The 57,671-nt window shown below is 60.7% G+C and carries 49 protein-coding genes and 1 pseudogene (2 of these 50 only partly in view); 14 read left to right on the top strand and 36 right to left on the bottom strand.

Annotated elements, in window-relative coordinates; all coding sequences use genetic code 11:
• From fabI to AB1E33_RS04705, 9 genes are all read right to left on the bottom strand, one after another.
• Nucleotides 1-573: the 5' portion of an enoyl-ACP reductase FabI gene (gene fabI, locus AB1E33_RS04745; RefSeq protein ID WP_372576114.1), read on the bottom strand. It extends 192 nt beyond the left edge of the window; 573 of the gene's 765 nt are visible here — the first part of the coding sequence; the start codon lies at nucleotides 571-573; its stop codon lies beyond the left edge, outside the window.
• A gap of 65 nt (nucleotides 574-638) precedes the next feature.
• On the bottom strand, nucleotides 639-2,492 hold the full coding sequence (locus AB1E33_RS04740; RefSeq protein ID WP_372576113.1) for a V-type ATP synthase subunit A: 1,854 nt from the start codon (nucleotides 2,490-2,492) through the stop codon (nucleotides 639-641).
• Nucleotides 2,489-3,181, bottom strand: a complete 693-nt coding sequence (locus AB1E33_RS04735) for a hypothetical protein (RefSeq protein ID WP_372576112.1) — start codon at nucleotides 3,179-3,181, stop codon at nucleotides 2,489-2,491. The genes AB1E33_RS04740 and AB1E33_RS04735 overlap by 4 nt, the downstream gene beginning before the upstream one ends.
• A gap of 2 nt (nucleotides 3,182-3,183) precedes the next feature.
• A complete protein-coding gene (locus tag AB1E33_RS04730; RefSeq protein ID WP_372576111.1) occupies nucleotides 3,184-3,861 on the bottom strand; it encodes a hypothetical protein in 678 nt (225 codons plus the stop codon).
• Nucleotides 3,861-4,304, bottom strand: a complete 444-nt coding sequence (locus AB1E33_RS04725) for an ATP synthase subunit C (protein WP_249712905.1) — start codon at nucleotides 4,302-4,304, stop codon at nucleotides 3,861-3,863. The genes AB1E33_RS04730 and AB1E33_RS04725 overlap by 1 nt, the downstream gene beginning before the upstream one ends.
• Complete coding sequence (locus tag AB1E33_RS04720; RefSeq protein WP_372576110.1) at nucleotides 4,301-6,094, bottom strand: V-type ATP synthase subunit I; 1,794 nt, start codon at nucleotides 6,092-6,094, stop codon at nucleotides 4,301-4,303. The genes AB1E33_RS04725 and AB1E33_RS04720 overlap by 4 nt, the downstream gene beginning before the upstream one ends.
• Nucleotides 6,091-6,678 carry a V-type ATP synthase subunit D gene (locus AB1E33_RS04715; RefSeq protein WP_372576109.1) on the bottom strand — a complete coding sequence of 196 codons (588 nt, stop codon included), beginning with the start codon at nucleotides 6,676-6,678 and terminating at the stop codon, nucleotides 6,091-6,093. Before AB1E33_RS04715 ends, AB1E33_RS04720 begins: the two co-directional genes overlap by 4 nt.
• Nucleotides 6,665-8,026 (bottom strand): V-type ATP synthase subunit B, encoded by a 1,362-nt coding sequence (locus tag AB1E33_RS04710; protein WP_372576108.1) that lies wholly within the window; start codon nucleotides 8,024-8,026, stop codon nucleotides 6,665-6,667. The genes AB1E33_RS04715 and AB1E33_RS04710 overlap by 14 nt, the downstream gene beginning before the upstream one ends.
• Nucleotides 8,027-8,925: 899 nt before the next feature.
• Entirely contained in the window at nucleotides 8,926-9,429 is a 504-nt protein-coding gene (locus AB1E33_RS04705) for a hypothetical protein (RefSeq protein ID WP_372576107.1), read from the bottom strand.
• A 197-nt stretch (nucleotides 9,430-9,626) separates the two neighbouring features.
• Here AB1E33_RS04705 and AB1E33_RS04700 point away from each other — a divergent pair, with 197 nt between their 5' ends.
• The 3 genes from AB1E33_RS04700 (at nucleotide 9,627) to AB1E33_RS04690 (ending at nucleotide 11,637) form a co-directional block, all read left to right on the top strand.
• On the top strand, nucleotides 9,627-10,247 hold the full coding sequence (locus AB1E33_RS04700) for a glutathione S-transferase (RefSeq protein ID WP_372576106.1): 621 nt from the start codon (nucleotides 9,627-9,629) through the stop codon (nucleotides 10,245-10,247).
• 28 nt (nucleotides 10,248-10,275) lie between these two features.
• Nucleotides 10,276-10,944 carry a cupin domain-containing protein gene (locus tag AB1E33_RS04695; protein ID WP_372576105.1) on the top strand — a complete coding sequence of 223 codons (669 nt, stop codon included), beginning with the start codon at nucleotides 10,276-10,278 and terminating at the stop codon, nucleotides 10,942-10,944.
• Nucleotides 10,945-11,055: 111 nt separating this feature from the next.
• The gene (locus AB1E33_RS04690; protein WP_372576104.1) at nucleotides 11,056-11,637 is read left to right on the top strand and encodes a TetR/AcrR family transcriptional regulator; all 582 of its coding nucleotides are present in this window, start codon (nucleotides 11,056-11,058) and stop codon (nucleotides 11,635-11,637) included.
• Nucleotides 11,638-11,707: 70 nt separating this feature from the next.
• Here AB1E33_RS04690 and AB1E33_RS04685 read toward each other — a convergent pair whose 3' ends face one another.
• From AB1E33_RS04685 to AB1E33_RS04670, 4 genes are all read right to left on the bottom strand, one after another.
• Nucleotides 11,708-13,930, bottom strand: a complete 2,223-nt coding sequence (locus AB1E33_RS04685) for an NADP-dependent isocitrate dehydrogenase (protein WP_372576103.1) — start codon at nucleotides 13,928-13,930, stop codon at nucleotides 11,708-11,710.
• A 207-nt stretch (nucleotides 13,931-14,137) separates the two neighbouring features.
• The gene (locus tag AB1E33_RS04680) at nucleotides 14,138-15,103 is read right to left on the bottom strand and encodes a sensor histidine kinase (RefSeq protein WP_372576102.1); all 966 of its coding nucleotides are present in this window, start codon (nucleotides 15,101-15,103) and stop codon (nucleotides 14,138-14,140) included.
• Nucleotides 15,091-15,768 (bottom strand): response regulator transcription factor, encoded by a 678-nt coding sequence (locus AB1E33_RS04675; protein WP_372576101.1) that lies wholly within the window; start codon nucleotides 15,766-15,768, stop codon nucleotides 15,091-15,093. Before AB1E33_RS04675 ends, AB1E33_RS04680 begins: the two co-directional genes overlap by 13 nt.
• Nucleotides 15,746-17,221, bottom strand: a complete 1,476-nt coding sequence (locus tag AB1E33_RS04670) for a DUF4153 domain-containing protein (protein ID WP_372576100.1) — start codon at nucleotides 17,219-17,221, stop codon at nucleotides 15,746-15,748. The genes AB1E33_RS04675 and AB1E33_RS04670 overlap by 23 nt, the downstream gene beginning before the upstream one ends.
• Before the next feature lie 169 nt (nucleotides 17,222-17,390).
• On the opposite strand from AB1E33_RS04670, the gene AB1E33_RS04665 reads away from it, so the two are divergent.
• Both AB1E33_RS04665 and glpK read left to right on the top strand, forming a co-directional pair.
• Nucleotides 17,391-19,685: a Tex family protein gene (locus AB1E33_RS04665; RefSeq protein ID WP_372576099.1), complete on the top strand. Its 2,295-nt coding sequence runs from the start codon at nucleotides 17,391-17,393 to the stop codon at nucleotides 19,683-19,685.
• A 954-nt stretch (nucleotides 19,686-20,639) separates the two neighbouring features.
• A complete protein-coding gene (glpK, locus tag AB1E33_RS04660; RefSeq protein WP_372576098.1) occupies nucleotides 20,640-22,139 on the top strand; it encodes a glycerol kinase GlpK in 1,500 nt (499 codons plus the stop codon).
• Here the strand turns inward: glpK and AB1E33_RS04655 are convergent.
• Nucleotides 22,136-22,951, bottom strand: coding sequence for a glycoside hydrolase family 25 protein (locus AB1E33_RS04655; RefSeq protein WP_372576615.1), 816 nt, complete (start codon nucleotides 22,949-22,951; stop codon nucleotides 22,136-22,138). The two genes, glpK and AB1E33_RS04655, sit on opposite strands and share 4 nt — an antisense overlap.
• A gap of 167 nt (nucleotides 22,952-23,118) precedes the next feature.
• On the opposite strand from AB1E33_RS04655, the gene AB1E33_RS04650 reads away from it, so the two are divergent.
• Entirely contained in the window at nucleotides 23,119-23,901 is a 783-nt protein-coding gene (locus AB1E33_RS04650) for a DeoR/GlpR family DNA-binding transcription regulator (protein WP_372576097.1), read from the top strand.
• A 33-nt stretch (nucleotides 23,902-23,934) separates the two neighbouring features.
• Here AB1E33_RS04650 and AB1E33_RS04645 read toward each other — a convergent pair whose 3' ends face one another.
• Complete coding sequence (locus tag AB1E33_RS04645; protein ID WP_372576096.1) at nucleotides 23,935-25,464, bottom strand: alkaline phosphatase family protein; 1,530 nt, start codon at nucleotides 25,462-25,464, stop codon at nucleotides 23,935-23,937.
• A 199-nt stretch (nucleotides 25,465-25,663) separates the two neighbouring features.
• Between AB1E33_RS04645 and AB1E33_RS04640 the strand changes: the two genes are divergently transcribed.
• Nucleotides 25,664-26,308, top strand: coding sequence for a GNAT family N-acetyltransferase (locus tag AB1E33_RS04640; RefSeq protein WP_372576095.1), 645 nt, complete (start codon nucleotides 25,664-25,666; stop codon nucleotides 26,306-26,308).
• Nucleotides 26,309-26,397: 89 nt separating this feature from the next.
• The gene (locus tag AB1E33_RS04635) at nucleotides 26,398-28,167 is read left to right on the top strand and encodes an adenylate/guanylate cyclase domain-containing protein (RefSeq protein WP_372576094.1); all 1,770 of its coding nucleotides are present in this window, start codon (nucleotides 26,398-26,400) and stop codon (nucleotides 28,165-28,167) included.
• Between the two features lie 64 nt (nucleotides 28,168-28,231).
• Here AB1E33_RS04635 and AB1E33_RS04630 read toward each other — a convergent pair whose 3' ends face one another.
• The 14 genes from AB1E33_RS04630 to AB1E33_RS04565 form a co-directional block, all read right to left on the bottom strand.
• Nucleotides 28,232-28,939, bottom strand: coding sequence for a pentapeptide repeat-containing protein (locus AB1E33_RS04630; protein WP_372576093.1), 708 nt, complete (start codon nucleotides 28,937-28,939; stop codon nucleotides 28,232-28,234).
• A 35-nt stretch (nucleotides 28,940-28,974) separates the two neighbouring features.
• Nucleotides 28,975-30,270, bottom strand: coding sequence for a gluzincin family metallopeptidase (locus AB1E33_RS04625; RefSeq protein WP_372576092.1), 1,296 nt, complete (start codon nucleotides 30,268-30,270; stop codon nucleotides 28,975-28,977).
• A gap of 20 nt (nucleotides 30,271-30,290) precedes the next feature.
• Complete coding sequence (locus AB1E33_RS04620) at nucleotides 30,291-31,625, bottom strand: TfuA-like protein (protein ID WP_372576091.1); 1,335 nt, start codon at nucleotides 31,623-31,625, stop codon at nucleotides 30,291-30,293.
• The gene (locus AB1E33_RS04615; protein WP_372576090.1) at nucleotides 31,622-32,818 is read right to left on the bottom strand and encodes a YcaO-like family protein; all 1,197 of its coding nucleotides are present in this window, start codon (nucleotides 32,816-32,818) and stop codon (nucleotides 31,622-31,624) included. Before AB1E33_RS04615 ends, AB1E33_RS04620 begins: the two co-directional genes overlap by 4 nt.
• A 109-nt stretch (nucleotides 32,819-32,927) precedes the next feature.
• Entirely contained in the window at nucleotides 32,928-34,844 is a 1,917-nt protein-coding gene (locus AB1E33_RS04610; RefSeq protein WP_372576089.1) for a beta-galactosidase, read from the bottom strand.
• Complete coding sequence (locus AB1E33_RS04605; RefSeq protein WP_372576088.1) at nucleotides 34,841-35,701, bottom strand: SMP-30/gluconolactonase/LRE family protein; 861 nt, start codon at nucleotides 35,699-35,701, stop codon at nucleotides 34,841-34,843. The genes AB1E33_RS04610 and AB1E33_RS04605 overlap by 4 nt, the downstream gene beginning before the upstream one ends.
• Nucleotides 35,701-36,303, bottom strand: coding sequence for a 2-dehydro-3-deoxy-6-phosphogalactonate aldolase (locus AB1E33_RS04600; RefSeq protein ID WP_372576087.1), 603 nt, complete (start codon nucleotides 36,301-36,303; stop codon nucleotides 35,701-35,703). The genes AB1E33_RS04605 and AB1E33_RS04600 overlap by 1 nt, the downstream gene beginning before the upstream one ends.
• Before the next feature lies 1 nt (nucleotide 36,304).
• A complete protein-coding gene (locus AB1E33_RS04595) occupies nucleotides 36,305-37,198 on the bottom strand; it encodes a 2-dehydro-3-deoxygalactonokinase (protein ID WP_372576086.1) in 894 nt (297 codons plus the stop codon).
• Between the two features lie 3 nt (nucleotides 37,199-37,201).
• A complete protein-coding gene (locus AB1E33_RS04590) occupies nucleotides 37,202-37,966 on the bottom strand; it encodes an SDR family NAD(P)-dependent oxidoreductase (protein WP_372576085.1) in 765 nt (254 codons plus the stop codon).
• An 81-nt stretch (nucleotides 37,967-38,047) separates the two neighbouring features.
• Complete coding sequence (locus AB1E33_RS04585; protein WP_372576084.1) at nucleotides 38,048-39,754, bottom strand: IlvD/Edd family dehydratase; 1,707 nt, start codon at nucleotides 39,752-39,754, stop codon at nucleotides 38,048-38,050.
• Nucleotides 39,751-41,838, bottom strand: coding sequence for an alpha-galactosidase (locus tag AB1E33_RS04580; protein ID WP_372576083.1), 2,088 nt, complete (start codon nucleotides 41,836-41,838; stop codon nucleotides 39,751-39,753). Before AB1E33_RS04580 ends, AB1E33_RS04585 begins: the two co-directional genes overlap by 4 nt.
• Nucleotides 41,838-42,686, bottom strand: coding sequence for a carbohydrate ABC transporter permease (locus AB1E33_RS04575; RefSeq protein ID WP_372576082.1), 849 nt, complete (start codon nucleotides 42,684-42,686; stop codon nucleotides 41,838-41,840). The genes AB1E33_RS04580 and AB1E33_RS04575 overlap by 1 nt, the downstream gene beginning before the upstream one ends.
• Nucleotides 42,687-42,689: 3 nt before the next feature.
• Nucleotides 42,690-43,622 (bottom strand): carbohydrate ABC transporter permease, encoded by a 933-nt coding sequence (locus AB1E33_RS04570; protein WP_372576081.1) that lies wholly within the window; start codon nucleotides 43,620-43,622, stop codon nucleotides 42,690-42,692.
• 103 nt (nucleotides 43,623-43,725) lie between these two features.
• Nucleotides 43,726-44,982 carry an ABC transporter substrate-binding protein gene (locus AB1E33_RS04565; protein ID WP_372576080.1) on the bottom strand — a complete coding sequence of 419 codons (1,257 nt, stop codon included), beginning with the start codon at nucleotides 44,980-44,982 and terminating at the stop codon, nucleotides 43,726-43,728.
• Nucleotides 44,983-45,120: 138 nt separating this feature from the next.
• On the opposite strand from AB1E33_RS04565, the gene AB1E33_RS04560 reads away from it, so the two are divergent.
• Nucleotides 45,121-45,915, top strand: a complete 795-nt coding sequence (locus AB1E33_RS04560; protein WP_372576079.1) for an IclR family transcriptional regulator — start codon at nucleotides 45,121-45,123, stop codon at nucleotides 45,913-45,915.
• Complete coding sequence (locus AB1E33_RS04555; protein ID WP_372576078.1) at nucleotides 45,912-46,970, top strand: ABC transporter ATP-binding protein; 1,059 nt, start codon at nucleotides 45,912-45,914, stop codon at nucleotides 46,968-46,970. Before AB1E33_RS04560 ends, AB1E33_RS04555 begins: the two co-directional genes overlap by 4 nt.
• 98 nt (nucleotides 46,971-47,068) lie before the next feature.
• Here the strand turns inward: AB1E33_RS04555 and AB1E33_RS04550 are convergent, their stop codons facing one another.
• Complete coding sequence (locus tag AB1E33_RS04550) at nucleotides 47,069-47,287, bottom strand: GDCCVxC domain-containing (seleno)protein (RefSeq protein ID WP_372576077.1); 219 nt, start codon at nucleotides 47,285-47,287, stop codon at nucleotides 47,069-47,071.
• A 369-nt stretch (nucleotides 47,288-47,656) separates the two neighbouring features.
• Here AB1E33_RS04550 and AB1E33_RS04545 point away from each other — a divergent pair, with 369 nt between their 5' ends.
• The gene (locus AB1E33_RS04545; protein WP_372576076.1) at nucleotides 47,657-48,055 is read left to right on the top strand and encodes a MerR family transcriptional regulator; all 399 of its coding nucleotides are present in this window, start codon (nucleotides 47,657-47,659) and stop codon (nucleotides 48,053-48,055) included.
• A 96-nt stretch (nucleotides 48,056-48,151) separates the two neighbouring features.
• Here AB1E33_RS04545 and AB1E33_RS04540 read toward each other — a convergent pair whose 3' ends face one another.
• The 4 genes and pseudogenes from AB1E33_RS04540 to AB1E33_RS04525 form a co-directional block, all read right to left on the bottom strand.
• Entirely contained in the window at nucleotides 48,152-49,258 is a 1,107-nt protein-coding gene (locus AB1E33_RS04540) for a saccharopine dehydrogenase family protein (protein ID WP_372576075.1), read from the bottom strand.
• A 116-nt stretch (nucleotides 49,259-49,374) separates the two neighbouring features.
• Nucleotides 49,375-49,803, bottom strand: coding sequence for an Lrp/AsnC family transcriptional regulator (locus AB1E33_RS04535; protein ID WP_372576074.1), 429 nt, complete (start codon nucleotides 49,801-49,803; stop codon nucleotides 49,375-49,377).
• Between the two features lie 275 nt (nucleotides 49,804-50,078).
• A pseudogene (locus AB1E33_RS04530) lies at nucleotides 50,079-50,429 on the bottom strand (DDE-type integrase/transposase/recombinase); the annotation flags it as partial.
• A gap of 126 nt (nucleotides 50,430-50,555) precedes the next feature.
• A complete protein-coding gene (locus AB1E33_RS04525; RefSeq protein WP_372576073.1) occupies nucleotides 50,556-51,200 on the bottom strand; it encodes a hypothetical protein in 645 nt (214 codons plus the stop codon).
• Nucleotides 51,201-51,495: 295 nt separating this feature from the next.
• On the opposite strand from AB1E33_RS04525, the gene AB1E33_RS04520 reads away from it, so the two are divergent.
• Together AB1E33_RS04520 and AB1E33_RS04515 are read left to right on the top strand one after the other, a co-directional pair.
• Nucleotides 51,496-53,679, top strand: a complete 2,184-nt coding sequence (locus AB1E33_RS04520; RefSeq protein WP_372576072.1) for a dehydrogenase E1 component subunit alpha/beta — start codon at nucleotides 51,496-51,498, stop codon at nucleotides 53,677-53,679.
• Entirely contained in the window at nucleotides 53,676-54,707 is a 1,032-nt protein-coding gene (locus AB1E33_RS04515) for an ACP S-malonyltransferase (RefSeq protein WP_372576071.1), read from the top strand. The genes AB1E33_RS04520 and AB1E33_RS04515 overlap by 4 nt, the downstream gene beginning before the upstream one ends.
• 26 nt (nucleotides 54,708-54,733) lie before the next feature.
• Here the strand turns inward: AB1E33_RS04515 and AB1E33_RS04510 are convergent, their stop codons facing one another.
• Entirely contained in the window at nucleotides 54,734-55,768 is a 1,035-nt protein-coding gene (locus tag AB1E33_RS04510; protein WP_372576070.1) for a LacI family DNA-binding transcriptional regulator, read from the bottom strand.
• An 80-nt stretch (nucleotides 55,769-55,848) separates the two neighbouring features.
• On the opposite strand from AB1E33_RS04510, the gene AB1E33_RS04505 reads away from it, so the two are divergent.
• A complete protein-coding gene (locus AB1E33_RS04505) occupies nucleotides 55,849-57,030 on the top strand; it encodes a phytanoyl-CoA dioxygenase family protein (RefSeq protein WP_372576069.1) in 1,182 nt (393 codons plus the stop codon).
• A 26-nt stretch (nucleotides 57,031-57,056) separates the two neighbouring features.
• Here the strand turns inward: AB1E33_RS04505 and AB1E33_RS04500 are convergent, their stop codons facing one another.
• Nucleotides 57,057-57,671, bottom strand: the end of a protein-coding gene (locus AB1E33_RS04500; protein ID WP_372576068.1) for a heparinase II/III domain-containing protein. The gene runs 1,545 nt beyond the window's last position; the window shows 615 of its 2,160 coding nt (coding positions 1,546-2,160); its start codon lies off the right edge, out of view; it ends in the stop codon at nucleotides 57,057-57,059.

Below are 57,671 nucleotides of genomic sequence, written 5' to 3'. Positions count from 1 at the left end.
CATCGGACCGGGCGACAGCGCATGGACGGAAATGCCCTTGCCGCCCAGCTCTGCGGCGGCATATCGGGTCACCGATTCCAGCGCCGCCTTGACCGGTCCCATGACGTTGTAGTGATCGACCACCTTCTCCGAGCCATAGAAGCTGACCGTCATGCAGGTACCGCGCTGGCCCATCAGCGGCTCGGCCCGGCGGATCATGCGCAGGAAGGAATGCACCGACAGGTCCATCGCCAGCCCGAACCCATCACGCGAACAGTCGATGACGCGACCATGCAGGTCGTCCTTTGGGCAGAAAGCCACTGCGTGCAGCAGGATATCCAGCCCACCCCACTGGTCCGCTATCCGGTCAAACACCGCGTCCAGCTGCGCGTCCGAGCGTGCATCCAGCGGCATCACCATCGCGGCCTCCAGCCCCTCGGCCAGCGGGCGCACATGTGGTTCGGCCTTGCCGTTGAGATAGGTGACGGCCAACTCCGCCCCCTGCGCGCGAAATGCGCTGGCGCAGCCATAGGCGATCGATTTCTCGTTGGCGATGCCCACGACAAGGGCGCGTTTGCCGTTCAACGAAAACATGGCCGATTTCTCCGGATCAGTGCCAGCGCGGACCCCGACCGCGCCACGTATCAATATGCGGTCGCTCAGGCAGGCGCGGGGGCGCCTTCGGACTGGGTAGCGATCTTGGCCCGGATCTTCTCCAACAGGCCGTCATAGTCGGGCGTACCTTCGGCGGCATAGTGGAAGTTTTTAAACAGGCCGGTCAGTTCGGTGAACCAGGCCCTAATCTCCGATTTGCTGTGCAGCGCCAAGCCGTCCTGAACCACGCCATACATCAGCTTGAACACAAGCTGCTGACGATCCAGTGTGACCGAGCAATCCACCGCGTCGAACGCGTCCTGCTGCAGGTAGATCATGTCGACAAACAGCGCCTTCTGGTAGATCACGTAATCCTCGATGGTGATGCCTTCCTCACCAGTGACCTGCATCATCTGACCGATTTGCTCGCCGCGTTCCAGCAGCGCCTGCATCTCTTTGACCCTCGCAATCCAGTTCGGTTCGATATTGCGGCTATACCAGTCAGTCATCTGATCCAGATAGCGCGACCAGGACAAGAGTGGGTCCACAGCCGGGTAGAAGCGCTTGTAGGCCCGTTCCGAGGACAGCCCGAGGAAACACTTCACCGTCGACAGCGTCGATTGCGTGACAGGCTCGTCGAAATTGCCGCCCGCGGGAGAGACGGTTCCGATCATGGTCAGGCTACCACTGGTACCGTCATTGGTCTTGATCACGCCCGCGCGCTCGTAGAGCCCTTTGATCGAGCTTTCCAGATAGGCGGGAAAGCCCTCTTCGCCGGGGATTTCCTCCAGCCGCCCGCTGGTCTCGCGCATGGCCTGCGCCCAGCGGGAGGTGCTGTCGGCGATCAGCAGCACATCCAGCCCCATCTGCCGGTAATACTCGCCCAGCGTGATACCGGTAAAGATCGACGCCTCGCGCGCTGCAACCGGCATGGACGAGGTGTTGCAGATGATGATGGTGCGGTCCATCAGGCTGCCACCCGATTTGGGGTCGGTCATTTCAGGGTATTCGGTAATGGTCTCGACCACCTCGCCCGCGCGTTCGCCACAAGCCACAACGATCACGATATCGACCTGCGCGTTGCGCGCAATCAGGTTCTGCAGCACCGTCTTGCCCGCCCCGAACGGCCCCGGAATGCAGGCGGTGCCGCCGCGTGCGATGGGAAAGAACGTGTCGATCAACCGCTGTGAGGTAAGGATCGGCGCATCGGGAAAAGTGCGCCGCGAGGCGGCGGATTTCAGCAGCTGCGCGGGAACCGGGCGGCGCACCGGCCAGCGTTGTGCGAGCGTCAGAACATACTCGGACCCGTCCTCGCCGGTTAGACGGGCAACCGGGTCTTGCACCGTGGCCGCACCCTTTTGCACCCAATTGATCGTATAACGGCCGGTCCAGTTGAACGGCACCATGATCTTATGGGTGAACCGCCCCTCGGGCACCGTGCCCACCACATCCCCGGCAGAGACAGCGTCGCCCAGCTTGACCTGCGGCGTGAAGGACCATTTCGCGCCCTCATCCAGCGGCGCCACATCCGCCCCGCGTGGCAGAAAGATGCCGTATTCGGCGGCCACCTTGGCCAACGGCGATTGCAGCCCGTCATAGACCTGTCCCAGCAGGCCCGGCCCCAGTTCCACCGACAGCAATTGCCCGCTTTGCTCGACCGGGTCACCGACGGCAACGCCGCTGGTGCTTTCATAGACCTGCGCATCGGCGGTCTTGCCGCGCACTCGCAGGATCTCGGCCTTGAGCCGCTCTTGCCGGCCGCCGCCGGCGGGTTTGCTGGGCAGGACATAAACCACCTCGTTCTTGACCAGCCGCCCTGGCGTTCCATCGGCCTGATCCAGCGCTTCGATCTCGACCAAGCCCTCCTGCACCGCCGCAATGCGCGCGGTGGGTGGCATTGTTTTGGACTCGGCACTCATCCGGTCCCTCCTTCCAGCATCAAATCGGGGAAATCCTGCAGCGCGTCATCGGAAAGCTGCGCAAAGCGCCGGGCGGCGGCCTGCGCATCCGAAGCGGCCCAGCGGTCGAAGAGGTTCCATTTCAGCACATAGATCACGACCGCCTCGAAATCGAAATGGTGCATGCCGCCATTGCGCTGCAACTGGCGGAACGCGACCTCAAGCAGATGCCGTTCCAGACCCAGCGCATCATCCGCCTCAAGCAGCTTAACCGCTTCCCGTAGCCAGGGCATCGGCGCGTCCAACCGAAATGTGGGATCGGACCAGTTCGACACAATATGCCCGGTCCACTTGCCAAAGCCCCATGGGCCGGCGGGCGGTGAGATCCCGTCGCGCCGCATCCGCAGGGCGGCGATGGCGGTACGCAACTCCATCCGGTCGGCGACAATGGCGCGCAGGCTGGGCTGCGGCAGATCGCGCAGCAGGGAGCGCGCCCGTTTCACCACGTCCGAGATATCTGCCCGCGCATCATAACTTGCCCAGTCCAGAACGTTTTCGATCCGCTGCAGCGTATTGGCATCGTCTTCGTCCAACGCCGTCAATCGCTTGCGCAGCCGCAGTTCCGAGAGCGGCGGCTGCTTGGCCACAAAAAGCCGCTCGGAACTGGGCAGGCTGGAGACCAGCGCGATATAGGCGTCGGGACCGGGCATGGTTAGCGGATCACACCTTCCAGAACGGCGCGGAATCGCGGCTGCAGATGCTGCATCAGAACATCGGCAATTGCCTCGTCCGACAAATCAAGCTTGATGCCGTCCTCGCCCGCCTGCGCCCAAATCCCCGCATGCAGATCGCTGGACGCAAACAGCTTCACGCCGTCTTTCAGCATTTCCTGCGTCAGGCCAAGGACGAATTTGGTGAGCTGACCTGACTGGATGTCATCGGCATTGGCGCGGATCGCGTCGGGACCGACCACCTCGGCGGGCAGGATCACCTGCGCATCCGCGCCGATGCCGGTCTCAGTTCGGGCGCGCGCCACCAGTTCCAGCACCATCTGTTTCAGCATTTCGGGGTCGGTCATGGTTTCCGACACCATCCGCTGCACATCCTGCTGGAACTGTGCCATCAGCGTGGATTTCATCGTCAGCACCGCATCGCGCATGGCGGTATTCAGCGCCTCTTCGCCAGCCTTGGTATAGCGGTCGGAGGCATCGCGGGCGTCGCTCAGCAGCTTGGCGGCGTCGGCCTGTGCCGTCTCAACAATCTGCGCGGCCTTGGCCTGCGCCTCCTGCGTCAGGCGCGCGCCCTCGTCGGATCCGGCCTGCACGCCCTCGCTACGAAGCCGGTCAATCAGCGCGTCGATGCCCTGCGCGGTGTCCTGTTCCGCAGCCATCACGCGATCCCCGCACTGATCACCAGAGCAAAGACAAAGGCGAAGACGCCGAAGCCCTCGATGATCGCCGCAGGCGCCAGCGACAGGCCGAAGATCTCGGGCTTTTCTTTCGAGGCATTGATCGCCGCCGCACAGGCACGGCCCTGCCACATGCCGCAATACATCAGCGCCAGCCCCGACAGCACACCGACCCCAAACAGACCCCCGGCGTTTTCGGCAGTGACGGCGCGGTTCAGGGTGAACATGATCACAATCCCGTAGATCGCAAATGTCGACGGAAAGGCCGAGATTCCCACGAACCTTCCATAGCCGCTTTCGGTTTCCAGCATCGCGCCAATGCTGGCCTGGCCTGCGATCGAACAGCCGATCGCGCTGGCGATTGTCCCAAGCGCCATCGGGGCAAAGATGCCCACCCAGCCCATTGCGATGACAAAATCGGTCATTCCTGTACCTCCTTGCGGGAAAACGCGCGGAAGACTGTGCCTTCCTCGGGCAGACCCCATTTGTAAAACTCGATGAAGTTGAGCCGCAGCCCGTGGACCACGCCGCTCATGATCGCGAGAGTGAAATTCAGACCATGCCCGATGAGCAGGATCAGCAATCCACCCAGCAGGCCCAGACCCGAGGCGGACTCGAACCCTTTGGCCGCCAGCCCGTTGAAGGTGACCGCCAGCGAGGCCGAGGCAAGCCCCAGAGCAAAGAGCCGCATGTATGACAGCACATCCCCAAACAGACCCATAAGCCCCGCAAGACTCTGCACCCCGCCAATCAGCCGCCAGAGCCAGTCGATGCCGGATTTCACCGGGCGGTCGCTCGAGAAGAGCAGAATGACGAACAGCCCAAGCGTCATTGACCCCAGACCGCCCTGATAGACCGGCCCGGTTTGACCGCTGAGCCAAACGGCAAGCCCACCCAGCACAACGCAGATCCAACCCAGATTGGCATAGCGGCTGCGGTTGGATTTATGCAGGAAGGCCATCAGATTGGCGAAACCCACATGGGCTACGCCGACGATGATCGACAGCCGCATCATCGTGGTGAAATCGTTGATATCCATCAGCTTGAGCCGGGCGAGGATCCCGCCCTCGGGCGGACCGACCCCGAAATAGCTGCCGACGATCACGCCGTAGGCAACGGTGGCGCCTGCAAGGATCAGCAGCATAGTGCGCCAGGCGCGGGTGTGTGCCGTAGCACCCAAACGGCGCCAGAAAGCCAATACGCCCAGCAGGATCAGGAACCCGTACCCAGCATCCGCAATGATCATCGCAAAGAAGACCGAAAAGGAGGCGATCAGCACGCGACTGGGGTCCCAAGCGTAATAATTCGGCACCTGATAGAACAGCGCCAGATCGACACCTGCCGCCTCGGCATCGGGTTGCTCGATCAGGGTCGGTGGCACCTCGCCCGGTTGCGGCGCGCTGATCAACACCGCTAACCCCTCGTCGGCGCAGATTTCCTGCAGCGCGGCGATCCGGTCTTCTGGCACCCAGCCTTGAATGGCAAAGAGATCCGGATCGTCAAAGGTCTGGGTCTCAGCGAAAGCAAGCTCGGCGGCGGTTTCGGCTTTGGACAGACTCGACCGCAGCAGGGTCAGGAAGCGGGTCAGCGCCATGCGCTCGCCCAGCAGGGTTTCGATCTCAATCTCCGCATCTTCCAACTCGTCCTGCAAAACCGTGATGGGCTTAGCCCCCAGATGGGTGCGCGGCACCGGTAGCAGGTCCGAACGCGGCTCATCCGCGCTGACCACAGCCACATAGAGCACCCGATGATCGCGGCCTACAATCTGCCAGGGCAGATCAACCGCTTGCAGGCTGTCGCGGTTTTTCAGCGGCAGTTCGTAGAACCACAGACGCAGCTCGGCCAGTGCCTCGGTCGGAGGGAAGGTGAAATCGCCCCAGGGCTGTATTGTGGCGATCCGGTCGACCAGAAAATCACGCCGGTCCTGCGCTGTACGCAGCTTGTCCTTGAGGATCAGCGCCTCCGCCACGAAGTATTCAACATCGAAATCGGGGGCAATACGCACCTGCCGCCGCTGGCCCGGCACGACCGCCAGGAAACGTAACGCCTTATAGGCATCCTCGGCCTCGCGGCTGACCTTCTTCTCGACATGCGTTTCGGGCGGCGAGAGCGCCAGGATATGCATCGCGCCCAACTCTTGCAGCCGTGCCAGGGTCGCGTCCTTATCCGCCGCACACCCGATGACCGAGAGCTTTTTGAGCCGCGCGATACTCATGCTTTGGCTCTCTTGCGCTTGGCGATCTTGGAACGCACGACCGAGGCCATTTCCTCGTCATTCAGATAGATGCGAATCTTCTTGATATTGGCGCGGGCATTGGGAATCAGCACCTTGTCAAAAAGGTTCACGCGCTGAGTGATGACATCAACCGCACGCGACAGCACCTCAACCCGCTGACGGGCGACTTGCACCCGCAACCGCGCCACAAGCATGTCATGCAGCAGCGTAGTCACGTTATCGACCCAATGCGGCAGCACCATCGGCGAATAGGGACGGATCTCGACCTCGATCCGGTCAAGAACCGGCAGTTTGGTTCCCACCACGTTTTCTTCGCCCAGCTCATATTGCGTCAGCCGAACAAGACCTTTCAGGTCGATATCGCTGTTGCCCAGCATCGGCACATCGCGGCCCACCTGCTGGACCAGTTCCTCGACCCTGCGCGCCATCTCGGCTACCTGCGCCACCGCCTTTGCACGTTCACCCATCAATTGCTGCCGCTTCAGGTCCAGCGAGGGCAGGAACTTTTCGTAGGTTTTCAGCTGCGCATTCTGATGCGCGAGCGAAGATTTATTCAGCTGCAACCGCGCCATCTGCATCCTTGGGGAAATAGGTGTCGATCAGGTTCTGCTTCATCAAAAGCTGCCCGGGGCGAAAACACTCTGCCAGTGTCTGCCAGCAGAGGTCCAGCGCTTCTTCCAGCGGGATCGAGACATTGATGTCCATGAAACGGGTGCGGAAGAGATCGCCGAATTTCAGCACCTGCTGGTCATAGTCGGACAGTTCAAACGCCATGGCCTGCTTCTGCGCCGCATCGCGCGCCTCGGAATAGAAGCGGATCATGGTGTTCATGATCTGGCTGTGATCCTCGCGGGTGACCTTTCCGATCACGTTCTGTTTGAGCCGCGAGAGGCTGCCAAACGGGTCGATCACGCCGGAATGCAGATAGAACTGCCCTTCGGTTATGTAGCCGGTATTGTCCGGCACCGGGTGGGTCACGTCATTGCCAGGCATCGTCGTGACCGCCAGAATGGTGACCGAGCCACCCTTGGCGTAGTCGCAAGCTTTCTCGTATCGTCGCGCCAGCTCGCTATAGAGGTCACCCATATAGCCGCGGTTCGAAGGCACACGCTCCTGGCTGATGCCAACCTCTTTCATCGCGTCTGCATAGGCCGTCATGTCGGTCAGCAGAACCAACACACGCTTGCCTTCCTCGACCGCAAATTTCTCGGCCACCGCCAGTGCCATGTCGGGCACCAGCAGGCGTTCGACCAGCGGGTCCGAGGCCTGATTGACGAACATTACCGTGCGCGAGAACACGCCAGCATCCTCGAAGCTTTGCCTGAAAGTATAGTAGTCGTCAAAGATCAGCCCCATACCGCCGAACACCACGATATCGGCATCGGCCTGAATGCCGATCCGGGCCAGAAACGGATTATAGGGCTCGCCCGAGACCGAGAAGATCGGGATTTTCTGGCTTTCCACCAGGCAGTTGAACACGTCGATCATCGGCACATCGGTGCGGATCATGTGTTTCGGCACGATCCGTTCGGCCGGGTTCACCGACGGGCCACCGATATTGTAGCGCGGCTCGCTCGACAGATCCGGGCCGCCATCGATCGGGTCCCCTGCCCCGTCAAAGACGCGGCCCAGGATGTTGGCCGAATAAGGCGTCTGCATCGGGTGGCCCAGAAAGGTCGCGCTGGCCCCGGTCGAGATGCCCTTGGTGCCGGAAAACACCTGCAGCGTCACTTCTTCGCGGTCGATATTGATCACCTGCGCCAGGGATCGCACACCATCGACTCCCTCAACCACGGCTAGATCGTTGAATCGCACGACCGCGCCTGCTGCAGTGTTTTCAGGCACATGCACCTTGAGCGTATCGCCAACGATCTCCAGAACACGGGAATATTTGATCAGATCGCGAACCACTTGCGGCCTCCTGAGCTAGATCAGTCGGTGCTACCGTGACACGAATCGCGGAAGCCCGTTTCGCCTGAATTTAGGCTCATAATGAAAGCTTTGCGGCGCAGCGCAAGCCACTCGACGGGTTGAAAGTGTCGCGGTTGCCGCAATGCGCATTATTCAGGCGGTGAAACCAGCGGCGCGGAGGAATTGTCTGTTTAAACCCGATACCGTCGATCCAGACCCAGCGGTCGGTTCTATTGGGTCAGGTCTAACAGATCATGTTTCCGGGTTTCTAACTGCTGATGACGGTATGTTCTTCCTCCAGCATGTCAAATTGCCTGTGCAGGGCACCCACATGCCGGTGGTTGTTTTGCCCGCAGTCTACGAGGTCTTTCACGCTGAGAGACAGCCAGCCAACGGGGTCCGATATACGCTCATACAGAAGCGCAAGAACTGTATCCGCCTGCACGACCCCGCGCATTTTGCAAACGGATAGAACGACATCGTCGTTTTGGTGGCGGGCCATCAATTCGAAGGATTCGGAAAAACCCCGGTTAAGTCCCTTGAAGGCCGTAATTCGGCGAAATCACTGGTCGAGCCAACTGTCACTCAACGCGTTTCCCTGTATATCCATGGTATGTGCTTGCGATATTTTAAGCAGTGTATCCGGGGGGGTGGGCAAAAACTATTGCCGGTTTCCATGCCCAATGACTTCATTGCCCTTCAGCCACAGCAGGTCTTCTGATCGTATTGTGCTCTTTCTGCTTTTAAATTTGAAATTTTTCGCGACACAAGAAGCGGGCGTGATCCGGTAAGTTCAGATGGCGCTTTTTGATGTCCCGACCATGCTCGAGGCCGGGTTTCTCTACAGCCTGACCGAGGGCGCGCTGACGCAGCGCGCCGTGTCAGTAATGACGCCCGAATCAAGGCCGGACGATCAGGCGCAGCACCGCGACCAGGACGATGCCATAGAGGACATGGCCCACCAGCGCGACCCAAGCGATGCCGGTGAAGCCCAAAAAAAACGGCAGGCCGGCAATCGCGGTGATGCCGCCGATGGCAAATATCCAAAGACCAAAGCCATAGATTGCTGAGGGAAGCAACCAGCCCCTCTGCCCCATGACCCTCGTCCAGATCGGCGCAAAGATGAACAGCCAACCGACGGGATAGCCGATCAGGCCAACAAGGTAGAAATGCACGAAATACCCGGCAAAATCGCCGCTGGGTAAGCCAAGCGTGCTTAGCAGGCTGCGCGCCAGCCCATGTGGCGACAGGTTGGCGAAGCCAAGCGCAGGGCTGATCATCTGACCCCAGAAGTCAAAGGCGATGGTGGCAAAAAACCCTGCAATGAACATGGCCCCCAGCGTGGCGATGCTGAGCGAGGGGAACTTGCCCAATGCGGGTGAATGTACTGCGGTCGTGGACATGCGATTCTCCGTTTGCAAGGCAGCCCTCGCCGCCCGATAGCACCGCCCGGTCCGGGGCGACTGATCCTACAAAAGCGCCCAACGCCCTGAATTAAAGAGCAAAGACAGAAACCTCACAGAACCGTGTTGGTAAAGGGATTTACATTTCAAATTTATCTACCTACTAATAGGGTGTTGCTAAAAAACAGGAGCACCCCATGAAGATTTACGATGTCGAAGGCTTTCCCAACCCAGCCCGTGTCCGCATTGCGTTGGCCGAGAAAGGCGCAACCGACAAGGTCGAATTCATCCCCGTCGATGTGCTGGGCGGCGAACATCGATCCGAGGCGTTCCGGCACAAAAACCCCGACACCGCCGTCCCGATGCTGGAGCTTGCGGACGGCACCTGCCTGTCGCACTGCACTGCCATCACCGAATATATAGACGCGGCCTTCGACGGCGCGACGCTGTGTGGCGAGACGGCAAAGGACCGTGCCGTCATCCACATGATGAACCGGCGCGCCGAAGCCGGGTTGCTGGACGCGGTGGGCGATTATTTTCACCATGCCACGCCCGGCCTCGGACCCGATCTGGAGACTGATCAGAATGCCGACTGGGGCAATCGCCGCAAGGGCACCGCAGTGGCGACGATGCATTATCTCGATAGTGTTCTCAGCGAGAATGACTATCTTGCGGGGGACAGGTTCTCGATGGCCGATATCACCGCCTTTGCGGGGCTGGCCTTTGCCGATTTCGCTAAACTCGACATTCCCGCCGAGCTTGGCAACCTCAGGGACTGGCGTGATCGGGTCTCGTCGCGCCCCAGCATCGCCGCGTGACCGACCCGTCTGAAAAGGAGGCAAGCACATGGAACTGAACTCGGATTTCTCGCAACGGGTGGTGGTGCACTCTGCACAAGAGCCGTGGCAGGCCTCTCCGATGCCCGGCGTCGACCGGCGCATGCTGGACCGGATCGGCGGTGAAGTGGCCCGCGCCACAACCATCGTCCGCTATGCGCCGGGCAGCAAATTCTCGGCCCATACCCATACGGGCGGAGAGGAATTCATCGTGCTCGACGGAGTGTTTCAGGACGAACACGGCGATTTCCCGGCGGGCACATATGTGCGAAACCCGCCCACCACCAGCCACACCCCCGGCTCGGATCAGGGCTGCACCATCTTCGTCAAGCTTTGGCAGTTCGACATGGGTGACCGCACCCAGTTCCGCAAGGAAATGAACGCAGAACTGGGCAACCCCAGAGACGGCGTTGCCACGGCCGAGTTGCACCGCGATGCCCGTGAAAAGGTGACCTATCACGTTGTCGATGCGGGCGCGGCCCTGACCAGCGAGGGCGCAGGCGGCATCGAGCTGTTGGTGATCGACGGCACCCTCACCGAAGGTGGCGACGCGCTGCGTCAGGGCGCATGGCTGCGCCTGCCCGAGGGTCAGAGGCTGGCGGCGGTTGCAGGCCCCGGCGGGGCCAAGGTCTGGATCAAGACCGGCCACCTGCCCTATGCCAAACCCCCGGCGGTCTGACCACTGCCCCACGGGCCGTGGCCCGTGGCATGCCATTCCGCAACCGCATCTGGCAGATGGCCGCGTGACAGCGTATCACTGCGCAGAGCGGCTAGCGGAAGAGCGTGCAGAATGGCGACGAGTGATACCAGGACACAATTGATGGATGCGGCCGAGCGGCAGGTCCGGCACAAGGGCGCGGACGGGTTCAGCTATTCCGACCTGAGCCGGCTGGTGGGCATCCGCAAAGCCAGCATCCATTATCATTTCCCGGCCAAAGCCGACCTGCTCACCGCGATCATGGCACGCTATGGCAAACGGGTCATGACCGCATTCGAAGACTATACCCAGGATCTTTCGGGGGCGGACCGGCAACTGGCCGCCTTCCTCGATTTATATCGCGATGCGCTGCAGGACGGCACGGCACTATGCCTTTGCGTCGCCTACGCGGTCAGCCAGGACGGGCTGTCCGATGGCACCCAACGCGAAATCTCGCAATTCCGGCAAGAAGTTCGCAGCTGGCTGGAAAAGACTTTCGCGGGTGCGCAGACCGAAGGATCGGTCACCGGTATTACCCACCCAGCCCGTGAGGCCGCCGCCGCCTATGCGCTGGTAGAAGGGGCGCAGATCGCCGCCCGCATCAGCGGCGATCCCGCCGCATTTGATGCGGCAACGCGGGTCCTTCGCGAGCGGCTGGTGGGGACGAAGGCCTAAGATCAGGTCCCGTCAATCAAACCCCTGTGCCCGCAAGCTGCGGGCACAGTCATGTTTTTGCGGCTCAACCTCAGCCGATGATCGCGTTCAGCGTGGCGCTTGGACGCATTACCGCTGCGGTCTTGGCCGGGTCGGTTTTGTAATACCCCCCAAGATCCGCCGCCGGACCCTGTGCGGCAGCCAGTTCCGAAAGGATCGCGGCCTCTTTCCCGGCGAGTTCCACTGCAATCGGCGCGAACTCAGCGGCGAGGGCGGCGTCGTCAGTTTGCGCCGCCAGCGCCTCGGCCCAGTAGCGGGCGAACCAGTAGTGGCTGTCGCGATTGTCGGGCTCGCCGACCTTGCGGCTGGGCGAGCGGTTGTCATCCAGAATGCCCTGCGTCGCCACCTCGGCCGCCGCGCCCAGCACGCCCGCCTTAGCGTTGCCCTGCGCATCGGCGAGAAAGTTCAACGACTCGCCCAGGGCACAGAACTCGCCCATGGAATCCCAGCGTAGATGGCTTTCCTCGACCAGTTGCTGCACGTGTTTTGGGGCCGAGCCGCCCGCGCCTGTCTCGAACAACCCACCGCCCTGCATAAGTTTGACGATCGACAGCATCTTGGCCGAAGTGCCCAATTCCAGGATTGGGAACAGATCGGTCAGATAGTCGCGCAGCACGTTGCCGGTGATGGCGATGCTGTCCTTGCCTGCCGTGATGGTCTCGAGCGATTTCCGGGTCGCTTCGCGCGGGGCCATAATCTGAAATTTGTCCGCAACACCAGCCGCTTCCAGCGCGGGCTTCACGTGTGCGATCAACTGCGTGTCATGGGCGCGGTGCGCATCCAGCCAGAAGATCGCCTCGGAGCCGGTCAGGCGTTGACGGTCCATCGCCAATTGAATCCAGTTCTCGATCGGCGCTTGCTTGACAGTGCAGGAGCGCCAGATGTCGCCCGCCTCGACCTCATGCGCGTGCAGGATCTCGCCATTGGCAAGCACGATGCGGATCGTACCATCGGCGGGGGCCTGAAAAGTGGTTGGGTGCGAGCCGTATTCCTCGGCCTTTTGCGCCATCAGACCGACATTAGCCACGGCTCCGGCAGCGGAGGGGTCCAGCGCGCCATTGGCTTTGAAGAACTTGACGCTCTCATCATAGACCGGCGCATAGCAGTTATCGGGGATAACGCAGTTCACGTCACCCTTGGCTCCGGCTGCGTCCCAGCCCTTGCCACCGGCGCGGATCAAGGCAGGCATGGAGGCGTCGATGATCACATCCGAGGGCACGTGCAGGTTGGTGATGCCCTTGTCGCTATCGACCATGTACATGGCGGGGCGATCTGAGGTCAGGGCGTCGACTTCGGCCTGAATTGCAGTGGCATTCGGCAACTCTGCAATGCGGGCCAATACGTCGCCCATGCCGGAGTTCGGGTTCACCCCCGCCGTGTCCAGATCGGCAGCATATTTATCAAAGACCGGGGCCAGCCAGGCACGCACCGCGTGACCAAAGATGATCGGGTCCGAGACCTTCATCATCGTGGCTTTCATATGCAGCGAGAACATGATGCCGTCTTGCTTGGCCGCCTCGATCTGTTCCGCCAGGAAGACCGACAATGCCTTGGCGGACATGAAGGTTGCGTCCGTAACGGTGCCCTCTTCCAGCGGCCATGCGTCTTTCAGCACGGTGACCGCGCCGTCCTTGCCGACAAACTCGATCTTCGCGGTCCCGGCTTGCGCGGCGGTGATGGTGGCCGATTTCTCGTTGGAATAGAAATCATTGCCCGACATCGACGACACATGTGTCTTGCTGTCCGACGCCCATGTCCCCATCGAATGCGGGTTTTTCTGGGCAAAGTTCTTGACCGCGCGGGCGGCGCGGCGGTCGGAATTGCCTTCGCGCAGGACCGGGTTCACGGCCGAGCCCTTGATCGCATCATAGCGCGCTCGGATCGCTTTTTCCGCATCGTTCGCAGGCTCTTCCGGGTAATTTGGAATGTCGTATCCCTGACCCTGCAGCTCTTCGATGGCGGCCACCAGCTGCGGCACCGAAGCCGAGATATTCGGCAGCTTGATGACATTGGCTGCAGGTGTTTTGACTAACTCGCCCAGCTCGGCCAGATCGTCCGACTGACGCTGCGCCTCGCTCAGGTTCTCCGGGAAGGTCGCGATGATCCGGCCTGACAGCGAGATATCCTTGGTCCCGACGCTTATCTCCGCCGCTGCGGCAAACTTGCGGATGATGGGCAGAAACGAGGCCGAAGCCAGTTCAGGCGCTTCGTCTACGATGGTATACAATATGTCGGGGTTCGATTTTTCAGCCATATTCTCTTACCTTTTTTTGCCGTTTAGGGGCGTGCGATCCAAGAGTGCGCGCTGCGCGCATGCAGCAGCATGAGAAGCGATCCCGCAGGACCGGTCCGGGCGACTCTGATGTGACAGGCTCCCCATAGATCACTCAGGCGCTCGGCGCAATCGGGCTTTGGCGGGCATTTTGACGCGACCTACCCCTGAGCGAGGCAGGATTGGCGTTCAGGTCTTTGGAAAATGTACTTCGAAACGGGCACCCTCGCGGGTCTGGACAAGCTCTATCCCGGCCCCGTGCGCGCCCAGCAGGTTGGCCACGATGGTCAGGCCCATGCCGGTGCCGCCCTGCTCCCTTGCCGTCGTGAAGAAGGGTGCGAATATGCGGTCCCGGTTGCCCTCTGATATGCCCGGACCGTCATCTTGAACCGTCAGATGCCCGGATGCGGCGCGCAAGGTCACGCGGCTTGCGCCATGTCGCTTTGCATTGCCGAGCAGATGGTGCAGCACGATCTGCAACCCGGACGCGGCGAGCGGCAAAGACTGGTCGGCACCTTCAACCTCGACCCGCAGGTCGGGGCATTCCGCCCGTAGGTCTTCAGCCAAATCGTCGAGGCGCACCGTGCCGTGATGTTCGGGGACGCGCGCAGCTGTCACGCGGCGCAGCGCCTCCAGATGTGATTGCATCTGGTCGGTCGCCCCGAGAATCTGCTCGGCCAGCGCCTTGTCATCTGCTTCGAGCTTGGGGCTGTCCGACAGCAGTTCACCCGCGGCGCGGATCGCGGTCACCGGTGTTTTCAGCTCATGTGTTACGTGTTCTGCAAACCCACGGACCGAGGCCTCGCGCCGCTGCAGCGTCTCGGCCATGCCCAAAACCGCCTCTCCCAGTCGGGTGGCCTCGCGCGTGCCGAGCCGCGAAGGCGACTCCCCAGCCTCTCCACTCTGGACCGCCGATGCGTGATCGGCCAGCGCAGTGATCGGGCGCAGCAGCAGGCGATATTGCAGATAGCCCAGAACTCCCGTGGCGAGCCCGATGGCCAGCGCCAGCAGCACCGCGGCCTTGCGAAACCCGATCTCAGGCCCGAGGTAGCGCAACAGCACCAGCCCCAGCAGCGACAGCAACAGCGTTCCCGCCAGCCCTCCGCCCAGCACCAGCGCCAGACCGGGACGCCATTTGTGCCTTATCCGGGCCATTGCGCCATCCGCAGGCCCACACCGTGAACAGTTTCAATCGCTGCTTCGCCGCCCTTTTCCGCCAGTTTGCGGCGCAGGTTTCGCAGATGGCTGTCCAGCGTCCGGTCAGAATTCTGCGCCCCTGCGCCATAGACCTCGCCAAGGAGATCCCGGCGGGACAGGACCTTGCCGGGGTTCTCCATCAGGTGGCGCAGGATCGTCATTTCAGTTGCGGTCAGGTCAAGCGGCACCCCCGACCAGCAGCAGGCATGCGCGGACATGTCCAGTTCCAGCGGGCCATGGCGCAGCAGATCGGCACCGGCCCCGCGCCCGGCCCGTTTCAGGATCGCATTGATCCGGGCGACCAGTTCGCGCGGGCTGAACGGTTTAGTGACATAGTCGTCACCGCCCAGTTCGAACCCCAGCACCCGATCGATCTCGTCATCGCGGGCGGTCAGGAACAGGATCGGTACCTGCGACCTTGCCCGAATCCGGTGGCAGACCTCCAGCCCGTCAAGCTCCGGCAGACCGACATCCAGTACGATTAGATCCGGCGCCTCGCGGGCGGCATAGGTCAGCGCCATCTGGCCATCCCGCGCTGTGATCACCTGGAACTCTGCTCGCTGCAACGTGACCGCCACCAGCTCGCGCAGGCGCGGATCATCATCGACCACGAGTATTTTCATGCCAACCCTCCGGTTCCGGGTTCTGCGGCAGACTACGGATCACCCGATCCGCGCGAAAGCCCCATTCACGCCAATTGTTGATGGTCGGAGTTTCGACATCACATGGCAACTCCCATCGTGACGCCATCAGCGGCTGCGCCGACATCGGCCCGAGATGGCAAAGGTAATACGGGTCACGCAGCCCGAAATGCCGCAGGTTGCTTTCAGCGATCAAAGCCGCAAAGTTCACGAAGCAACAGACATAGAGGGTGCCCAACCCCAAACCGGCGCAGCGGGTCATCAGCCAGAGATTACTCCGTCGCGCGAAAATCTGCCAGCCAGTCAGGCAAAGCCCCGAGGCCACCAGCCCCATCCAAATCACCGCATGGACGCGCAAATAGGTCAGCCCGTAAGCCTCGACATAAAGCGACAATCGCAACAGAGACGAGACCACCAGCAGAACGTTCTGCGCCAGCCACAGATAGACCAGCCGTTTCAGTACCGGTCGCTCCGCCAGATAGGGACGCGCGGCGAGGGCAAAGGCACCCGCCAGCAGCGCAGTCAGAACCAGCGGATAGGCCCCGCGATGGGCATAGGTCGCATAATTCATGCCATCGGGAAGCGCCGCGCCGGCCCACAGAAAGGCCGCGTCAAGCCCGGTCTGGACAAGCATCACCAGATTGAACGTGACCAGAGAATTGGACACTGAATGCGCGTTGATCCCAAGCCCCCAACTCAGTGGCACACGGGTTCTGATGCCGCGCGGCTGCAGCAGACCGGCATCCAGCGCAACCGCCAGCACGGGCCACAGCAGCAGCGCCATGCCTAGCCAGAACATCAACCTTTCAACCCGAAGGTCCAACCGAAGCGCGCGGTTCAGGCCCTCGGACAGCACCGGATTGGCCGACAGGATCAGCGTTCCGAAGATCAGCAACCCGGCCACAGGAAAGGCCCAGCCCTGCCAGAGCCGACCCATCCAACCATGCCCAGCCTGGGCCCGCAATAGGCGCACTCCCTGCCCTGCCTGCCGGACCCCCAGAACCGGGATCAGCCAGGCAAAGCGACGCAGCGCAGCGCCCATGCCCTTACACGACCCAAGAGCCGCCCAGCACAGTGCAACCGACGATCCACCCAGAAGAAACGCAACCGACAGGGCCTGCACATGCTCGATAACCGGCAGCACACTCAGCCCCAACAACAAAGCAGGTCCCGTCAAACCCTGCTTGCGCCCGAGCAGGGCCCGGATTGCCACCGCGACCAGCAAAGCGAAAACTGGCAGCGAAAGGCCGGGCGCGTGATCCAAGAACAGAAAGTCGGCACAGCCAACAAGGGCAAGCAGCACCAGCATTGCACGCGGCACCCCGCGCCCTGACTGCCCGTCTACGCGCGCGCCCTCGTCGCGACCATCGCCATCGAACCACCACATATCCTGCGTCAACACGGCGGGCACGCCGCGTAATATCATCTGTCCCATTCTTCTATCTCCGGTTTCTTGTCCTGCCGAGTACAGCCTTGCCTCATGCCGCGTGCAGATCCGTAGCAGCGCGTGTGCAGATTATGTGCAGTGGGATCGGACCGGCCCCTTGGCCTTGCCCGCGCGCAGGTCTAAGAAGGTCACTCGCCCCGCGCCGAAGGAGACAGTCTTGGACCAACCCAGCCGCATTATCGCCTCGGAAATCAATGCCCGCCCGGAACAGGTGCAGGCCGCCGTCAAATTGCTGGACGAAGGCGCGACCGTGCCTTTCGTAGCGCGCTACCGCAAAGAGGCCACCGGCGGGCTGGACGACACCCAGCTGCGGGTTCTGGCAGAACGGCTGTCCTACTTGCGTGAACTGGATGCGCGGCGAGACACGATCCTTGGCTCGATCCGCGATCAGGGCAAGCTGACCGACGAGCTGGCAAAATCCATCGCCGGAGCCGAAACCAAGGCGCGGTTGGAAGACATCTATCTGCCCTACAAACCCAAACGCCGCACCAAGGCGATGATCGCGCGCGAAAACGGGCTGGAACCGCTGGCGCGGGCCATCCTTGCGGATCGCATGGCGGATCCCGAGGCGCTGGCAGCCGGATATCTGTCCGACGCGGTGCCAGCCACCAAAGATGCGCTGAACGGTGCGCGCGACATTCTGGCCGAGGGATTGACAGAGAATGCCGATCTGCTGGGCGATCTGCGCCGGTTCCTGCATCGCGAGGCCCTGATAACCTCGAAACTGGTCGAAGGTCAGGAACAGGCAGGTGCCAAGTTTCGCGACTATTTCGACCATTCCGAAAAATGGGCCATTGCACCGTCACACCGGGCGCTGGCGATGCTGCGCGCCTCGAAAGAGGGGGTCGTGACGCTGGATATTGGGCCGGAACCCGAGGCAGGCGCGGCCCGGGCCGAGGCCATCGTCGCCGCACATCTACACACGCACGGCGACGGGCCGGGTGATGTCTGGCTGCGCAAGATCGCGGGGTGGACCTGGCGGGTCAAGCTGAGCCTGTCGATGATGGTCGAGCTGATGGGCGATCTGCGCGCCCGCGCACAGGACGAGGCCATCGCGGTGTTTGCCCGCAACCTCAAGGACCTGCTCTTTGCCGCGCCTGCCGGGGCCAAACCGACGCTGGGGCTTGATCCCGGCATCCGTACCGGGGTCAAGGCGGCGGTGGTGGACGCCACCGGCAAGTTGGTGGCAACCGATACGCTCTATCCGTTCCAACCCAAGAACGACCTGCGCGGTGCCGAGGCCGCGCTGCTGAAGCTGATCACAACGCATGGGATCGAGCTAATCGCAATCGGCAATGGCACCGCCAGCCGCGAGACAGAGCGGCTGGTGGGCGATACGCTCAAGCTGCTGCCGCCGGGAGCCGCGAAACCTACCAAAGTGGTAGTGTCCGAGGCCGGGGCCTCGGTCTATTCCGCCTCCGAACTGGCGGCGCGCGAGTTTCCCGATCTGGATGTCAGCTTGCGCGGCGCGGTCTCGATTGCGCGGCGCTTACAGGACCCGCTGGCCGAATTGGTCAAGATCGAGCCGAAATCCATCGGGGTCGGTCAATACCAGCACGATGTCGACCAGACCCGCCTGAGCCGCGCGCTGGAGGCGGTGATCGAGGACGTGGTGAACGCGGTGGGCGTCGACCTGAACATGGCATCCGCCCCGTTGCTGGCTCATGTCTCGGGGCTTGGCCCCGGTCTGGCCGAAGCGGTTGTGGCCCATCGCGACGCGCATGGGACCTTCGAGTCACGCAAGGACTTGCTGAAGGTCGCGCGACTTGGTCCCCGCGCCTTCGAACAATGCGCGGGCTTTCTGCGCATCCGTGACGGCAAGGAACCGCTGGACGCGTCCTCGGTCCACCCCGAGGCCTATGGCGTGGCGCGGCGCATCGTGCAGTTCTGTGGCCGCGATCTGCGCCAGATCATGGGCGACGACACCGCGCTGCGCGGGGTGCCCGCCGAGGAGTTCGTCGATGACAGCTTTGGCCTGCCCACCGTGCGCGACATTCTGAGCGAGCTGGAAAAACCCGGCCGCGACCCCCGCCCTAACTTCGTCACTGCCACCTTCACAGATGGGGTCGAGCAGATCACCGATCTCAAACCCGGCATGATGCTTGAGGGCACCGTGACCAATGTGGCGGCCTTTGGGGCCTTCGTGGATGTTGGTGTGCATCAGGACGGACTGGTGCACGTCAGCCAAATGGCGGATCGGTTCGTCAAGGACCCCCATGAGGTGGCCAAGGCCGGTCAGGTCGTCCGTGTGCGAGTGGTCGAAGTCGATGTGCCGCGAAAGCGGATCGGCCTTAGCATGCGCAGGGATGGCGGCGGCAAACCCACCGAACCAGAGGCCAGCAAACCACAAGGGCAGGCAGCGCGAAAACATGGCCAGCGCAAGGACAAGGCGCAACCCGATCAGAATGGCGCGATTGGCGCGGCCCTGCGGAACGCAATGCGGAAACAATGACGGCGCAAGCGCAAAGCGAACCAACTCGAAAAAGGATGTTTCGCCACAAATTTTAATGAGGTGCAAAGGGGAGGCCCGATACAAAAAAACCGCTATGGGACGGTACACTGTATCCGCCCGAAAAAATAACTTGGGGACCCCCCCCTGCGATACCGGTGTATCATAAGCTCGCCACTCACACGCGCCATAACCGGTATTCTCAAAATACGGCATTGTTTCATTCCTGTCAGCACTTAGATTCTTGCGAATCGCATCGCTATTCCGACAAATATCTGTCCAATGAATTTTTTGTGATAACATACGATCGGCAATCTTGTGTCAATTCAATACTTTGGAGTGGCGGCATTCGGCGAAGCCAGCCTCGGCCCTCTCATTGTCAATCCGAGGCTTTTTCACCGATAGTGATGCAAGGAGGACACAATCTCCCCATTTGAACAAAGATTAAGCAAAAAACGTGAACATTTGACCCCAAAATTCAATATTTCCCGCCAATCAGAATGCGACACGCCTCAGATTCTGCGTCCCAATGATTCGGCAGGTAATCGAACTTGAAGGGGTAAAGTTCTTTGTCACCAATCCGCACATTTTGAACTGTGCGGTCCACCAATTCAGAAACTGACCAAAAAAGTATCAATTCTCAAAATCGCGACACTTCTATTTGGTAGAAAATAATCATTTTCTCGGCAACTAAATTAAACGACACAAGTTGGACAGCTCTGCATTTTCGATCGCGGTCAAATGACGGCAATTCTTATTCGCCACTTCGCGAGCCACTCATCTATTGCTGCGGCCATCCAAAAAAATCGACGCCATCGTTTGCCTTCGTTTTCGCGCGTTTTTTCTTCGCTTGCGGTCTAAAACTTGCTAGATGCATCTGGACTGAATATCCCTGGCCATACGGCGGCCCGATGCCGCTAGCGGCCCTGCGTGGCGCATCTCGGAAGGTAGGAACAAATGGCGGATACGGCTCTGGTTCTGGCGATTGACCAAGGCACCACATCGACTCGGGTGATCCTGTTCGATCAGGCGTTCAGCATCCACAATACCGCCCAGCGGGAGTTTCATCAGCATTTTCCAGAATCTGGATGGGTCGAACATGACCCCGAAGAAATCTGGACCACCACAGTCGCCATGTGTCGGCAGGCCGTAGACGACGCGGGCGCGTCCGCCGCACAGATTGCGGCCATCGGTATAACCAACCAGCGCGAAACCACTGTGGTCTGGGACAAGACCACCGGTCGCGCCATATATAACGCCATCGTCTGGCAAGATCGTCGTACCGCCGCCTATTGCGAAAGCCTTCGCGCGGCGGGGCATGAGGCGGATGTGACTGCCCGGACCGGGCTGCTGCTCGATCCCTATTTCTCGGGGACCAAATTGCGCTGGATCCTGGAAAATGTCGCAGGCGCGCGGGCGCAGGCCGAGGCGGGAAATCTGCTGTTCGGCACCATCGACACCTACCTGATCTGGCGCATGACCGGCGGAAAGCGGCATGTGACCGACGCCACCAATGCCGCGCGCACGATGCTCTACAACATTAGGACCGGCGACTGGGATGACGACATGCTGTCGCTGTTGGATATCCCGCGCAGCATGCTGCCCGAGGTGCTGGATTGCGCTGCCGAATTTGGCGAGACCAAACCGGATCTGCTGGGTGGGCGCGCGATCCCGATCCTGGGGGTTGCGGGCGATCAGCAGGCGGCAACGATCGGGCAAGCCTGCTTCGAGCCGGGCATGCTGAAATCCACCTATGGGACGGGGTGTTTTGCCCTGCTCAATACCGGGACCACGCCGGTTTTCTCGTCCAACCGGCTGCTGTCGACCATTGCCTATCAGTTGGACGGCACCCCGACCTATGCGCTGGAGGGTTCGATCTTTATCGCAGGCGCAGTGGTGCAATGGCTGCGCGACGGGCTGGGTGTGATCGGATCAGCCCCGGAAACGCAGGTGCTTGCCCGCAAAGCAGACCCGCATCAGGATGTCATCATCGTGCCAGCCTTCACCGGGTTGGGCGCGCCTTATTGGAACGCCGAATGCCGGGGCGCGACCTATGGGCTGACCCGCAATAGCGGTCCGGCGGAGATGTCGCGCGCCGCGCTTGAAAGCGTTGGCTTCCAGACCCGCGATCTGCTTGAAGCGATGATGGCCGACTGGTCCGGCCCTGCGGGTCAAAACGTGCTGCGGGTGGATGGCGGCATGTCCGCCTCAGACTTTGCCATGCAGTTCCTATCCGACATCATCAACGCCGAGGTAGACCGTCCGCAGGTTCTGGAAACCACCGCACTAGGTGCCGCCTGGCTTGCCGGCAGCCGTGCGGGCGTCATGCCCGGTCAGGCGGAGTTTGCCAGCAACTGGTCCATCGAACGCCGGTTCAGCCCGTCGATGGAGGAAGGCACGCGCGATACACGCTACACCCGTTGGAAACGAGCGGTCGCGGCCACGATGCAGGTCTAATTTGCCCAACGGGCCCAATCCTCGGGCGAACCGCGAAAGGCGTTGATGTCCACCGGTCCGGGCACGCCCGGCACCTTGCCAGTGCCGGTATATTGCCAGATCGTCCAGTCCGCGCCGGGATAGATCTCGCTCGGGTGGCCTGCGACCGAGCGCAGCCAGAACTCGGTGCCCCGCAGATTACCGATCCCGGTGTCGCGATAGAAATCAACCGTGGTGTAGACGATGGGCCGACGGCCGTAGTGGCGTTCAAGAATGTCGAGAAATCGCTTGGCCTCGGCCCGCACCACACGCCCCTCGGGTCGTTTGCGGCAGGTGGGCGAATGCGGGTTCCATTCCATATCCAGCACATGCGGTAGGGCGCGGCCGTCGCGTGGTACGTTCTTGATGAACCATCGGGCCTGCTCGGCAGCAGGTCGGCAGAAGTAGAAATAGTGGTAGGCGCCGTAGGGCACCCCTACCCTGCGCGCACCAAGCCGGTGATCCTCAAAGGACGGATCGACCAGATCGCCGCCCTCGGTTGCCTTGATGAAGACAAAAGAAATGCCCGAGGCTTTCACACTCTGCCAATCAATCCCGTCCTGCCAGCGCGACACATCGATTCCGTGCACACCATAGCGCCAAGGCGCGCGGCCCGACCAGTCATGCGGGTCATGATCGGCGAACCGCATCAACCCCCCTGCCCGTGTGGCGATCCTAAGCGGCTCTGCCCGTTCGACCGACTTCGGCTGCCCGCAGGCGCAGAGCACGCAAAGTGCCAAAAATCCCAGAACCCGTTTCACTGTCGCCTCCGCCTGACCCGTGCCTTTGAGCATAACAAAGCGGGCAATCGGCGCGGTGGCAAATGCTAATTCCGTGCCCGGGCAATCGATGGGCACTCTCGGCTGGAACAGGCCGAAACGGCACGGGTTAAAATCCGCTTCAAATTGTGTATCACTACGCACGACGCGCCGGATCACCCGGCCGCGAGATGGAGCGTGCCATGGCCAGCGACATGAGCAGTTTTTCACATCGCGAGATGGAGCTTCTATCAGCCTTGCGGCGCGCTGGCGGGTCGGCGCGGGGCACAGAACTGGCGAAGGTGATGAACGTCTCAGAGGAAACTGTGCGCCGCACGATCAAGTCGCTCGCGACCTCGGGCGCGCTGGTGCGAGTGCATGGTGGGGCCTATTTAATCGGCACTCGCAACGACCCCAGCTTCTTTCGGCGCATCAACAAACATGCCGAAGAAAAGCGCCTGATCGCCGCGACCATTGCCGGGATCGTGGCGGATGGCATGACGATCTTCCTCGATGTCGGCTCGACTACCGCTTTTGTCGCCGAGGAGCTGCGCCACCAGCATGCCGGGCTGACCGTAGTGACAAACTCGATCGGTGTGGCGCAGACGTTGGTCAACACCAATGGCAATCGGGTCCATATGCTGGGGGGAGAGTTGCAAAGCAACGAACGCGGCACGTTCGGCCATGTGGCCGAGCGTCAGGCGCGCCGCTTTGCCTATGACGTGGCGGTGCTCAGTTCCGACGCGCTGTCTGCTGAACGTGGGTTCCTGTACCTGAGCGCTGCCGAGGCGCATCTTGCCACCGAGATCGCCGCCAGCGCGCGTCATGTTCTAATGGGCATCGACCGCCACAAATTCGGAGCGACGGCCCCCCATTGCGGCCCGGAACCCGAGGCGGTGGGTCAGATTGTCTCGGATCAGGCGCCACGCGGCCGTCTTTCGGCCGCGCTGCGCAGCTGGGACATCGACGTAACCACCGCCCAATAGTTCCCGGCACCAAGGCGCGGATTCGCGCCGGCGCTATCGTTTGCGCAGTTTCGGTCCGTCATCGGTTATCGAATAGAGTGACAGCGTTTGGTCCGCGTTGCGCATCCGGTGGCGCAGGAGAGTGCGGGTCAGGCGTGCAAGGTCGCCCTGATATTCCGGCCTGTCCGCCACGTTCTCCATCTCTCCAGCGCCATCATGATCAAACAGGACAGGTGGCAGATCGGCAGCGAACTCGATCAGGGCAAACCGGTCCTCGCGCAGAATGCACAGGCTGGAATCGCCCGGTCCGGTGCCTAACCGCTGTTCCGCATCTGTCGGGGTCAGCGGATCGGAGAAATCGAGCTCGGAATAGGTGTGTTCCCGCCAGCCTTGCGGGGTCTTTCCGTGGATCAGCGGCAAGAGCGACCGCCCATCCATGGAATTGGGCACGCTCGCCCCCATCCAGTCCAGGATGGTCGGCGTCACGTCGATCGATTCCGTGGGCAGGGTCACGCGGTGCCCGGCATTCTCCGCGTTCCCCGGGCAGCGCACGATCAGAGGCGTGTGATAGGCGGCGTCATAGAACGTGGACTTGCCCCAACCTTGGTGATCGCCCAGCATCTCGCCGTGATCGGCGGTGATCACCACCATCGTGTCGTCATACTGGCCCGAGCTTTTTAGGAAGTCGATGACGCGGCCGATATGGCTGTCCACCTCGCTGGCCAGCCCGAGATAGATCGCGCGCAGGTTCTGGATAGTCTCGTCGCTAGCGTCGAGATCGTCAAAACCCTCGACCATGCTGGCGGCGGTATCCTTGTCCAGCGCCGGTCCAATAAACGGATGAATGGCCTCTTCGCCGGCACGGCTGCCCTTGCGCACCGGAAGCGGCAGTCGCGCCGGGTCATACATCGCGTTATAGGGCGCTGGTGCCACCAGTGGGGGATGCGGGCGAATATAGGTCAGATGCGCAAACCAGCTTTCGCCGGCATAAGCGCGCATCTTGCTCAGGAAGCTGTCAGTCAGAAACGCTGTGTCGCTGTCTTCGGCCCGATAGAGCGCCGGATCGGTCAGCCGCGGCGCGCACCCGTCGGGTGAAACCGGTTTGTAAACATCAAAATACCGATCGAATTCGTATCCCTGAGCCATCAGATGCGACCGCCAGGGATAGGACATCTCCATCCGCATTTCGGTCATCTCGTGAAACCCGTTCATCGGGAATTCATAGGTCTTCAGCGCCGGATCACCCGGATCATGGGCGCGCGGGTCCTGCGATGTGTCGGTATATCCGAACAGCATCGGTAGATAACCCAGCTTGCGCATCTCAGTCGCAATATTGGGCGTGTCGTGGCGCAGCGGCGTACCATTGCGGATCGAACGGTGATTCATCGCATATTGCCCGGTCAGGATCGAGACACGCGACGGGCCGCAGGGATTGGTGACCGAAAAATGCCGCTCGAACGACACCGCCTCATCCATGAAAGCGTGAAGGTTCGGCAGATCAACATGCGCGGCCAACGCGCCGCTCAGGCAATCGGCCCGCAGTTGATCGATGATGATGAAAAGGACGTTCTTTGCGCCTGCCATCGTGGCCTCCGGGGTTGCATCACACACGGCGCAGCATTGCCCGGTGCCGCCCTCTATGCCAAGACCCTGAATGACCCCTTACCGGGCAAAAAGATCGACCCAATGCAAAGCCTCAATATGGAACTCTCGTTCTTGGTGAACTCGTGCTAAGATTGACTGTGATTTATTTGTATGAGTTATTACCAAAAGGATGCCAATCATGTCAGATCGCCCCCGGAGCCATTATGCGCTCAGACCGCTGGAGAAAGCAGATCTGACGCTGATTTCGCGCTGGTTTCGCAATGTTGACGATCTGGCAGCGTTCGACCGGACCTGCCGAATGCCACTCAATCTGGCAGGTACCGAACGCTCCTGGGAACGTGTGGTCGAAGGAGCGACAGACTGCGAACGGTGCTGGTTTGCCATCGAGTCGGAAACCGAGGTTGTCGTAGGCATAGTCGGGCTTGAAGCGATATCGCCTACGAATCGGGACGGTGTCATCGCCACATTCCTCGATTCGTCGTTGCGCGGACAGGGCGTGGGCACTCGTGCCGCAGCGTTAATGCTGGATCTGGCCTTTCGGCAGCTTGGCCTGAACCGGATCACGTCGTATTATCGTGAAGACAACAACACCAGTAATCAGGTGCTTGGACAACTTGGGTTTCAGATAGAAGGACGCATGCGCAAAGCATGGTTTGCGCAGGGAAAATTTTTTGACATGATGGTCGTCGGTCTTCTAAGCGACGAATGGGAGGCGCGCCGCACGTCGCTTTCCAGCGAGCTTGGCGCCGAGACCAGTGTGGGCATGGGCGAGGCAGGATCCTCGGGGTGGAATTGGCCGCTCATTGACCCGAATGTGAAATAAGTTCATTTGGATTTGTCTATTTTGACGGAGGGAATGGGGTCATGGCCCATGGCCAGCCCCGGGTGTAGAACAGAGGTGGAGCACGGAACGTGAGCGCAGACAGCCCAAGTTCTGAGATCAAGCATCGTCTTGGGGCGGTGCTATTTGCCGATGTGGTCGGGTATTCCCGGCTTATGGGCCAGAACGAGGTCGACACCTATAGTGCTTTGAAATCCCTGCTAGTCCGGCTGGAAGATGCCTGCCGAAAATTCGACGGGCATGTGGCCGAGATCCGCGGCGATGGGGTCCTGGCGCTGTTTGACACCGCCTCAAGCGCGGTGCGCTTTGCCGTGGAACTGCACCGCATTGCCGATGAAAACAACAAAACCCGCGAAGAAGATCAGCGCATTCATTTCCGCGCAGGCGTGCACCTTGGTGAGATCATGACGGATGAGCGCGGCGTTCACGGCGACATCGTCAACATCGCCTCACGCCTTCAGGAAATCGCTGAACCCGGCCGCGTTTGCGTCAGCGCCACAGTCTATGAGCAGATCCGCAACCGGCTGCGCTATGGCTATGAATTCCTCGGACCGCAGACACTCAAGAACATCGCCAACCCGATCCCGACCTATTGCGTGCGCAGCGAGGTCGAAGGCGTGACAATGGCTGCAACTTTGCGGCCCTCTCCGGTTCAGTCCGAGCAGAAAAGGCCGGATACGCCATCGGTCGCGGTGCTGCCCTTTGTCAGCATGGGCGGTGATCCGTCCGATGGCTGGGTTGCCGACGGGCTGACCGACGACATCATTCTCAACCTGTCGAAATTCAGGAACCTCTTTGTCATCGCGCGCAACTCGGCGTATTTCTTCAAGGCCCAGTCGATGTCCCCTCAGGACGCAGCCCGCAAGCTGGGCGTACGCTACATCGCGCGCGGCAGCGTGCGCCGGGCGGGTAACCGGATCAGGATCAGCGTCGAGTTGATCGACGCCGATGCCGAACGCACCATCTGGGGCGAACGGTATGACCGGGTAATAGACGATATTTTCGCCATTCAGGACGAGGTGACCGAATCCATCGTCGCCTCAACAGCGGTACTGATCGAGGCGCAAGAGCGCCAGCGCATGGCACAGGCGGTGCCCAATGATCTGGCCGCTTACGGTTATGTGCTGCGCGGCCAGCAATACCTGTACAAATACACTAGGCAGGACAATCACGAGGCCCATACGCTGTATGAACAGGCGCTGGAACGGGACGAAGGCTATGCCCGCGCTTCGGCAGCCTTGTCACGGACGCTGAATATCGACTGGCGCTATTCCTGGACCAACGATTCCGATCAGGCACTGGATACCGCGCTGGGGTTTGCCCAAAGGGCCGTCAACCTGGACCCCACCGACGCGCGCGGGTTCGGAGAGTTGGGTTTCGTTCATCTCTACCGCAAGGATCACGACGCGGCGCTTGGATCGTACCGGCGCGCGCTGGCGCTAAACCCGAATGACGCCGACCTGCATTCCGATTTTGCTGATGCGATGGTCCATTCCGGCGACAATGAAACCGCCATTCGCCATCTGAAACAGGCAATGCGGTTGAACCCGTATTTCCCAGATCAGTATCTGTGGCATCTGGGCGGCGCCTATTACAATCTCAAGCAATATGACGATGTTATCGAGACCGTGAACAAGATGAACAATCCTACCGAAGGACAACGCATATTGGCCGCCAGCTATGCGCAGATGGGTAAAGTGGACATCGCCCGCGAGATCGCAGACAAGCATCGCGCAGTGCATCCCAATTTCTCGCTGGACCATTGGGCCAAGGTCCAGCCGGACAAGCTGGAGGATGACACCCAGCATTTCGTCGAAGGGCTTAAGAAGGCCGGTTTCTGAACCGAGCTCGGCACGAAAAAGGGCGCGTTCAAGACGCGCCCTGCTTCCAAAACCGTAAGAGCGATCAGTCGCCGCCGCGGGCCTTTGCACCGCTGACTTTCGCGCCGCTCACCTTGGCCCCGCTGACTTTCGCGCCGCTGACCTTTGCGCCACTCACCTTGGCACCGCTGACTTTTGCGCCGCTTACGCCCGCACCATCGGAGCCGAAATAGGCATCAAGCAATACTTGTTCGAACCGACCGTTCGCGACATCCATGCGAATGGTGTAATCGGCCTGCTGATAGTCCCAAACGCAAATGTCGTCGGCGATCTGGTAATCGGCCGCAGCCACGCCGCTCAATTCCGGACTGTTCGGAGCACGAGATGCCAAACCACCCGGTTTGTCACCATTCGTTGCGCTACGGCCTGGTCCGCGGACCAAGTACAACGTGGGTTCCGGCAGCTCATAAAAAACGCCGTCATACGCAAACGCGTAGATGCGCGCAAAATTGAGCATATCCGAACCATCATTGTCGGTACCGGCTTCGACCTGATTTTGAAGGAAATTGTTCCGACTGTTGGTGTTCTTTTTTTTGTTTTGATAGGTCAACTCGGTGACCACGCGTCCAAATAGCAACACTTCCGAAAAACTGAGTAAAGACTCGCCCACTTCACCCACTCCTTGTTTCTGAGGGATTTCACCCGGGCAGTCCGCCCCCAATCCCGATGTGGTGGTCCCGCCAATCCAGGACCGAAATAAAGATAAGAATAACTCCTTCAGCCACCGTGCCATAAAATTCTCCGATCACAAAGAAATTTACGCATGAGTCACTCCGGCACCCGGGTACGCGTCGAAACCGCGTGGCTGTGCTCGTCCGGTTCGGTCAGTCTGGGACCCACGTCGACGATGCCAACTTCGCGCATCCGGAAATTGCCCTCAATAATCTGCCGGAACGCGCCATCAGTGATCTCCTGATCCACCTGCACCAGCGCCCGCTCAACGCCAAGATAGCTCAGCATCTCGGCATCCAGAAGACTCCAGGCATCAGCCAGGTACGAGCCCAGAAAGTCACGTGCCTCCAGCAGCGCGATGCGGAACCCGTCGGGGTTTTCGGCATAGCGCTCGTCGAACATCTCCTGCATCACATCGCCATATTCGGGCGAGTCCTCCAGTTGGTCCGACAGGTCCTCCATCTCTGGTGAGATCAGGTCATGCACCAGCAGACGCTCGTGATAGATATCGACGAAGATGTCGAACATCGCGCCGGTCAGCGGTTCCGAGAGAGCGTGCTCGCTGCTCCAGCCGCATTCGAACTGCGACAGGGTCTTGTCATTGGCAGCCATGCGGATTTGGGCGTTTTCCGACAGTTCCGCGAACCGGCTGAGACGGTTGAAGGAGTAGAGATTGCCGCGCGTGTTCTCCAGCAACTCCTCGACCACGGACCCGAAATGCAGCGCCGCCACCAGCGCCACCATGTCGGCGGCGGATTCGTGAAAGCCGTAATATTCGCCCGGCGTATCCTCGGGCGCGGGCATGCCGATCACGCTGTAGATGATCGCGTGCCCGATCTCATGCGCGACTACGTCGAAATTCAGGCTATAGGCACGATATTCGTCACCATGTTCCCAGGTGCCGCCGGTTTCCAGAAATCCCCAGCCGATATGCGCATTGTCCAGACTGGGCAGCAGCGAGAGTTCCAGCCGGTCGAAATCACGTTCGAAATGCCACGGGATCGCGCGGCCGAAATAGCCCTCCCAGACATCCATGGTGAAATGCGCCGATCCAAAGAGATGCGCGGCCTCAAAGGCCGGGTCGGTGGGATCGAGATAGGTGAAATTGCCGTCCTCATCGGGTTCCGCCGGAGGATTAACCGGACCATTCCAGGGCGGCAGATACATTCCCGGCCCTTTCGGCCTGTCGATTATCGCGCCAAAAGGCGTGGTCTTGCCCACCGGGTTGACCGTGTACATGCGCGGCCCCGAGGGACCGGGCCCCAAACTTCCAGGAGGCGCAGAGACCTCGACCAGTTCAGGCCTCGGGTTGCTTTCGAAGAAAGGAGATTGCGGGAACAGTAGAAACCGCGTGCCCGGCGCTTCGTCCTCTGGCAGGTCAGGTCGGTACATGCGTCCCTCCAATCGTTCAACTATGCGTCTGGCGCCTCGGCAGCATCGCCACCACCCTGAGAATACAGGAACTCGCGCGCGACCAGTGTACAGAATTCTTCGCGATCCGCGAGCCCGAGGCTTTGCGCATGCAAATCTAGATCATCCGGGACCGGCTGACCAAGGTGATCCTCAAAGTACCAGATCAGCAGGCGCAGCCGGTCCTGCCCGGAAAACTCACGGTTTTCTGCGACCTGCAAAGCAGTCTTTTTGGCCTCGGCCCGAGCCTTGAGACCCGAATACTCGTCGGCCCACCGCAGCGCGGAGAGCATATGCGGCTCCAGCCGGTCGACTCGTAGCGAGCGTATTTCATCGGATAGCGCGGCACCGCTCAGAAAATCCTCGTAACCGGCTTCATCCAGGTCATTGGCGTCCAGCCAGTGCAACACATCGCGCCGCTGCGCTAGCCCGACCTGCGAACGGTGGCGGTCCATTTGCGCCACCAGCGTGTCACGATCCGCCCGCAAACCGCGCCGCGCCGCGTCCTCCTGCGCCAGCACACCCAGCATTGCCCGTTCGCGCAGCTCAACAAAGCGCGCGGGATCAAGTCTTAACTCATCAAGAAGATCCTGCGCGGCTGAGCGATTCCCCGCGGTTTCGCTATCAATGCGCCGGATCAACCCCTGCCACGCCAGTGTTCGTTCGACCCGGGTCGGCGCCTCTTGGGCCTCTGCCCCGCTCTCCAAATAGGTCGCCATCCGACGGAGCATCTCGCAGGCATCGTCGCGCTTGGCATCAACCTTGCCTTCCGGTAACCAGTCGCTGAACACTGTCAGATCGTGGTCCTGTGCCAGCATAGACAGGACGCGCGGCCAATCCCGTTCGCGATATTGCAGCGCCTTGCCCGCATGCAGGATCGCCTCCGCCAGACCCGGCGAAATCATTCCCGCCTCCAAGGCCCGCGCAACGGTTGCGCGGATCGACACCATCGGCTCGCTCAGCGGCTGAAAACCCAGCTCAGCAGGGCTATGCAACACCGCAACTTCGTCGTCATCTTGCAACACACCGGCGTGATAATCCTCGAAAATCCGGCCGACACCGATCATACCGAAATCTGCTAGTTCGGCGGCGCGCAGCGCGCCCATGCTGGCGCTGCCGAAGACCGGTATGCCCTGTTCCATCGCCCAGAGGATTTCCTTATGCCAGACCGAAGGCACACCTTCAAAAAACCCGTCGATAATGCCGATTGCGCGGGGGGTCTCGCGGGCCACACGATAGACGTCGCCCTGCCGCACCGGCGGCAGAATCTCGGCCTGCAAAATCTCACCGACTGACTGCGATGCCAGGGTCGGGCCAACAAAAACCACCGCGCTCATGCACGCGCCCTCATTGCGCGCAGTCCCGGCACGAAATCGGGATCGTCATGCGGTGCTTCCAGCCCCGGAATGATCGCGCGCACAACGGCTATATCGAACCCCTCCTGCGACAGATCGACAGCAACAACCTGCTCAATCCCAACCGAGGCCAGCCGTAACACCAACCAATCGAGATCGCCCGAAAAGGACTCTGCCGCGTTGCTGGGACAGCCGATGAAGCTGCCTGTCGGCGCCGCCCCATCGATCAGTTCACGCACGTAATGGCCCCGCGCACGCAGGGCTGTGTCGGCGAATTCCTCGGGCTCCAGATCGTCACGCGCGCCCGAGATATAAGTCAGCCGCGTTTGCGCCGCTTCAGTCAGGGCGCGCAACAGCGCAATTGCCCGGTCCGGGTGGCAACCATCGCCCAACCCGATATGACCCGGCTGCGTCCCCGCCTCGCAGATCGCGCAATGAAAGCACGCGACACCCACATCCGAGGTCGTGTTCCAGACCCCCACATCTATCCCGGCAGCGGTGAACCTCTCCAACGCCTCACGACAGCGCGGATCGTCAATCGTCTCAGGATCGATACGCTGATCGCGCGCGCTCTGATGCCAGAGTGTGGTGGCGTCGCGCTCGATCACTTCACAGATCGCATGGCAGGTCGCCTCACTCAGGTCATTGCCCGAAGCCAAGCCGTTGGTCGAGCGCGGAAAGGCACAGTGACCGCCATTGGGCGGTTCGGTGTAATCGGTATCGACCATCTCATATGGCACCCAGCAGGGGGTATCCGCGCCCAGATCATGACCTTCGATCCAAAGCAGGCGGCGATGCGGGTCGAAACGCCCGCCGGTGACCTTCGGCAACCGGTCGATATCGGCCACGTTCGCCTCTGCCCGCAGGTCTGCATAAGACGCCCGGCGCAAGGGTCCCGTGATTCGCTCAGCATGCCAGCTTTCGATCGCCTCCATCACACCCGAGGCCTGCGCCGCTTCCAGCGACAACCCCTTGCCCAGCGACACCGCAACCGAGCGCGAGTTGGGCCGGCACACCATCACCGTCGGTAACCCGATCCGGTCCAGCCCAGTTAGGTTGGCCACCCGCGTGATGCCCATGCGTTTGAGATGCGGCTGCACCAACGCCAGCGTCTGGGACGGATCACGCAGCCGATGGGTATCAAGGCGATAACGCTTGGGTGACGCATCTGTCATGAGACAAGCCTTCGGGAACGGTCACGGCCCATGGGACGCGCGAGGGAAATAATGCCCCGAGGATGAGCGATCATCACCCACCGGTCAATAACGCCTGTGGCCCGCCCTGTCAGAGAACCTGCGCGCCATCCTTCCAGACCGCCACGCCGCAGGGTTCAAGCCGGGCGCCGTTCCACTCCACGGCATGGGCGTTGTAATTCACAGCAAAGCGATGCGCGCCCATATCACGAATGCGCAGACCGTCAGGCAGCCGCATGAAAGAAAGGTTCGCGCGTTCAGCGGCAGCACCCAAGATCCGGTCCCAGAGCACCTCATCCGGGAAGGCCCCGAGATAGCTGAGCCTATCGCTGCCCATCTGCACAGGCGCGCCCGCCTCGGTCTGCAATAGCACCTCGGCGGCCCCGCTCAACTGTTCCTGCCAGTGCATCACCTGTCCACCGCCAGAGACAGCACGGGTGTGATCGGGCGGCAGGGATTCGACCAGATCGACATGCACGTCCAGACCCGCCACCCCGGGGCGGCCTGCATCGGGCACATGGTAGTCGTCGCTGATCGCCCCGCTGCGCGGCCCCAGCACCACCTGAGCGCCCGAGGCGCTGAGCGCGTCGCTCAGGTCCGGCGGCAGAACCGCCAGTCCCGGCGCGAGGATCAGGTCATAGCCGCTGAAATCGCGCTGCCGAGAGGGCAGGAAATCACAGGACAGCCCCGCCCGGCGCAGCGCCTTGTAGGCCGACAGGATCAGGTTGAAATAGCTAAAGCCCGACCCCTGCGGCTGCGCGGCCCAGGCCCAATCCGAGGGGTAGTCGAACAGCATCGCCACTCGCGCCTGCGCAGGGGTCAGATCGCCCAGCTTTGCCAGATCTCCAGCCACCTGCGCCGCTTCATCCGCCCCGACCGCGTCGCGTCCGTTCGGCTGCAACAAGCCCGCGTGGTATTGCTCCTGCCCGAACGGGGCCTGCCGCCAGCGGAAATAGCTGACCACCTCGGCCCCATGCGCCACCGCCTCAAGCGACCAGAGCCGGACCATGCCCGACAGTGGTGCGGGATTATAAGGCGCCCAGTTCACCGGGCCGGGCTGCTGCTCCATCACCCACCAGCGCCCGCGCCCTACCGCACGGTAAAGGTCATGGTGCATCGCCTGCATGTCAGGGTCGCCTTGTTGCAGGAAGGTGTGCTTATGTCCTTCCTCCAGATCCAGCCGCTCGGAGAGAAAGCCAATCGGATAGCTGTCCCAACTCGCGATATCCAAGTCGTCACCGACCTCGAAATGATCGAAGTCCAGCACCCGGCCCATGTAGTTGTGGATCAGCGGCGCATCAGTATGCGCCTTCAACACCTCGGCTTGCGCCCGGTTGAACCGCACCACCTGATCCGAGCTGTAGCGGCGGAAGGCCAGCACATGCGACGGGTTCGGATCGGTCACCGTGAGGTTGGGCAGATCGATTTGATCAAAGGAGCCGTATTCCATTGACCAGAACACATTGCCCCAGGCCCGGTTCAACGCCGCAATATCGCCATAACGCGCGGCGAGCCAGTCACGGAACCCCTGCTGCGCGGCGTCGCTATAGCTCAACACCGTGTCATGACAACCATATTCATTGTCGATCTGCCACGCCGCCACATGTGCGTTGCTCGCATAACGTCGGGCGAGGATTTCGGTGATCCGCACACATTCATCCTGATACCCGGCATGACTGAAGCAATAATGCCGACGCGAGCCAAACTTGCGCGGTTTGCCCTCTGCATTCACGGCCAGCATGTTCGGAAACCGGTCGATCATCCAGCGCGGCGGTGTTGCCGTGGGCGTGCCCAGCACCACTTTCAGCCCCGCCGCCCCCAGCACTTCGATGGCGCGGTCCAGCCAGTCGAGCCGCAATTGCCCCGGCACCGGTTCCATCCGGCTCCAGGCGAACTCGCCAATGCGAACCCATGTCAGGCCCATCGCTGCCATGCGGGCGGCATCCTCGGCCCAGCCCGCCTCGGGCCAATGTTCGGGGTAATAACAGACACCCAGTTCCGGTCTCATAAGATCACCTTATATTCCGCGCGGCCCTTGCCCGCATTTTCCGCAACGAAGGTCATGCCATTTTCCGGCTCAGAGCTCAGCACCTCGGAGCTAATTCCAGCCCGCGCGGTTGTGCAATATAGATCGCGGAACTCCGACCCGCCAAAACCGGGACAGGAACTGTGCCGCCCAGCAAAGCGCACCGCCTTCAGGAAAGTGCCGAGGGGCGAATAAGCGGCCACCCGGTTCGCGCCCCATTGCGCGATCCAGACATTGCCATCGCGATCGGCCACCGCGCCATCGGGGTTCAACCCGTCGACCCGCAGGTCGAGAAACACATGGGCCTCGCCCTCGGGCCATCCGGTTTCGGGTTGCAGCGGCTGCCGCATCACCTGTCCGGACTTGGTGTCGGCGTAATAGGCGCAACGACGATCCGGCGCAAAGCAGATCGCGTTCGAGATGGTGACATCCGGCACCAACTGACGCAGCTCTCCCCGGTAAAGGCGATAGATCGCACCGGCGCCCTGTTCGGCCTGTTTTCCCATCGTCCCGATCCAGAACCCGCCCCAGGGGTCGGCCCGCCCGTCATTGGACCGGGTCGCCTTGGTGTCGGCCTCCAACGCGACAACCAGATCGCGTGCGCCGGTCGGCAGATCGAACCGCCAGAGACCGGTTTCCGAGGCGATCAGCAATGTCTCGCGATCCACCCAGCCCGCGGCTGAGACGTGTTCCTCGAATTGCCAATGCCGCGGACCGCCTGCGTCGCGGGTCAAGAGCCGCTTGCCAATTATATCGAACCAAAAGAGCTGCTGACGCAACGGATGCCAGAGCGGCCCCTCACCCAATGCGCAGATGCGGTCGTCGAAAACCCGGCTCATCAGACGGCCTTGTCATACGCCGCTACGATACCGGCCGCGCGCACTCGCACGTCCTCAACCGACATGCCCGGCTTGAAAAGCGCCGAGCCGATGCCGAACCCATCGGCACTTGCCGCGAACCATTCTCCGAAATTCTCCGGCCCTGCCCCTCCCACGGCGTAGACCTGCGTGCCTTCGGGCAGGATGGCACGCATCGCCTTCAACCCGCCGGGTCCGGCCATATTGCCGGGGAAAAGCTTGAGACCGCTGGCGCCTGCCTTGAGCGCGGCGAAGGCTTCGGTCGGGGTAAAGATGCCTGGCCAGCTTTCCAGCCCCAGCACCCGGCTGCGCGCGATCACTTCTGTGTCGCAATTGGGCGAGACGATCAGTCTGCCACCCGCATCAGCCACCTGTTCGACCTGTGCCACTGTCAGAACCGTCCCGGCTCCGATCAGCGCCCGGTCGCCACAGGCGCGTGCCATATCAGCGATGCTCTGTAGAGGGCTTGGTGAGTTCAGCGGCACCTCGATACGGGTGATCCCGGCGGCAATCAGGGCCTCACTCATGAGGACAGCATCCTGCGGGTCGAGACCGCGCAGAATGGCGATAATGGCTCGTTCCATTTTAGTGCTCCAGTAATTTCCGGGCCGCATTCAGCCCTGCAAGCGTCATCCGTTGGCCATCCGCGACCGTGGCCGGAACACCCTGTAATTCCAATGCTTTGGCGTAAATCGCTGACATGCCAGTGGCGCCGATCAACGCGACCTGCTGTCCCAACCAATAAGCTCGGGCCGCCGCCAGCTCCGCCCCTATCAATAGACCCGAGAGACGTGCACGCGCCACCGATCCTTCGGTGGCCTCAAGCAGGTCGCTGGCGCGGAGTGCAAAGAGCCGTGCCGCCATGGTTTCAGGCCGCGACAGCGTCGTCTCGACGGACTCGCGAAAGGCGTCCTCGTCCCAGCCCTCGCCCACCGAATGGCGCAAGACGGACGCTTTGGAAAGCAGGTCGAACATCTCGCCGGTCATGAAGGTTTGAAAGCTCACCACTTCACCCGCGCTCACATGCACCCATTTCGAATGGGTGCCGGGCAAGCAGATCACCCCGTCCCAATCCCTGTTCAGCGCCAGGAACCCGGCGATCTGGGTTTCTTCGCCACGCATCACGTCGGCGGGTTTGGCTTGTTTCAAACCTGGCACCACATAAGCCCGGATGCGCGGATCGGTATCCGGCACCTTTATCGGCGCGCCCGAGAGCGGCGCAACCGGAACAGCCGCATAGGGTGCCTCGACCCAGCCCTGCCGCGCGCCGACCATGCCGCAGGCGATCACATCGACCGGTGCCTCACCCAACCAATCTGCCACCAGCTCCAGCAGCGCGCCCTGAAACTCAGGCCGCGCCAACCGTCCCATCCCCTTGTCCGATCGCGCCTCACCCACGGCGCGCGTGCCCTGCATGGCCCAAACCCGCAAATGAGAGGTGCCCCAGTCGGCCGCGATCCATTCGGCTTTGACGCTCATATCCTATCCCGTCACCACAACGCCGCCATCCACGACCATGCATTGGCTTGTCATCATCCGGCTAGCATCCGAGGCCAGATACAGCACCGGCCCAATCATGTCATCCGGCGTCAGATGCTCTTTCAGGCATTGCCGCTCCATATGGGCCTCCAGCCCTCCGGGGGTGGCCCACTGATCGAGCTGCTTCTGGGTCAGAACCCAACCGGGCGCAAGGGCGTTCACACGGATATTCTGCGGTCCAAGCTCGCGCGCGAGCGAACGGGTCATGCCGGTGATCCCCGCATTGGCGGTGGTATAGGCGGTATAGCCTGCATTGCCCATCATGTAGCTGATCGAGCTGAAATTGATGATCGAGCCACCCCCGTCCTGCATCTGCCGCGCTGCCTCCTTGCAGGCGAAGTAATAGGCCTTGAGGTTGATCGCCTGCATCCAGTCCCAGAAATCCGGCGTCGCCTCTTCCAACGAATGGCGTTTGTCATTGGCGGCGTTGTTGACCAACACCCGGATCGGCCCATGGGCATCGGCGGCCTGCCGCATGGTCTCAAGCAGCCGGTCGGTATCGGTGATGTCGCCCTGTAGAAACAGCGGTACGCGCCCGTGCTTGTCCTGCATCCGGTCCATGAAATCGCCGGCGTCCGAGCGACCGATAAAGGCAACATTGGCGCCCTGGCCCATAAACCCGTCGGTCAATGACGCGCCAAGCCCCGAGCCGCCGCCGGTGATATAGACCGACGCGCCTTTCAGGTCGGGGTGTATCACTTGTGTCATTCGCTCACCTCTACGATTGCCAAGGAAGAAAATTCGAATTTTCTTCCGGGATTTTTACAAAAATCTTGCTCCCGCCCGGCATCAATGGCTCTCCCGTGTGACCGGGCGGGTATCCTTGCCGATCAGGAAGTCCAGGTCGGCGCCCTGGTCTGCCTGCAACACATGATCGACATACATCCTGGCATAGCCTCGCGCGTAACGCGGGGCGGGCGCGGTCCATTCTGCGCGGCGATCCGCTAGCTCTGATTCCGACACCAGCAGTTCCAGCACGCCCGCAGAGGCCGAAAGCCTGATACGATCACCAGTTCGCACCAGTGCCAGCGGCCCGCCCGCCGTTGCCTCGGGGCTGACATGCAGGATCACCGTCCCAAAGGCCGTGCCCGACATGCGCGCATCGCTGACCCGCACGATATCGCGCACGCCATGTTTGACCAGCTTTGCCGGGACCGGCATATCGCCCACTTCGGGCATGCCGGGATAGCCCTTGGGGCCGCAATGTTTCAGCACAAGCACGCTGTTTTCATCCACCGGCAGGTCGTCGCGGTCGATATTGGCCTTGAGCTCTTCGATGGTCTCGAAAACATAAGCCGGGCCCTCATGCTCCAGCAGATGTTCGCTGGCCGCCGAGGGTTTCACGATCGCCCCCTTTGGGGCCAGATTGCCGCGCAGCACGCGTAGGCCCACTGACGGTTTCAGCGGGGCGTCATGGGCGTAGATGACATCGCGATTATAGCATTCGGCCTCTTCGTAATAATGCGAGATATCCTTGCCCATTACCGTGTTGGCAGGACGCAATTTGTGACGCAGTTCCTTCAGAACCACCGGCACGCCCCCCGCGTAGCAAAAATCTTCCATCAGGTATGTGCCCGACGGCATGCAATTGACAAGCAGCGGAATCTCTCCGCCGATCTCGAAATCCTCCATCGTCAGATCGACGCCGACACGGCCTGCCAGCGCCAGCAGATGCACAACCGCATTGGTCGACCCGCCAAGCGCGGCATTGGCCAGAATGGCGTTTTCAAAACTTGTCTTGGTCAGCACATTCGACAGTTTCAACTCTTCCTCGACCATCTCGACGATGCGTTTTCCGGTCATGTGCGCCAACGCCATGCGCCGCGCATCCACCGCTGGAAGCGAGCCGTTCATCGGCAGCGCCAGCCCCATCACTTCGGTCAGTGAGGACATGGTCGAGGCCGTGCCCATGGTCATGCACACACCCTTGGACCGGCTCATGCCCGATTCAGTGGCCATGAAGTCCTTGAGCGTCATGTCGCCGGCCTTCACGTCCATGGCAAACTTGCGCACATCCGTCCCCGAACCCAGATCGCGCCCCATCCACTTGCCGTTCAGCATCGGGCCCGAGCTGACCACGATGGTCGGAAGATCGACCGAGGCCGCGCCCATCAGCTGCCCCGGCGTAGTCTTGTCGCAGCCGCCCAGCAGCACTACACCGTCCATGCCATAGGCGCGGATCGATTCCTCGACATCCATCGACAACAGGTTTCGAAACAGCATCGCGGTGGGCTTCATCTGGGTCTCGCCCAGCGACATCACCGGAAATTCGACCGGGAAACCACCCGCCTCCCAGACGCCACGCTTCACACCTTCGGCCAGCTCGCGCAGGCCGGAGTTGCAGGGTGTCAACTCCGACCAGGTGTTGCAGATGCCGATGACAGGGCGACCGTCAAAGACATGATCGGGAAAGCCCTGGTTCTTCATCCAGCTGCGGCGAATGAAGCCATCCTTATCCATCATGCCATACCAGCTGCGGTTGCGGCGCTCGCTCATAGTTTCCTGCCTTCAATGACCCACATGGTCTGTGGGAAGCTCCACGGCAGGGTCAGGCCGTGGCTCATCAGGTACTGACCGCTGACGGTGACCGACTCCTGCTTCAGGATCGGATTCCCGCGCGACAGGGTCGGCGGTACTTCAGCCGTTTTGCGCAGTGCCACACGATACTGTGCATCAGCCTCCAAACGGGTCAGGCGTAAGGGACGCGGCGCGATCTGGGCCGAGGTATCGGCCTTGCCCGCAAAAACCACAAAGCGCGAGCCGTCGCTGGTCTGTTGCTGCTCGGCAAGCACCGCCTTGTCCGGGCTGTCGAGCCGCAGGATATCGGCATAATAAAGCCAGTCGCGGTTGTCTTTCCACCACTGGGTGATCTCGCGCAGTACGCCCGCCTCTTCCTCGGTCAACTCACGCGGGTCCATCTCGAACCCCATATGGCGTTGCGCGGCAACCCAGGCGCGGAACCTAATGTCCAGCACCCGTCCCGAGGTGTGGCAGACGCGCGGCCCCACATGGCTGCCGGTCACCGCCATCGGCAAAAAGATCGCCGCATTGTGCTGGATACGCAGCCGTTCCAGCGCGTCGTTGCTGTCACTCAGCCAAACGCGCTGGGTACGTTTGAGGATACCGAAATCGATCCGCCCGCCGCCCGAAGCGCAGCTTTCGATTTCCACATCCGGGAAATCGGCGCGCAACCGGTCGATCAGCGCATAAGACCCGCGCGTCTGCGCCGCGTCTGGCATCGGTAGAACGCGATTATGGTCCCATTTGATATAGTCGATGTCGTGACCGGACAGGATCGCCGCCATCCGCTCATAAAGGAACTCCCGCACCTCGACGCTGCCCATGTTCAGCGCCTTTTGCTGGCGGCCCAGGATCTGGTCCTCGCCCCCCAACGCCCATTCCGGATGCGCCCGGTGAATCGAGCTATCGGGGTTGATCATCTCGGGCTCGAACCAAATGCCGAAGGTCATGCCCAGCGAATGGACATGTTTGATCAGCGGATCGAGCCCCTCGGGGTATTTGCGCGGATCGACCTCCCAGTCGCTGAGGGATGAAGTGTCATCATCGCGCTGCCCGAACCAGCCATCATCCAGCACAAACCGTTCCGCGCCCAAGTCGGCAGCTCGTTCGGCGATATCTTTCAGCTCCGGCAGGTTGTGGTTGAAATAGACCGCCTCCCAGCAATTGTAATGTACCGGGCGGGCGCGGTCGGGTTTAGGAAAGGCCACGATCCGGTCGCGCAGATGGCGCTGGAAGGCCACCGCGCAACCATTGATCCCGTCATTGGAGAATACCGCATAAAATGGCGCGCTCTGGAACCGGGTCATCGCCTGCCGTTCCATCCGCGCGGCATGCCCAAACTGGATCTGGCGGCGACCATCGGGCAGTTCTTCGGCCACCATGCGGTGGCCACCGGACCAGCCATAATGGAACCCGTAGGCCTGACCTTGCGCATTCGTCGCCCCGCGCACGGGAACGATCAGGCCGGGAAAGTGTTCATGCCCGGTTCGCCCGGTTCGGTTCTCGCGATAGCGAATGCCCGGTGACCAGGCGGTGCGGTTCATCTGAAACTCGCCACACCAGCGCCCGGCGAAATCCAGCATCTCATCCGAAAGCTGCGGTGCCGGAAAGACCGGTGCACTGAGCCAGTGCAATAGCACCGGGCGGTCCGCCTCCAGCGTTGCCTGCGCCTCGATGATATGGGTCTTGGGGTCGATCAGAAACCGCGCCACGTAGGTCAGTCGATGCGCCTCGTCCCGATAGGTCAGGACAAGGTGCTGGTCATCGCCCTCTTCGGCCGCATAACAGAATTTGGGCAGCAGCGGAGTGCCGTCACCGTCGCGCACAATCAGGCCCGGCTGACCGGGGAAACTACGCGTAGCCTCGGGGCAGATCGACAGCTCGGGATTGGCATCCAACATGCCCCCGGTGACGTCCAAGCCATAGGATTTGAACAGTGTTTCTTCGTTTTCGCCCTCAGGCAGGCGGGGCCCGAAATAGACGATCTCGGGCAGGCGCTCGCGATCGGCCGCGAGAACCAGAGATTGCCGCTCATCATGCAGCGACCATGTGCGTATCATTACTTGACGGCTCCGAGGGTGAGACCCGCAATGAAGTGTTTCTGCATCAGGAAAAACATCGCCACCGGCGGCAGTGCCGCAACAATCGATCCTGCGCTCATCAGGTGATACGCGGCGCGGAACTGCGCATTGAAACTAGTGATTCCCGCCGTGACCGGCTGGCTTTCTGCGCCTTGCGTCAGCACTACCGCCCAGAAATAGTCGTTCCAGATAAAGGTGAACATCAGCACGCTGAGCGCCGCCAGCGCCGGTTTCATCAGTGGCAGCACCACATACCAGAAGATCTTGATCTCGCTGATCCCCTCCACCCGCGCCGCTTCGATCAGAGCAAAGGGCAGCGCCTTGATGAAGTTGCGCATGAACAGCGTGCAGAACCCAGTCTGGAACGCGATATGGAACAGCACCAGGCCGGTCTTGGTATTATACAGCCCCAAATCCAGTGTCAGATCGCGCACCGGAACCATCAGGATCTGGAACGGCACGAAATTGCCCGCCACAAAAATGAAGAATATCCACAGGTTCGACTTGAACTTGTAGATGCCAAGGGCAAAACCGGTCATCGAACTCAGCGCAACCGCCCCGATCACAGTTGGCACGGTGATCAAAATCGAGTTCAGCATGTAGCGCGGCATGTCGCTGTTGAAAAAGACCTGTCCGTAATTGTTGAAGAACTCGAAGGACGACGGCAGACCCCAATAGTTGGCGTTGACGAAATCCGCATCCGGCTTGACCGAGAAGAGTGCTACGGCCAGCAACGGCCCCAGCCAGAGCAGCAGGGCAACAGGCAGCAGCGCCTTGTAGGTGATCTGAGCGGCTTTGGGCTGTTTTTCAATCGGCGTCGGAAACATGGCTCAATGTCCCTTCTCTTCGCGGTACATCGACCACAGGAAGTAGGTGATGAAACACAACATGATCAAGAACAGCACCACTGCGATGGCCGCGCCATAACCCATCCGGAAGCCGTATTCGGACAGCGCCACTTCGAACATGTAATAGGCCAACACGCGGGACGACCCAAACGGACCACCCTGGGTCATGACAGAAATCAGGTCAAAGGACCTGAGCGCGCCGATAATTGTCACCACAAAGGCGATGAAGGTGGCGGGCCGCAATTGCGGCAGCACAATATACCACAGCATCTTGGCGCCTTTTGCGCCATCCAGCCGCCCGGCCTCGATCTGCTCGGGGTCGACGGCGTTCAGACCTGTGAGATAGAGGATCATGCAATAGGCGGTCTGCGGCCAGAGCCCGGCCGCGATGATGCCATAAGTAACCAGATGTTCGTTGCCCAGCACGTTGATCGGCCCCATGCCGAACACACCGAGGAACTGGTTCAGCAACCCGAAGGTCGGATCGTAGAACCAGGTGAACACCAGACCGACCACAACCTGACTGATCACGAAGGGGAAGAAGAAAAGCGATTTATACAGCCTGATGCCGAACACCGTCTGGTTCAGTAACAACGCGATGAAAAGACCCGCGGGAATCGCCAGCAGATAGAGGACCAGCCAGATCAGGTTGTTCTTGAGCGAGGTATAAAACGCATCGCGATCGACCCATTCATAATACAGGTCCTCGTAATTGCGCATGCCGATAAACTCTGCCTGCCCCAGCCCGTCCCATTCATAAAGCGACAGGTTGAAAGACTGGAAAACCGGGGCGATCACATAAACGACAAAGAACAATATGCCCGGCGCCAGAAACAACCAGGGTGCAATGGCTTGCTGATTGCGGTGGAACCAGCTTTCGGGTTCGGAATCAATGATTTCGGTCGAGGCGGTCATGGCGGCCATCTCTTTCAGACTGAAGGGCGCGCGGCGGTGGGAACAAGCCCCGCTCCGCCACGATCTCAAGCGTCAGGTGGGGGTCACCCCCACCCGCATCTTGTTATTTGTAGATACGCCCGCGGGCGCGCTCCAGCTTGGCCAGAACCTTGTCGAGGCTATCGGGTTTGACCATAAATTCCTGGAAGCCTTCCATCGACACTTTGGCCATTTCCGCCGGTGCGTCGCGGTCCCAGAACTGAGCAACACCGCCCGGGCTGTTTTCGCTCAGCATGACAAAGCCCTTTTGCAGAAACTTGTCGTCATCCACGGCGGATTTCGAGTTCACGGGCAGTTGTCCGAGGTTCTTGCCATTGTTGATGATGGTCTGTTCCTCGGGCGAGGCGACGAAGCGCAGAAACTCCCGCGCTGCTTCCTTGTTCTTGGCGGCGGAGGGAATGTGGAACGTATCGGTCGGCGCATCTTCGGCCATTTCAACATCAGGGTTGATCGAGACGAACTGATAGAAGTCCAGCTGATCGTCGGTCAGGCCCGCATCCCGCAGGGGTGCCACAGCAAAGTTGCCCATCAGATAGGCCGCCGCTTCGCCATTGACCATAAACGGCAGCGCTTCCTGCCAGCTATAGGTCTGGTGGTTGTCGATAAACGCGCCCATGTCGATCAGCTCTTTCCAGTTCGCGAAAGTCTGCTTGACCCGGTCGTCTTCCCAGCTGATTTCGCCATTGGCCAGCTGATTGTGGAAGTCATAGCCGTTAGTGCGCATGTTGAGATAGTCGAACCAGCCACCGGCGGTCCACAAGAACTTGGTGCCGATCGTATAGCAGGCGCGGCCCGATGCGACGATCTTCTCGCAATTGGCCTTTTCCTCGTCCCAGGTCGTCGGCGCGCTCAGGCCCAGCTCGTCAAAGATATCTTTGCGGTAGTAGACGCCCCACTGGTAGTAAGTATAAGGCACGCCCCACTGCTTGCCGTCGATCGTCATCGCACCCTTGGTCGATTTCAGATCATCCTCGAACATCGGCTCTGCCCACAGGTCCGACACATCCTCAAACAGACCGGCATCAACATAAGGCTTCATCCGGTTCGCGGCATACCAGGTCGCCACATCCGGCGCGTTGGCCGTCAGGAAGTTGCGGATTTGGGTCTTGTACGCTTCGCGGTCGATCACCGTGATCTCGATATTCAGATCAGGGTTCTTCTCGCCAAAGCGTCCGATCATGGCTTCCATCGTCGCGCGCGGCGCGGGGTTCGACGTATCGAGAAAGATCGACAGATCGCCGCTGACCTGCGCCGAGGCCGGCGCCGATAATGCCGTGCAGGCGGCAAGAGCGGCCAAAGTCCGCTTGGTCATGGAATGCATGGTTTCCTCCCTGTAGCTTCCATTTGGTTCCATTATTTGAAACCGTGTTTTACATATTGAAAACTACACATCACTTCGGCTAGGCTTGTCAACAATAATCCTGCAGGAGAGCAGGACAACGGGAGGAGACGTCACCCAATGTCAGGGGACGGAACAGTCGGAAAAGCATGTGATGTGCTGGACCTGGTCGCAGGGTTCAATCGCCCTGTGCGCTTTGGCGAATTGCTGGATCACAGCCCTTTCCCCAAAGCCACGCTCTACCGTTTTCTGCAGACCCTCACGAATCAGGGCATGCTCAGCTACGATTCCGACCGGCAGTCTTACTCGCTGGGAATCAGGTTGGTGCGGCTGGCCCATGCCGCCTGGACCCATAGCTCACTGGCACCCGTCGCGCGGCCACATCTGGATGCGCTCAGCCGCGAACTGGGCGAAACCGTACATCTGGCCCAGCTCGATGCAAGCCAGGTGCTATATGTCGACAAGCGAAATGCCGATGACCCGGTCGAGATGTATTCGCAGGCCGGCAAGGTCGGTCCAGCCTATTGCACCGGTGTCGGCAAGGCGATGCTGGCCTTTCTGACCGACGAAGCGTTGGACCGCGCGATCCAGCAGCAGAGTTTTCACCGCTTCACTCCGCACACGCTGGGGTCTGAGGCGGAACTGCGCTTCGAACTAAAAGCGATTCGCACTCGCGGCTATGCTTTCGACCGCGAAGAGCACGAGCCCGGCATCATCTGCATCGCAGCCCCCATCCTTACCCCGGGCGGGCGCATGCTGGGCGCCATGTCGATCACCGGACCAACCAGTCGGACCAATCTGAATACACTCGAAAACTGGGCCCCGCGGGTGCGGCAAGCCGCTGATGACATTGGGCGCGAGGCACAGGCCTGGCGCTTTCCGGAAACACTTCACAAAGAGGCGATGGCGACATGACAGGTGTGACGCTGGAGGGTGCAATCAAGCGCTACGGACAAACTCAGGTGATCCATGGAGTCGATCTGCAGATCGAAGATGGCGAGTTCTGCGTCTTCGTCGGCCCCTCGGGCTGCGGCAAATCCACCTTGCTGCGGATGATCGCAGGGCTCGAGGAAACCTCGGGCGGAAAGATCAATATCGGTCAACGCGACGTGACCCATTTGGACCCGGCCAAGCGCGGAGTGGCAATGGTGTTCCAGACCTACGCGCTTTATCCGCACATGACGGTTGCCGAAAACATGGGCTTCGGTCTCAAAATGAACGGTGTCGCCAAGGCTGAGATCGACAGGAAGGTGCAGGAAGCCTCGGACATCCTGAAGCTCGGCCCCTATCTGAAACGCAAACCCAAGGCGATGTCGGGCGGTCAGCGCCAGAGGGTCGCCATTGGCCGTGCCATCGTGCGCGGACCCGACGTCTTCCTGTTTGACGAACCGCTGTCGAATTTGGACGCCGAATTGCGGGTCGAGATGCGGGTAGAAATCGCCCGTCTGCACAAGGAAATCGGCGCCACGATGATCTACGTGACCCACGATCAGGTCGAGGCCATGACCATGGCAGACAAGATCGTTGTGCTGCGCGACGGACGTATCGAGCAGGTCGGCGCACCGCTAGAGCTCTACCGCAACCCCGATAACCGCTTTGTGGCGGGCTTCATCGGCTCGCCCTCCATGAACTTCCTCGATTGCGACGTGGTCGATGGCAAGTTGACACATCCGGCGCTGTCAGCCCCGCTTGAGTCGCCCGCGCCGATCCCGGCCGGGGCCAGCAAGGTCACTCTGGGCCTGCGCCCCGAACATATCGGGTTGGACCGCAGCGGTGATGGGCTGTCGGTGGACCTGACCGAGGCGCTTGGTGGCGTTTCCTACGTCTATCTCACCGCGTCCAATGGCGACAAGCTGATCGTCGAGGAACGCGACGACGAACGCAGCACGGAAGGCAGCCGCGTCAGCCTGACCCTGCGCCCCGACCGCGCGATGATCTTCGACACCGAAAGCGGCGCACGCCTGCGCTGACCTGTGTATCGGCGGTCTGCCAAATTAACGCTTGGAGAAGACCGCCTTTCGCATTCAGGCTTGCAATTCCTGCTGCGCGGACAAAGTCGTCGATCAGATTATCCACAACAGCTATCGCCCAACTGATTTGGCGGACACGGCAGGGTTGCATAGGAGCAAAAGATGCAGCAGTCACCTTTCAGAGGTTTCAGCGCTTTGCTGCACGACTTGCCTTCATAGAACCACTGGCAAGAATCGGTGGGCATTTCTTCGGTTTCGCTGCGCCCGCAATTCGGGCATATCAACGTGCTTTCAAGAAATACGAATTGCTCTGTCATCGTCTCACATCTGCATGATTACCCAAGCCAATCCGGTCATTGCTGTACCTCCGACAAGCCACCATACCAGCCGTGCCGGTAAGATACCAATCACGACACCGCAACCAGCACTATTGAGATTGCTGGAACGTGGTAGCTTGCTGCCGCAAATCTTCCGAAGATCGCCAGCCAACTGCCGCCCAACCCAAGCGACATCATCGACATACGCAAGACACAGCACGAGGCGGCCCCAAGGGCTGACAGCGATCCCAAAAAACTGAGGCTGACATATTTCTGTATTGCGCTCCTCCACTGGTCATCACGTTGCATCGATAACCGTGACGCTTATAACTTCTGTAGTGGCTACAGGATCATAAAGGAAAACGTGACGTGATTGCGATTGGAGAGGCCTCAAGGCAAAGCGGGGTCGGGATTGAAACCATCCGATACTATGAGCGCGAAGGAATCGTGCCAAAGCCGAAGCGGGCGGCCAACAATCGGCGCCTGTACACCGTTCATGACGTTGGCAGGCTTCTCTTCCTGAAGAAGTGTCGTGATTTGGGTTTCCCGCTTGCAGACGCCAAGACACTTTTGAACTTGTCTGAGGGGGGCGGTGAAGATTGCCAATCCGTGGTGAAACTCGCTGAACTTCATATCGCCAATGTGCGCGATAAGATTGCAGAGCTTAGACGTTTGGAAGCCGTCCTGAGAGAACTCACTGCGAACTGTGACAGCGGAAATGTTTCTTGCCCGATGCTTTCCCAACTGCGAACTGCACAAGGTCAATAAGAACTCGACGCAGAAATCTGACTGTCTCTGCCGAATGAAAATTTTCCTGCTACGCCTCTCATTATACGACAGCTTCGAACAACGGCGTCTACCCCTTCACGCTGCCGCGTTTTGACGTGTCACGTCCCCGGCCCGGTATAGCTGGCCAAATTCGGTCTGCAGGAAGGCCTCCAGCGGCACCTGTTCCTGCCGGATAAAGCCTGTATGTGGCAATTGCCCGGTGCGCATCAGGTCGACCACGCCCAGAACCCCGGCGGCGGTGGTGACCTGTATCGCGCTCCACATCCGCCCGTCGATCTCGCGGGCGAAGGATTTGTTGATATAGCTCTGCTCGCGCAGCTGTCCGTCCTTCAGCCCCTTGGCAGTGCAATAGACCAGTACCACATCCTGATCGGTACGCGGCAGGGCGGCCTCAAAGATTTCTTTTAACAGATCGCGGCGCCGCTCCAGCCCCAGATCATTGAGCAGCAGTTTCAGGATATCGCGATGCCCCGGATAGCGGATCGAGCGATAGGACACCGCCCGCGCCCGCCTCTCCAGCGTCTCGGGCAGGGTGCCCAGCCCCCCGGAGGTGTTGAAACACTCATATTCCACTCCGTCATGGCCCAGTAGTTCGTAATCTTCCAGCGGAGCGGTCTTGACCCGCGCACCATTCACGATGGCGTCGCAGGGATTGCAATATTCGTTGATCAACCCGTCCGTCGACCAAGTCAGGTTGTATTTCAGCGCGTTGGTCGGGAAGAGCGGCAGCGCGCCCACCCGCATATGCAGACTGTCCAGCTCATCGAACTCCGCCGCCAGCGCCGCGCCCGCGATGCCCACGAAGCCGGGCGCCAGACCGCATTGCGGCATAAACGCCGTCTGGCCACCCCGCGCCAGATCACGCACCACCTGGGTTGCGGCGACATCTTCAGTCAGGTCGAAATAGTGTGCGCCTGCCTGCTGCGCCGCCCCGGCAATCACCGGGGTCAGGAAAAACGGGGCCGCCGAGATCACCGCGTCGAAGCCCTGCAGTGCCTCGGCCAGTCCCTTTGGGTCATCGGCATTGATCTGCATGGTCGGAAGCCCGGCCCGGTTCAACGTTCCTAATGCCGCCAGGTCGCGATCGGCCACCGTGACCGAATAGTTGCGCGACCCGTTCAGAAGCGTAGCGATCATCCGACCGATCTTGCCCGCTCCAACGATGCAGATGTTCCAACGCATGACATGCCTCCGATCTCTCGCTTACGAGTGTGAGGCAAAATCTGTTCGGTTTGCAGAGTACAGAGTGTCGGTATGACTCAAGCAACCGTCATAACGACGACAATCCCGCCATTTCGTCAAGACCGGTCAATCTTTCGCCCAAACACCACCGAAGTATTGGTCCGTTGAACGCCCGGAATACGCGCCAATTCGTCAACCAGGACATCCAGGTCCTCGATCCGGGGTGCCTCGGCCGAGAGCAGCAGGTCGAACTCGCCATTGATCGACAGGCACAGTTTGATCTCCGGGTAGGCCTCCAGCCGCCTGATAATGCGCGTGGTTTCCTGCTGCTGAACCTCGAGCATAACGATAACCTGCACCTTGCCGCTCTCATTCGGGTCGCGTAGCACGACCGAGTACCCGGCGATCACGCCGCGCGCCTCCATCTTTGTGACCCGCTCATGCACGGTAGTACGCGCCACGCCAAGCTGTCCGGCAATCGCGGTGGTCGATTGTCGAGCATTGTGGCTTAGGGCGGCGATGATCTTGCGGTCGAGTGTGTCCATCCGTCCTGCATAACGGCGCCCGAGTTCAAGGCAAAGCGACTTGTGGCATCTATGACGGCATTGCGAGCTTACCGGACCCTCACTGCAACTAACCTAATGGCCGCTTTCGGATAATGCGCTCAGGCTGGTGGATGTGGCGTTCATGGTGGGCGCCTCCTAAAGAGCAAGCCTGAAGGCCTCGCCGCTTATATCGCGGTGAAGGCGGCCTATTGGGCCTTCATGCTGACCGATGGTCCGTTGCGGATGCTGGTGCTGCTGCACCTCAACACGCTGGGCCACTCAGCAAGGGCAGTGGCACGGTTCAGCTTGAAATTAGGTCCAGTTGAGAAGGTGCGTTCCCGATAAAAGTGATTGTAGACGGATGCGTGAACGGCGGCGAATTTCTGTAAGCTTTGCATGCGCTTGAAACGCAACAACGCCCTCTACCGTCGTCGAAACGGCAAATGTGAATTCTCTGCCCTATTGTCCAGCCAGCGACCTGTTTCTTGCCTGTGCACTGCCCTGATCTCCTTCAGCGCCGCTCCATGCGAACGCAGCCGGTCGGTGACAATAAAATCTGGTCGACCATGTTTACGCGTGGCTTTCTTTGAGAAATTCAAGGCGACCTTCTTATCGCGCGTGTTCGTGCCGCAGGTCTTCCACATTGCGAATTGGATCAGGTTTGGTCATGTCCAGACGCTAAAAATCCGCCCTGTCGGCTCAAGCCGATTTGATCTGACAATGCCTCTTTGGCTCTGCCAAGTGCCAGGCACTCAGTTTTGCTGGTTTGCCAGTCGCTCAAAGGGGTCGGTCTTGAATTTCTCCGGAAGTTCTTCTGGCTCCTCAAAATCAGGAAGGTATAAGCCGGCTGTCCACCTCTCCGGCAATTTTTCTACGATCTCGGAGAGCTTTTTGCTGGCAACTGCAGCGCGTCGCCGGATGCGTTCCGCACCGTCCGGATCGCGTTCACGCAATCCTAGGTATCGATTGCGCACCCAGTCCTGGGCTCGGTCGGGACCGAACGAAAAGTAGAGCACAAATCCGATCAGAACGGCAATCAGGAACAGAAACACCACGACGCCTGGCTGCAAGACGAGAAGCACCAGCAAAAGCAGAACAGACAGTATTCTTGTTGCGTCCGGGCGTTTGAGGAATGATCTAACGAGCTGGTGGGCCCGTCGAACCGGCAGTGTTTTCAAAACAATCTGGCGGATTTGCTGCGCTTGCTCCTCAAATTCCGGAACCACTTCTTCGGCTTGCGCAGGCCCTGCACTGCTTCCAACTGCCCGGGCTGTGTTTAGGTCAATTGCCGACCTTATGTTTTCGAGCACCGGGTCAATCGGTTCAGACCCAGTGGAGCCATCGTTTTTGAGTTCTGAAGTTGTCGAGCTCTGATTCAATTCAGCTTCGTTCGGCATCCTGCATTTCCAGACATTTTGAACAGACCAATACTGAGCTTCCAACTAATGGTCGCCAAAAAACTGCGCGCCAATTGCAATAGTTTAACACCGCGCGGATCGATATCTTGTCCAGAATAAGACCAAATGCGGCGGAATTATGGTGCTGGGTTGTTAACGGAATGGATGAACGCTTTGGGGTCATTGCTGCTTTCCATTCCATTTCCTCATAGGTGCATTCCACAAGATCGGTTTTGATCCGCCACCCACGCTCCTATGCTGGCGGGAACAGGGCGAGTGATAACAAGGGTTGGGCATGGACCGCGCCGATATCGTCGATCAGGGTTTTCGCACGCGACTGGCCTCGGGCGACCTGCCCAAGGGCAAACCGGCGCAGGGGCCGCTTTCCGACAGCGAGGCGGTGGCGATCTTTCGCGCCCAATGCCTCAGCCGCAATCTCGACCGCCGCTCGCGCAAGATGCAGGCCGAGGGGCAGGGCTATTACACCATCGGCTCGTCCGGGCATGAGGGCATGGCCGCCGTCGCCGCCGCGCTGCGGCCCGACGACATGGCGTTTCTGCACTACCGCGACGGCGCATTTCAGTGCATGCGAAGCCAGCAGGTGCCCGGTGTCACGCCCACCTGGGACATGCTGCTCAGCTTTGCCACCGCGATGGATGATCCGATCAGCGGCGGTCGACACAAGGTGCTGGGCTCGCGCCCGCTGTTGATCCCGCCACAGACCTCGACCATCGCCAGCCACCTGCCCAAAGCGGTTGGCGCGGCCTATTCGATCGGTCTTGCCAAACGCCATCCGCCCGAACACCGGATACTGGTAGAGGACAGTCTGGTGATGTGTTCCTTCGGCGACGCCTCGGCCAACCATTCCACCGCGCAAGGTGCCTTCAACACCGCCGGCTGGACATCTTACCAGTCGACCCCCCTGCCGCTGCTGTTCGTGTGCGAAGACAATGGAATCGGCATCTCGACTCGCACCCCGCGCGGCTGGGTTGCGGCGAATTTCGCGCAACGCCCAGGGCTAAAATACTTCCATGCCGACGGGCTCGACCTCTATGACACCTACCGCGTGGCGCTTGAGGCCGCCGAGTATACCCGCCGCCAGCGCAAGCCCGCTTTCCTGCATCTGGGACTGGTGCGGCTTTATGGCCATGCCGGTTCGGACCTGCAGCAAGCCTATCTGCCCAAACAGGTTTTCGAAGGCTGGGAGGGCGACGACCCCCTGCTACACTCCGCCCGCCTGCTGATCCAGCGCGGCATCCTGACCGCTGACGAGGTGTTGGCAATCTACCAGCAAGCCGAAGACCAATGCTCCCGCGTCGCCGCGCAGGTCATCACCCGCCCCCGCTTGCAAACAGCGGAACAGGTGATGGCTTCGCTCATCCCGCCGTCGCGCGCCTGCTCGCCCAGCAACGGCCCATCCGAGGAGGCGCGGCAAGCGGCCTTCGGTTCGGATCACAAACAGCTTCAGACACCCCAGACCATGAACAAGCTCATCAACTGGGCGCTCACCGATCTGATGCTGGACCATGATGAGATCGTCGTGATGGGTGAGGATGTGGGCGCCAAGGGCGGTGTCTATGGCGTTACTCAAAAGCTAATCGACCGGTTCGGCCCGGACCGTATGATCGACTCGCTGCTGGACGAGCAATCTATCCTCGGCCTCGCCATCGGCATGGCCCATAACGGCTTTGTTCCTATCCCCGAGATCCAGTTCCTCGCCTACCTGCACAATGCCGAGGACCAGCTGCGCGGTGAGGCCGCTACCCTGCCCTTTTTCTCGCAAGGGCAGTTTACCAACCCGATGGTGATCCGCATCGCGGGCCTCGGCTATCAAAAGGGCTTTGGCGGCCATTTCCACAATGACAACTCGCTGGCGGTGCTGCGAGATATTCCGGGGCTGATCGTCGCCTGCCCCTCGCGCGGGGATGACGCGGCCATGATGATGCGCGAATGCGTCCGGCTAGCGCGCGAGGAACAGCGCGTGGTGGTGATGGTGGAACCCATCGCGCTTTACCCGATGCGAGATCTGATGGAGGCCAAGGATAGCGGCTGGCTGGCGCGCTACCCTGCCCCCGACCGCCGTATCACATTGGGCGACGTGGGCGTTGAGGGCGACGGACCGCTGGTGATCCTGACCTATGGCAATGGCCGCTACCTCAGCACCCAGGCCGCCGCCGACCTCGCAGCTCAGGGGATCGAGACCCGTGTGATTGACCTGCGCTGGATCGCGCCACTGCCGGTCGCGGGCATTCTCGAGGCACTTGAGGGCGCGCAGAAGGTGCTGATCGTTGATGAATGCCGCAGCACCGGTAGCCTGTCCGAGGCGCTGATGGCAATGCTGCAGGAACAGACCGCCCTGCCCCATGCCCGCCTCACCGCTTTTGACAGTTTCATCGCCACCGGCCCCGCCTATGCGGCCACCATGCCCTCGCGCGCCAGCATCACCGAGGCCGCGCGCAGCCTGTGGAGCGCGCCATGAAACAGACCGCCATCGTCGTCGCGCCAGGCCGCGGCACCTATAACCGCGAAGAACTTGGCTATCTCGCGCGTCACCATGGCGACAAGGCAGCGCTGATCGAAGATTACGACGACTATCGCCGCAGGCAGGGCCAGACGCCAATTTCCGAGCTGGATGGCGCTGCGGGGTTCTCAGGCGCAGTGCATACACGCGGCGACAACGCCTCGCCCCTGATCCTGTCCTGCGCTTACAGCGATTTCCTTTCCATTGACCGCGACCAGTTCGAGATCCTCGGCGTCACCGGAAACTCCATGGGCTGGTATATCGCGCTGACCTGCGCGGGCGCGCTGAACCCGCTCAACGGGCTGCAGGTGGTCAACACGATGGGCACGCTGATGCAGGAGCAGATGATCGGCGGGCAGCTGATCTACCCCTTCATGGATGCCAACTGGCAGGTGATCCCTGGCGCGCGCGAAAACACGCGCGCCAAAGTGGCTCAGATCGCCACCCGCCCCGATCACGCACTTGACCTGTCCATTGATCTGGGTGGAATGCTGGTGCTGGCCGGCAACGCCGCCGGTCTCGCCGCCTTTGAGGCAGAGATGCCTCGGCTGCAGGACCGTTTCCCGATGCGCCTGCCCAACCATGCCGGGTTCCACACCGCTCTGCAGGCACCGGTCGCCGCCCTTGGCCAGTGCAAGCTGGGCCAGAGTCTTTTCGACCAACCGCAGCTTCCCCTGATCGATGGGCGCGGCGCGATCTGGATGCCCAAGTCCAGCGAGCTGACCGCGCTGCGCGACTACACGCTAGGCCATCAGGTAACCGAGACCTACGACTTCACTACCGCCATCCGAACCGCCGCGCGTGAGTTCATGCCGGACGTGTTCATCATCCTGGGCCCTGGCGCAACGCTTGGCGGGGCCGTGGCTCAAAGCCTGATCCTGTCGCACTGGCGCAACTGGTGCAGCAAGGCGAGTGTCCAGACCTCGGAACCCACGCGCCTCCTTTCAATGGGTCGCGCCGACCAGCGGGACCGGGTACTCGGATAAGCGCTTCTTTAGGTGAATGCGCATTACTAAACTGCCCGCGATGGCTTCGGGATATTTTCCGGTGTCACTACCTGAATAGCGGTGATGTGGCTTTCCACCGGGTCCGAGGCAAGTTTGTGAAACACTAAAAAAGCGTTGAATGCGTTTTTCAGATCCAATGGCAAATCGTGATGCAGAATGAAATCCAGCCTCTGGTCCGCGATCAGGTCCCGATTTTCTTTGTCGAGATCATGGGCCACAAAAACACCCGGCCTTATCCTGTTATCCTGAAGTGTATTCAGGATCGATCGATTTCCGCCTCCCATCGAATAAACCGCACGCAAATCGAGGATGCCACCAATTGCATCTTCTAGGATCTTGGACGTTTCGAAACTGACACCGCTACCGCCGTGGATTCCGACAACCTGCAGCTTCGGGCAGTGACGCGCCAGCGCTTCGACAAAGGCAGACTCGCGCTCTTCTTCTCCCAGAAAACGTTCATGGCTGCGGGTGGCCAAGACCGTCCCGGCGACATCGCCGATAGTCCGTGCCACAAGGAAGGCGGCAGTGCGCCCGGCCCCTTTGTTATCCAGCCCCACATAGGTCAGGCGATCAGTACCACCAATGTCCGTAACAAGTGTCACAACCGGGATCTTGGCGGCGGACAACGTGTTCACGACCTCCCTGATTTCTGGTGTGTCCCGCGCCTTGAGGCACACTCCGTGGCTGCCACGTTTCAAGATGCGCAATAGCGCAGCGACGACCACATCTTCATCCATGATCTCCTGGAGCATGAACCGTGGCCGGCAGACCGCCGTGCCGATCTGCGGCAGGATCGCTTCAGCAGCTGCCTTCACCTCGCGACTGAAGCGCGCGGGCGCTTCGACAACGAAATCAAAGAACAGGCGCCTGCCGCGGGCCGCAAGCTGGACCTCCTGCGCTGCCAGTTCCTCCATCGCGGTGAGCACACGCAACCGGGTCTGCGGGCTGACATTTGCCCTGTTATTCAGGACCCGATCGACTGTGGCTGTCCCCAACGCGGCTTGGCGGGCAATTTCTTTGATCGGAAAGCGATGAGTCATTTGATGTGTTTTTGATGTGTTTTAAAGCCCAACACAATGCCCGTTCCCCAGATAATGGCCCCCAAAGAGGAGGAACTTCCATGACAGCCATCGCCGAGACCAACGCTGCCTACTACGATCCCGATGCCTGTGACCTAAAGGAATTTACCGCTTTCATTGACCAGAGCACTCGCCCTGGTCAGGTGCCGCATGCCGCAGCCGTCGAAAAGAACATACCCATCTATGACATGAAAACCCTGCGCCCGGCTCTCGAAGATGAGGCGGCCCGCCTGACGATCATGGCAGAGTGGGCGCAAGTCCTGCGTAGAGGGGCCGGTGTCGTTGCTCTCAAAGGGACTTATTCGGACACGGAGGTGCTGGATGACGCAACCCGCATCTACGAACAGATCATCATCGAAGAAAAGCAGCGTACCGGGGGGGGCAGCGATCATTTCGCGGCGTCAGGCGCCAACGACCGGATCTGGAATTCCCTGCAGAAGCTGTGCGAAGCCTCGCCCGAGGTCTTCTTGAACTACTTTGCCAACACGGCCATCGCAGCCGTCTGCGAGGCATGGCTGGGGCCGAACTATCAGATGACGGCACAGGTGAACCTCGTCCATCCCGGGGGCGCGGCTCAGCAGGCCCATCGCGATTATCATCTGGGTTTCCAATCCGCCGATGTCAGCGCGTCCTATCCGGCGCATGTCCATGATGTTTCACCGATCTTGACCCTGCAGGGAGCCGTTGCGCATTGCGACATGCCTCTGGAAAGTGGTCCCACGAAACTGCTGCCTTTCTCGCAAGCCTATCGTCCGGGCTACGCAGCATGGCGTAGGGACGATTTCAGGGCCTTGTTTGAAGAGCGTTATGTGCAGTTGCCACTTGCCAAGGGAGATACTGTATTCTTCAACCCTGCCCTGTTTCATGCCGCAGGGGCGAATACCAGCCAGGACATACACCGCTTTGCCAACCTTTTGCAGGTCTCATCGGCATTCGGTCGCGCGATGGAGACGATTGACCGGGACAAAATGTGCAAGTTGCTCTATCCGCACGCAGCCAAGGCCAAGGCGGAGGGCAAACTGCATCCGGCAGACTTATCCGCCGCGATTGCAGCAACGGCTGAGGGCTACTCTTTCCCGACAAATCTTGACCGGGATCCGCCGACAAACGGGCTTGCGCCCGAGACTCAGGCGGCCTTTTTCACGCGCGCCCTGTCCGAGCGTATGAGCACGGAGGATTTTGGAAAGCATCTTGATCGCATCAACAATTTGCGAAAGGCCTAGCGGGCAGGAGCAGGCATCCGGTCTTCTCACTCACCGCCACGCAGGGTGGGATTGATGAGCGTCGCCGCCAGCCGCCAGTCGTCAAGCGGTCTCAGCTGCGACACATCGAATTCGGCACGCGCCGGATCGCTCAGGATCAGGACGGTGATCCGGAGTGGGGTCTGGTTTTGGGCATCCCTCGCGATCATCAGCCGCTGAAGGTCAGTATTGGCGTTCTGCGCATCGCAATCGGCGTCATATGCCGTGTCGCAGGGATTAGCTGAGCGCAGTTCGAACCGGGCCCCTTCAGGTGACAGGATACGCGCCGTCATCTCTTGACCATCCTGCTTCAGCACCGCCTGCGCACCGTCCAGACTGACCTCAGCTTCGGTATGCATGGTCCATGTCACTGCCCCGGCAACCTCGCCGGAGATCTCATCCTGTATCAGCACCGACGCATCATTTATCAGCGCCACGCCGCGCCGAACCGAGCCTGATTCCGCCCCATAAGGGTTGGACAGATCGGCAATGGCGAAGGTGAAGCCAGGGACTTGCGCAAAATCCTCGACAAAGGCGCGGCCCATCACCTGCTGATTGGCCCCGCCAAAGGCCAGCGTGTTCTGGCCAATGGTCGCGGTCCGGTAATAGTCGAACCGCTTCGA

Source organism: Ruegeria hyattellae, from assembly GCF_041537925.1.
GTDB lineage: Bacteria > Pseudomonadota > Alphaproteobacteria > Rhodobacterales > Rhodobacteraceae > Ruegeria_C.
Note: the sequence above shows the minus strand (reverse complement) of the source record. Positions and strands in the feature narration are given on the sequence as shown.

What these genes read in the sequence shown, in the direction of transcription:
- AB1E33_RS04540 (WP_372576075.1), bottom strand. Translation starts at nt 49,258, where the DNA reads ATGCGTTGGAACATCTGCATCGTTGGAGCGGGCAAGATCGGTCGGATG.
- AB1E33_RS04705 (WP_372576107.1), bottom strand. Translation starts at nt 9,429, where the DNA reads ATGTCCACGACCGCAGTACATTCACCCGCATTGGGCAAGTTCCCCTCG.
- AB1E33_RS04685 (WP_372576103.1), bottom strand. Translation starts at nt 13,930, where the DNA reads ATGGCTGAAAAATCGAACCCCGACATATTGTATACCATCGTAGACGAA.
- AB1E33_RS04600 (WP_372576087.1), bottom strand. Translation starts at nt 36,303, where the DNA reads ATGGAACGAGCCATTATCGCCATTCTGCGCGGTCTCGACCCGCAGGAT.
- AB1E33_RS04740 (WP_372576113.1), bottom strand. Translation starts at nt 2,492, where the DNA reads ATGAGTGCCGAGTCCAAAACAATGCCACCCACCGCGCGCATTGCGGCG.
- AB1E33_RS04630 (WP_372576093.1), bottom strand. Translation starts at nt 28,939, where the DNA reads ATGGCACGGTGGCTGAAGGAGTTATTCTTATCTTTATTTCGGTCCTGG.
- AB1E33_RS04610 (WP_372576089.1), bottom strand. Translation starts at nt 34,844, where the DNA reads ATGAGACCGGAACTGGGTGTCTGTTATTACCCCGAACATTGGCCCGAG.
- AB1E33_RS04730 (WP_372576111.1), bottom strand. Translation starts at nt 3,861, where the DNA reads ATGGCTGCGGAACAGGACACCGCGCAGGGCATCGACGCGCTGATTGAC.
- AB1E33_RS04680 (WP_372576102.1), bottom strand. Translation starts at nt 15,103, where the DNA reads ATGGCCCGGATAAGGCACAAATGGCGTCCCGGTCTGGCGCTGGTGCTG.
- AB1E33_RS04690 (WP_372576104.1), top strand. Translation starts at nt 11,056, where the DNA reads ATGGCGACGAGTGATACCAGGACACAATTGATGGATGCGGCCGAGCGG.
- AB1E33_RS04580 (WP_372576083.1), bottom strand. Translation starts at nt 41,838, where the DNA reads ATGATACGCACATGGTCGCTGCATGATGAGCGGCAATCTCTGGTTCTC.
- AB1E33_RS04700 (WP_372576106.1), top strand. Translation starts at nt 9,627, where the DNA reads ATGAAGATTTACGATGTCGAAGGCTTTCCCAACCCAGCCCGTGTCCGC.
- AB1E33_RS04505 (WP_372576069.1), top strand. Translation starts at nt 55,849, where the DNA reads ATGACAGCCATCGCCGAGACCAACGCTGCCTACTACGATCCCGATGCC.
- AB1E33_RS04720 (WP_372576110.1), bottom strand. Translation starts at nt 6,094, where the DNA reads ATGAGTATCGCGCGGCTCAAAAAGCTCTCGGTCATCGGGTGTGCGGCG.
- AB1E33_RS04595 (WP_372576086.1), bottom strand. Translation starts at nt 37,198, where the DNA reads ATGAGCGTCAAAGCCGAATGGATCGCGGCCGACTGGGGCACCTCTCAT.
- AB1E33_RS04645 (WP_372576096.1), bottom strand. Translation starts at nt 25,464, where the DNA reads ATGGCAGGCGCAAAGAACGTCCTTTTCATCATCATCGATCAACTGCGG.
- AB1E33_RS04520 (WP_372576072.1), top strand. Translation starts at nt 51,496, where the DNA reads ATGGACCGCGCCGATATCGTCGATCAGGGTTTTCGCACGCGACTGGCC.
- AB1E33_RS04570 (WP_372576081.1), bottom strand. Translation starts at nt 43,622, where the DNA reads ATGACCGCCTCGACCGAAATCATTGATTCCGAACCCGAAAGCTGGTTC.
- AB1E33_RS04670 (WP_372576100.1), bottom strand. Translation starts at nt 17,221, where the DNA reads ATGGGACAGATGATATTACGCGGCGTGCCCGCCGTGTTGACGCAGGAT.
- AB1E33_RS04695 (WP_372576105.1), top strand. Translation starts at nt 10,276, where the DNA reads ATGGAACTGAACTCGGATTTCTCGCAACGGGTGGTGGTGCACTCTGCA.
- glpK (WP_372576098.1), top strand. Translation starts at nt 20,640, where the DNA reads ATGGCGGATACGGCTCTGGTTCTGGCGATTGACCAAGGCACCACATCG.
- AB1E33_RS04650 (WP_372576097.1), top strand. Translation starts at nt 23,119, where the DNA reads ATGGCCAGCGACATGAGCAGTTTTTCACATCGCGAGATGGAGCTTCTA.
- AB1E33_RS04620 (WP_372576091.1), bottom strand. Translation starts at nt 31,625, where the DNA reads ATGAGCGCGGTGGTTTTTGTTGGCCCGACCCTGGCATCGCAGTCAGTC.
- AB1E33_RS04625 (WP_372576092.1), bottom strand. Translation starts at nt 30,270, where the DNA reads ATGTACCGACCTGACCTGCCAGAGGACGAAGCGCCGGGCACGCGGTTT.
- AB1E33_RS04585 (WP_372576084.1), bottom strand. Translation starts at nt 39,754, where the DNA reads ATGAGCGAGCGCCGCAACCGCAGCTGGTATGGCATGATGGATAAGGAT.
- AB1E33_RS04560 (WP_372576079.1), top strand. Translation starts at nt 45,121, where the DNA reads ATGTCAGGGGACGGAACAGTCGGAAAAGCATGTGATGTGCTGGACCTG.
- AB1E33_RS04675 (WP_372576101.1), bottom strand. Translation starts at nt 15,768, where the DNA reads ATGAAAATACTCGTGGTCGATGATGATCCGCGCCTGCGCGAGCTGGTG.
- AB1E33_RS04565 (WP_372576080.1), bottom strand. Translation starts at nt 44,982, where the DNA reads ATGCATTCCATGACCAAGCGGACTTTGGCCGCTCTTGCCGCCTGCACG.
- AB1E33_RS04735 (WP_372576112.1), bottom strand. Translation starts at nt 3,181, where the DNA reads ATGCCCGGTCCCGACGCCTATATCGCGCTGGTCTCCAGCCTGCCCAGT.
- AB1E33_RS04725 (WP_249712905.1), bottom strand. Translation starts at nt 4,304, where the DNA reads ATGACCGATTTTGTCATCGCAATGGGCTGGGTGGGCATCTTTGCCCCG.
- AB1E33_RS04590 (WP_372576085.1), bottom strand. Translation starts at nt 37,966, where the DNA reads ATGACACAAGTGATACACCCCGACCTGAAAGGCGCGTCGGTCTATATC.
- AB1E33_RS04555 (WP_372576078.1), top strand. Translation starts at nt 45,912, where the DNA reads ATGACAGGTGTGACGCTGGAGGGTGCAATCAAGCGCTACGGACAAACT.
- AB1E33_RS04510 (WP_372576070.1), bottom strand. Translation starts at nt 55,768, where the DNA reads ATGACTCATCGCTTTCCGATCAAAGAAATTGCCCGCCAAGCCGCGTTG.
- AB1E33_RS04640 (WP_372576095.1), top strand. Translation starts at nt 25,664, where the DNA reads ATGTCAGATCGCCCCCGGAGCCATTATGCGCTCAGACCGCTGGAGAAA.
- AB1E33_RS04525 (WP_372576073.1), bottom strand. Translation starts at nt 51,200, where the DNA reads ATGCCGAACGAAGCTGAATTGAATCAGAGCTCGACAACTTCAGAACTC.
- AB1E33_RS04605 (WP_372576088.1), bottom strand. Translation starts at nt 35,701, where the DNA reads ATGAGCCGGGTTTTCGACGACCGCATCTGCGCATTGGGTGAGGGGCCG.
- AB1E33_RS04550 (WP_372576077.1), bottom strand. Translation starts at nt 47,287, where the DNA reads ATGACAGAGCAATTCGTATTTCTTGAAAGCACGTTGATATGCCCGAAT.
- AB1E33_RS04575 (WP_372576082.1), bottom strand. Translation starts at nt 42,686, where the DNA reads ATGTTTCCGACGCCGATTGAAAAACAGCCCAAAGCCGCTCAGATCACC.
- AB1E33_RS04515 (WP_372576071.1), top strand. Translation starts at nt 53,676, where the DNA reads ATGAAACAGACCGCCATCGTCGTCGCGCCAGGCCGCGGCACCTATAAC.
- AB1E33_RS04615 (WP_372576090.1), bottom strand. Translation starts at nt 32,818, where the DNA reads ATGACAGATGCGTCACCCAAGCGTTATCGCCTTGATACCCATCGGCTG.
- AB1E33_RS04535 (WP_372576074.1), bottom strand. Translation starts at nt 49,803, where the DNA reads ATGGACACACTCGACCGCAAGATCATCGCCGCCCTAAGCCACAATGCT.
- AB1E33_RS04655 (WP_372576615.1), bottom strand. Translation starts at nt 22,951, where the DNA reads ATGCTCAAAGGCACGGGTCAGGCGGAGGCGACAGTGAAACGGGTTCTG.